Annotated in this window: 54 protein-coding genes and 2 tRNA genes (2 of these 56 running past the window's edge); 41 read left to right on the forward strand and 15 right to left on the reverse strand. The window is 34.8% G+C overall.

Going from position 1 to position 57,671, the window contains the following annotated elements; all coding sequences use genetic code 11:
• Positions 1–510: the start of a T9SS type A sorting domain-containing protein gene (locus tag IPI31_07705; GenBank protein MBK7567702.1), read on the reverse strand. Its footprint begins 1,494 nt before the window's first position; 510 of the gene's 2,004 nt are visible here — the first part of the coding sequence; its start codon is at positions 508–510; its stop codon lies beyond the left edge, outside the window.
• A 184-nt stretch (positions 511–694) separates the two neighbouring features.
• On the opposite strand from IPI31_07705, the gene purL reads away from it, so the two are divergent.
• The 3 genes from purL to IPI31_07720 all read left to right on the forward strand — a co-directional run bounded on the left by purL (position 695) and on the right by IPI31_07720 (position 5,593).
• Entirely contained in the window at positions 695–2,923 is a 2,229-nt protein-coding gene (gene purL / locus IPI31_07710) for a phosphoribosylformylglycinamidine synthase subunit PurL (GenBank protein MBK7567703.1), read from the forward strand.
• Positions 2,924–3,203: 280 nt separating this feature from the next.
• A complete protein-coding gene (locus IPI31_07715) occupies positions 3,204–4,574 on the forward strand; it encodes a glycosyltransferase family 39 protein (protein ID MBK7567704.1) in 1,371 nt (456 codons plus the stop codon).
• Between the two features lie 56 nt (positions 4,575–4,630).
• Positions 4,631–5,593, forward strand: coding sequence for a hypothetical protein (locus tag IPI31_07720; protein MBK7567705.1), 963 nt, complete (start codon positions 4,631–4,633; stop codon positions 5,591–5,593).
• Between the two features lie 35 nt (positions 5,594–5,628).
• On the opposite strand, the gene IPI31_07725 is transcribed toward IPI31_07720, so the two are convergent.
• Positions 5,629–6,105 carry a hypothetical protein gene (locus tag IPI31_07725; GenBank protein ID MBK7567706.1) on the reverse strand — a complete coding sequence of 159 codons (477 nt, stop codon included), beginning with the start codon at positions 6,103–6,105 and terminating at the stop codon, positions 5,629–5,631.
• 40 nt (positions 6,106–6,145) lie between these two features.
• Between IPI31_07725 and rfaD the strand changes: the two genes are divergently transcribed.
• The 8 genes from rfaD to IPI31_07765 all read left to right on the forward strand — a co-directional run bounded on the left by rfaD (position 6,146) and on the right by IPI31_07765 (position 16,465).
• On the forward strand, positions 6,146–7,138 hold the full coding sequence (gene rfaD, locus IPI31_07730; protein ID MBK7567707.1) for an ADP-glyceromanno-heptose 6-epimerase: 993 nt from the start codon (positions 6,146–6,148) through the stop codon (positions 7,136–7,138).
• 206 nt (positions 7,139–7,344) lie between these two features.
• Positions 7,345–8,622, forward strand: coding sequence for a hydroxymethylglutaryl-CoA reductase (locus tag IPI31_07735; GenBank protein ID MBK7567708.1), 1,278 nt, complete (start codon positions 7,345–7,347; stop codon positions 8,620–8,622).
• A complete protein-coding gene (locus tag IPI31_07740) occupies positions 8,619–9,554 on the forward strand; it encodes a UbiA family prenyltransferase (protein ID MBK7567709.1) in 936 nt (311 codons plus the stop codon). Before IPI31_07735 ends, IPI31_07740 begins: the two co-directional genes overlap by 4 nt.
• Positions 9,551–12,148, forward strand: coding sequence for a phosphoenolpyruvate synthase (locus IPI31_07745; GenBank protein ID MBK7567710.1), 2,598 nt, complete (start codon positions 9,551–9,553; stop codon positions 12,146–12,148). The genes IPI31_07740 and IPI31_07745 overlap by 4 nt, the downstream gene beginning before the upstream one ends.
• Entirely contained in the window at positions 12,149–13,237 is a 1,089-nt protein-coding gene (locus IPI31_07750) for a DUF3419 family protein (GenBank protein MBK7567711.1), read from the forward strand. It begins immediately after the preceding gene.
• Positions 13,234–13,929: a phosphatidate cytidylyltransferase gene (locus IPI31_07755; GenBank protein ID MBK7567712.1), complete on the forward strand. Its 696-nt coding sequence runs from the start codon at positions 13,234–13,236 to the stop codon at positions 13,927–13,929. The genes IPI31_07750 and IPI31_07755 overlap by 4 nt, the downstream gene beginning before the upstream one ends.
• On the forward strand, positions 13,926–14,945 hold the full coding sequence (locus IPI31_07760) for a hypothetical protein (protein ID MBK7567713.1): 1,020 nt from the start codon (positions 13,926–13,928) through the stop codon (positions 14,943–14,945). The genes IPI31_07755 and IPI31_07760 overlap by 4 nt, the downstream gene beginning before the upstream one ends.
• Positions 14,942–16,465: an AMP-binding protein gene (locus IPI31_07765; protein ID MBK7567714.1), complete on the forward strand. Its 1,524-nt coding sequence runs from the start codon at positions 14,942–14,944 to the stop codon at positions 16,463–16,465. The genes IPI31_07760 and IPI31_07765 overlap by 4 nt, the downstream gene beginning before the upstream one ends.
• 4 nt (positions 16,466–16,469) lie before the next feature.
• Here the strand turns inward: IPI31_07765 and IPI31_07770 are convergent, their stop codons facing one another.
• The 5 genes from IPI31_07770 to IPI31_07790 all read right to left on the reverse strand — a co-directional run bounded on the left by IPI31_07770 (position 16,470) and on the right by IPI31_07790 (position 22,774).
• On the reverse strand, positions 16,470–18,854 hold the full coding sequence (locus tag IPI31_07770; protein MBK7567715.1) for a TonB-dependent receptor: 2,385 nt from the start codon (positions 18,852–18,854) through the stop codon (positions 16,470–16,472).
• A gap of 92 nt (positions 18,855–18,946) precedes the next feature.
• Positions 18,947–20,062, reverse strand: coding sequence for a formylglycine-generating enzyme family protein (locus IPI31_07775; protein ID MBK7567716.1), 1,116 nt, complete (start codon positions 20,060–20,062; stop codon positions 18,947–18,949).
• 98 nt (positions 20,063–20,160) lie between these two features.
• Entirely contained in the window at positions 20,161–20,886 is a 726-nt protein-coding gene (locus IPI31_07780; protein ID MBK7567717.1) for an outer membrane beta-barrel protein, read from the reverse strand.
• Between the two features lie 236 nt (positions 20,887–21,122).
• Positions 21,123–21,836, reverse strand: coding sequence for a DUF2071 domain-containing protein (locus IPI31_07785; GenBank protein ID MBK7567718.1), 714 nt, complete (start codon positions 21,834–21,836; stop codon positions 21,123–21,125).
• Between the two features lie 86 nt (positions 21,837–21,922).
• Positions 21,923–22,774, reverse strand: a complete 852-nt coding sequence (locus IPI31_07790) for a DUF2911 domain-containing protein (protein ID MBK7567719.1) — start codon at positions 22,772–22,774, stop codon at positions 21,923–21,925.
• 73 nt (positions 22,775–22,847) lie between these two features.
• On the opposite strand from IPI31_07790, the gene IPI31_07795 reads away from it, so the two are divergent.
• From IPI31_07795 to mltG, 6 genes are all read left to right on the forward strand, one after another.
• Positions 22,848–23,792, forward strand: coding sequence for a redoxin family protein (locus IPI31_07795; protein MBK7567720.1), 945 nt, complete (start codon positions 22,848–22,850; stop codon positions 23,790–23,792).
• Positions 23,793–24,050: 258 nt separating this feature from the next.
• A complete protein-coding gene (locus tag IPI31_07800) occupies positions 24,051–25,472 on the forward strand; it encodes a sugar transferase (GenBank protein MBK7567721.1) in 1,422 nt (473 codons plus the stop codon).
• Between the two features lie 10 nt (positions 25,473–25,482).
• Positions 25,483–26,706, forward strand: a complete 1,224-nt coding sequence (locus tag IPI31_07805) for an O-antigen ligase family protein (protein ID MBK7567722.1) — start codon at positions 25,483–25,485, stop codon at positions 26,704–26,706.
• Between the two features lie 111 nt (positions 26,707–26,817).
• Positions 26,818–27,162, forward strand: coding sequence for a hypothetical protein (locus IPI31_07810; GenBank protein MBK7567723.1), 345 nt, complete (start codon positions 26,818–26,820; stop codon positions 27,160–27,162).
• A gap of 363 nt (positions 27,163–27,525) precedes the next feature.
• On the forward strand, positions 27,526–27,861 hold the full coding sequence (locus IPI31_07815; protein MBK7567724.1) for a hypothetical protein: 336 nt from the start codon (positions 27,526–27,528) through the stop codon (positions 27,859–27,861).
• A 195-nt stretch (positions 27,862–28,056) separates the two neighbouring features.
• Complete coding sequence (mltG, locus tag IPI31_07820) at positions 28,057–29,103, forward strand: endolytic transglycosylase MltG (GenBank protein MBK7567725.1); 1,047 nt, start codon at positions 28,057–28,059, stop codon at positions 29,101–29,103.
• Positions 29,104–29,116: 13 nt separating this feature from the next.
• Here the strand turns inward: mltG and IPI31_07825 are convergent, their stop codons facing one another.
• The 3 genes from IPI31_07825 to murQ form a co-directional block, all read right to left on the reverse strand.
• Positions 29,117–29,584, reverse strand: coding sequence for a DinB family protein (locus IPI31_07825; GenBank protein ID MBK7567726.1), 468 nt, complete (start codon positions 29,582–29,584; stop codon positions 29,117–29,119).
• A 302-nt stretch (positions 29,585–29,886) separates the two neighbouring features.
• Entirely contained in the window at positions 29,887–30,462 is a 576-nt protein-coding gene (locus tag IPI31_07830; protein ID MBK7567727.1) for a hypothetical protein, read from the reverse strand.
• An 89-nt stretch (positions 30,463–30,551) separates the two neighbouring features.
• Complete coding sequence (murQ, locus tag IPI31_07835; GenBank protein ID MBK7567728.1) at positions 30,552–31,358, reverse strand: N-acetylmuramic acid 6-phosphate etherase; 807 nt, start codon at positions 31,356–31,358, stop codon at positions 30,552–30,554.
• 88 nt (positions 31,359–31,446) lie between these two features.
• Here murQ and IPI31_07840 point away from each other — a divergent pair, with 88 nt between their 5' ends.
• Positions 31,447–31,674: a (4Fe-4S)-binding protein gene (locus tag IPI31_07840; GenBank protein MBK7567729.1), complete on the forward strand. Its 228-nt coding sequence runs from the start codon at positions 31,447–31,449 to the stop codon at positions 31,672–31,674.
• Here IPI31_07840 and IPI31_07845 read toward each other — a convergent pair whose 3' ends face one another.
• Positions 31,675–32,385, reverse strand: a complete 711-nt coding sequence (locus IPI31_07845; GenBank protein MBK7567730.1) for a hypothetical protein — start codon at positions 32,383–32,385, stop codon at positions 31,675–31,677.
• A 37-nt stretch (positions 32,386–32,422) separates the two neighbouring features.
• Between IPI31_07845 and IPI31_07850 the strand changes: the two genes are divergently transcribed.
• Positions 32,423–33,547 carry a hypothetical protein gene (locus tag IPI31_07850; protein ID MBK7567731.1) on the forward strand — a complete coding sequence of 375 codons (1,125 nt, stop codon included), beginning with the start codon at positions 32,423–32,425 and terminating at the stop codon, positions 33,545–33,547.
• Positions 33,548–33,674: 127 nt separating this feature from the next.
• On the opposite strand, the gene IPI31_07855 is transcribed toward IPI31_07850, so the two are convergent.
• Positions 33,675–34,601 carry a M23 family metallopeptidase gene (locus IPI31_07855; protein MBK7567732.1) on the reverse strand — a complete coding sequence of 309 codons (927 nt, stop codon included), beginning with the start codon at positions 34,599–34,601 and terminating at the stop codon, positions 33,675–33,677.
• Between the two features lie 237 nt (positions 34,602–34,838).
• A complete protein-coding gene (gene ftcD, locus IPI31_07860) occupies positions 34,839–36,506 on the reverse strand; it encodes a glutamate formimidoyltransferase (GenBank protein MBK7567733.1) in 1,668 nt (555 codons plus the stop codon).
• A 236-nt stretch (positions 36,507–36,742) separates the two neighbouring features.
• On the opposite strand from ftcD, the gene IPI31_07865 reads away from it, so the two are divergent.
• The 6 genes from IPI31_07865 to IPI31_07890 all read left to right on the forward strand — a co-directional run bounded on the left by IPI31_07865 (position 36,743) and on the right by IPI31_07890 (position 41,179).
• Positions 36,743–36,815, forward strand: a tRNA-Gly gene (locus IPI31_07865).
• Between the two features lie 44 nt (positions 36,816–36,859).
• A tRNA-Leu gene (locus tag IPI31_07870) sits at positions 36,860–36,945 on the forward strand.
• Positions 36,946–37,081: 136 nt separating this feature from the next.
• On the forward strand, positions 37,082–37,645 hold the full coding sequence (locus tag IPI31_07875; GenBank protein ID MBK7567734.1) for a DUF2306 domain-containing protein: 564 nt from the start codon (positions 37,082–37,084) through the stop codon (positions 37,643–37,645).
• Positions 37,642–38,517: a YARHG domain-containing protein gene (locus IPI31_07880; GenBank protein MBK7567735.1), complete on the forward strand. Its 876-nt coding sequence runs from the start codon at positions 37,642–37,644 to the stop codon at positions 38,515–38,517. Before IPI31_07875 ends, IPI31_07880 begins: the two co-directional genes overlap by 4 nt.
• A gap of 158 nt (positions 38,518–38,675) precedes the next feature.
• Positions 38,676–39,911, forward strand: coding sequence for an MFS transporter (locus tag IPI31_07885; protein ID MBK7567736.1), 1,236 nt, complete (start codon positions 38,676–38,678; stop codon positions 39,909–39,911).
• 185 nt (positions 39,912–40,096) lie between these two features.
• Positions 40,097–41,179, forward strand: coding sequence for a cobalamin-independent methionine synthase II family protein (locus IPI31_07890; GenBank protein ID MBK7567737.1), 1,083 nt, complete (start codon positions 40,097–40,099; stop codon positions 41,177–41,179).
• Positions 41,180–41,297: 118 nt separating this feature from the next.
• Here the strand turns inward: IPI31_07890 and IPI31_07895 are convergent, their stop codons facing one another.
• Positions 41,298–41,708 (reverse strand): hypothetical protein, encoded by a 411-nt coding sequence (locus IPI31_07895; protein MBK7567738.1) that lies wholly within the window; start codon positions 41,706–41,708, stop codon positions 41,298–41,300.
• Positions 41,709–41,963: 255 nt separating this feature from the next.
• On the opposite strand from IPI31_07895, the gene IPI31_07900 reads away from it, so the two are divergent.
• Positions 41,964–42,656: a hypothetical protein gene (locus tag IPI31_07900; protein MBK7567739.1), complete on the forward strand. Its 693-nt coding sequence runs from the start codon at positions 41,964–41,966 to the stop codon at positions 42,654–42,656.
• A 244-nt stretch (positions 42,657–42,900) separates the two neighbouring features.
• On the opposite strand, the gene IPI31_07905 is transcribed toward IPI31_07900, so the two are convergent.
• On the reverse strand, positions 42,901–43,134 hold the full coding sequence (locus IPI31_07905) for a GIY-YIG nuclease family protein (GenBank protein MBK7567740.1): 234 nt from the start codon (positions 43,132–43,134) through the stop codon (positions 42,901–42,903).
• 427 nt (positions 43,135–43,561) lie between these two features.
• On the opposite strand from IPI31_07905, the gene IPI31_07910 reads away from it, so the two are divergent.
• The 15 genes from IPI31_07910 to IPI31_07980 form a co-directional block, all read left to right on the forward strand.
• Entirely contained in the window at positions 43,562–43,753 is a 192-nt protein-coding gene (locus IPI31_07910) for a hypothetical protein (protein ID MBK7567741.1), read from the forward strand.
• Positions 43,754–43,785: 32 nt separating this feature from the next.
• On the forward strand, positions 43,786–44,067 hold the full coding sequence (locus IPI31_07915; GenBank protein MBK7567742.1) for a hypothetical protein: 282 nt from the start codon (positions 43,786–43,788) through the stop codon (positions 44,065–44,067).
• A 288-nt stretch (positions 44,068–44,355) separates the two neighbouring features.
• Positions 44,356–45,048: a hypothetical protein gene (locus IPI31_07920; GenBank protein MBK7567743.1), complete on the forward strand. Its 693-nt coding sequence runs from the start codon at positions 44,356–44,358 to the stop codon at positions 45,046–45,048.
• A 222-nt stretch (positions 45,049–45,270) separates the two neighbouring features.
• Complete coding sequence (locus tag IPI31_07925) at positions 45,271–45,867, forward strand: hypothetical protein (protein ID MBK7567744.1); 597 nt, start codon at positions 45,271–45,273, stop codon at positions 45,865–45,867.
• A 63-nt stretch (positions 45,868–45,930) separates the two neighbouring features.
• Entirely contained in the window at positions 45,931–46,131 is a 201-nt protein-coding gene (locus tag IPI31_07930) for a T9SS type A sorting domain-containing protein (GenBank protein ID MBK7567745.1), read from the forward strand.
• A gap of 178 nt (positions 46,132–46,309) precedes the next feature.
• Positions 46,310–46,912 (forward strand): hypothetical protein, encoded by a 603-nt coding sequence (locus IPI31_07935; GenBank protein ID MBK7567746.1) that lies wholly within the window; start codon positions 46,310–46,312, stop codon positions 46,910–46,912.
• 499 nt (positions 46,913–47,411) lie between these two features.
• A complete protein-coding gene (locus IPI31_07940; protein ID MBK7567747.1) occupies positions 47,412–49,280 on the forward strand; it encodes a putative metal-binding motif-containing protein in 1,869 nt (622 codons plus the stop codon).
• Positions 49,281–49,307: 27 nt separating this feature from the next.
• Positions 49,308–49,817 carry a hypothetical protein gene (locus tag IPI31_07945; GenBank protein ID MBK7567748.1) on the forward strand — a complete coding sequence of 170 codons (510 nt, stop codon included), beginning with the start codon at positions 49,308–49,310 and terminating at the stop codon, positions 49,815–49,817.
• Between the two features lie 71 nt (positions 49,818–49,888).
• Positions 49,889–51,178 (forward strand): T9SS type A sorting domain-containing protein, encoded by a 1,290-nt coding sequence (locus IPI31_07950; GenBank protein MBK7567749.1) that lies wholly within the window; start codon positions 49,889–49,891, stop codon positions 51,176–51,178.
• Between the two features lie 44 nt (positions 51,179–51,222).
• Positions 51,223–51,936, forward strand: coding sequence for a hypothetical protein (locus IPI31_07955; protein ID MBK7567750.1), 714 nt, complete (start codon positions 51,223–51,225; stop codon positions 51,934–51,936).
• A 27-nt stretch (positions 51,937–51,963) separates the two neighbouring features.
• Entirely contained in the window at positions 51,964–52,149 is a 186-nt protein-coding gene (locus tag IPI31_07960; protein ID MBK7567751.1) for a hypothetical protein, read from the forward strand.
• 180 nt (positions 52,150–52,329) lie between these two features.
• Positions 52,330–53,361 (forward strand): hypothetical protein, encoded by a 1,032-nt coding sequence (locus IPI31_07965; protein MBK7567752.1) that lies wholly within the window; start codon positions 52,330–52,332, stop codon positions 53,359–53,361.
• A gap of 396 nt (positions 53,362–53,757) precedes the next feature.
• Positions 53,758–54,531, forward strand: a complete 774-nt coding sequence (locus IPI31_07970; protein MBK7567753.1) for a hypothetical protein — start codon at positions 53,758–53,760, stop codon at positions 54,529–54,531.
• A gap of 356 nt (positions 54,532–54,887) precedes the next feature.
• Positions 54,888–56,165, forward strand: a complete 1,278-nt coding sequence (locus IPI31_07975; protein ID MBK7567754.1) for a T9SS type A sorting domain-containing protein — start codon at positions 54,888–54,890, stop codon at positions 56,163–56,165.
• Positions 56,166–56,198: 33 nt separating this feature from the next.
• Positions 56,199–57,671 carry the 5' portion of a hypothetical protein gene (locus IPI31_07980; protein ID MBK7567755.1) on the forward strand. Its footprint extends 9 nt past the window's final position, so the window shows 1,473 of its 1,482 coding nt (coding positions 1–1,473); its start codon is at positions 56,199–56,201; its stop codon lies beyond the right edge, outside the window.

The following is a 57,671-nucleotide window of genomic DNA, read 5'->3' on the forward strand; positions in this document are numbered from 1 at the left end:
GCTTAATCGCACCCAACCATAATGATAATTTCCATCAATGAGAAATCGCACTCCTAAAATATTATTTTCATTAAACCACTCTGCGTAGTTATAACTAAACTCTCCAAAATTCGTTGAAAAAATTCCAAAATTTAATTCATCGGCAGTATTCCAGATATTATCAGCACTAATTATTTCCCCTAATTCTAAATTAAGTATTCCAAAATCTTCAGGCAAAACCGGGTTGCTTACAACTGCATCAAAACCATCAATATAAAATCTTTCGATCCTTGAAACGTAAAATCCTGCAGTTGATATAGATGAGGTGAAATCAGTAGTAAATTCTATCCCAAACCTAATGTCAGCAATGCTATCATTATTGAAGTCCAAACTATAATCTGATGTACCATAAAACTGAAGATCAGGGTCTGGATTTGAGTATATTATTTGTCCGTCAACATTTTCTCCCAGCAATAAAAAACTTACAGCCGAAGCCGAATATGCTGTGAGTTTTTTGGTTTTGGAGTTCATAAATTTTTTCTTCTCCAAATTTACCCGTTAAAGTTGAATGGCTATAAAAATTCTCCCTAAATGCCCTGTTTCTTATGTGAAATAGTGTTCTTATTTAGCGAACCACTAATTTATTCACAATAAACTGTCCATTCTTGAATGCTTTTTCCCCATTCCAACTTACATTTGTATCTCAATTACAAGCATGTCGGAACAACTCGCAACATTAGAACAGGCCAAACAACTTGGCATTTTACCGGAAGAATTTGAAAAAATAAAGGAAATACTTGGACGCACTCCAAATTTCACCGAACTCAGCATTTACAGTGTTATGTGGAGTGAACATTGCAGTTATAAGAACTCCATTACGCTATTGAAAACCCTACCACGAAGCGGAAAAAAAATGTTGGTGGAAGCAGGAGAGGAGAATGCGGGACTGATTGATATTGGTGATGGGTTGGCATGTGCTTTTAAAATTGAAAGTCACAATCACCCCTCTGCAATTGAACCTTATCAAGGCGCTGCAACGGGTGTGGGCGGAATTCACCGCGATATTTTTACCATGGGTGCACGACCTATTTGTTCGTTAAACTCGCTGCGATTTGGAAATATTAAAAATAAAAAAACGCAGCATTTGGTGAAAGGTGTGGTGAAGGGAATTGGTGATTACGGAAATTGTTTCGGTGTGCCAACTGTTGGAGGAGAGGTGTATTTTGAAGATTGTTACAATACCAATATCCTCGTAAATGCAATGAGCGTTGGAATTGTGAAGGTTGGGGAAACCGTATCCGCTATTTCTGAAGGAGCAGGTAATCCGGTATATATTGTAGGAAGTGCCACCGGAAAGGACGGAATTCACGGTGCCAGTTTCGCAAGTGGCGATCTGCACGATGAAAGTCATGAAGATCTGCCTTCCGTGCAGGTTGGAGATCCTTTTCAGGAGAAATTATTGCTCGAAGCTACTTTGGAGGCAATAAAAACAGGAGCTATTGTAGGAATGCAGGATATGGGTGCGGCAGGAATTACCTGTTCTACCTCCGAAATGAGTGCCAAAGGAAAACATGGAATGAAGATCAACCTCGATAAAGTTCCTACACGTCAGAAAAATATGAAGGGTTGGGAAATTTTGTTGAGTGAAAGTCAGGAAAGAATGTTGGTTGTTGTTCACAAAGGAAGAGAAAAAGAAGTGGAAGCTGTTTTTGATAAATGGGATCTGCATTGTGAAATAATTGGCGAAGTGATTGAAGGTGAAATGTTGCAATATTATATGCACGATGAATTGATCGCTGAAGTGCCTGCCGAAAGTTTGGTTTTAGGTGGAGGTGCTCCGATTTATAAAAGAGAAACAAAAGAACCGGAATATATAAAGGAGATCAAAAAATTTGATGCATCCAAAATTAATATTCCTAAAGATTTTATTTCGGTAGCAAGAAAATTAACATCCAACCCAAATATTGCAAATAAAAGATGGATAACTGTTCAATACGATTCCATGGTGGGATTAAAAAATACTTCCACCAATTTAAAAAGTGATGCAACATTAGTTCGAATCATTGGAAAAAATAAAGGACTTGCTGTTACCACCGATTGTAATGCCAGATATGTTTATGCTGATCCATATATCGGAACAATGATAGCAGTTAGTGAAGCTGCAAGAAATATTGTTGTAAGCGGAGCAGAACCTGCCGCAATTACTAATTGTCTCAATTTTGGAAATCCCTATAATCCGGAAGTATATTGGCAATTTACCAATGCAATAAAAGGTATGGGTGAGGCATGTCGAAAATTTGATACTCCGGTTACAGGTGGAAATGTTTCTTTTTATAATCAAAGTGAGGAAGGTCCGGTTTATCCAACTCCTACAATCGGTATGGTAGGGGTTATTGAGGATTTTAAAAATCAAATGACCCTCGATTTTATCAATACCGGAAATGTAATTTTAGTGATCGGGAAAACAACCGACGATATTGCATGTAGTGAATATATTAAAGAACTACACGGCATTAAATATTCACCTGCTCCCTATTTTAATTTAAATGAGGAATACAGTTTGCAGCAGGCAATTAAAGAACTTATCCGCAATCAATTGATATATTCTGCTCATGATGTAAGTGAAGGTGGTTTATTTATTACTTTACTGGAAAGTGCGATAGTAAATCTACTCGGTTTTGAGGTGGAGACAGATCATACAATAAGAAAAGATGCATATTTATTTGGTGAAGGTCAAAGTAGGGTCGTAGTTTCCACATCCAGTGAAAAAGTATTTGTGATAGAAAATATTTGTAAGGAATTTGGTGTTCCCGTAAATGTTTTAGGACGTGTTACAGATGGTAAAATTTCTGTGGATGGGGAAGATTTTGGAACAATAAATACATTTAAAGAACTGTATGATAATGCGATAGGGAAGTATATGAATGAGGAGGTGTTGGTGTGAAGGGGTTGAAGTCGCAGTTTAGCTGACGATAATAAAAAGTATGTCTTGATATCTATAATTTCCAATCAAATAAATTACCTCCTATGTTAAGTAGATCAAGTCCTTTATCCTGTGTCTTGTGTCCTGTGTCCCATTCTTTGTCCTGTGTCCCGTGTCTTATGTCCGACCGGAACTTTTTACTTTTTAATATCTGATTCCCACCATGATTACAAAAAGAAATCTACCGGAACTTTTTGTTGTTTTCATTTTGCTTTTGTTTGTTCTATTAAAAATTCCGGCATTGCACTTACCTTATTTTTGGGATGAATTAGGAGTTTATTCCCGTGCCGGATTATATCTTCATGATAATGGTTTGGGACTGTTGCCAAAAGATCTACCTCCTGAATTATCACGTGGGCATCCTCTTTTATTTGCATTTATTCAGGCGATAGGTTATAATATTTTTGGGGATGGAGTTGTAGGCGGACATATTACTGCGCTTATTATTTCATTGATATTATTATGGAGTGTGTATTTTATTACATCAAAGTATTTTTCAAAATACACAGCACTTTTAGCTGTGATGATATTAATTATACAACCTCTGTTTTTTGCACAATCAGTATTGATCTTACCTGAAATTAGCCTTGCTTTATTTGTGTTATGGGCTATATATTTTTGGTTGGGGAAAAAATATATTTTACACGGAATATTTTCCACCCTCGCGATATTGATCAAAGAAACAGCGATAATAATTCCTGTGGTTATCATTTTTTCGGAGCTGATCTATTATATTGTTGTCAAATCAAAAAGGGAAAAAATTATTTTTCGTTTTAAATATTTATGGGTATTACTTCCGTTTTTGGTATTCGGTATTTTTTTGCTTATCCAGAAACAACAGAATGGATGGTATTTATTCCCGTTACACGGTGACAACATTAAGATCAGCCTGAACAGAATATTTTCTTTTGGTGCAGATTATCTTGTCTTTTTGTTTTTGGAGCAAGGGAGGATATTATTAACAGGTGTTATTTTTATTTTAGTTATATTACTTATCACCTCTAAAAAATTGGTGTATCAAAGAATATCAATTTTTCTGATCACTTTAATTATGGGTGGACTTGCATTTAATTCCATCAATTTTTACATGAACCGATATACGTTATTTGTATTGGTTCCTTTTGTGATGCTCTCGTCTGCAGTTATTATGCAATGTATTCAGAAATATCGTTTTGTATTATTAATTCTGCCAATTATATTTTTTGCGGGAATTTATTGTATGTATGGCAAGGAACTTTGGCCTGAAGATACCTCATCACTTAATATGCAACAAAAATTTCACTATGATGAGAATATGAGTTATGTTGATTTTTTAGATATACAACAAAAGGCCATTGATCACGTGATGAACAATGTTGGTTCAAATGAATTTATTTACGCTAATTTTCCAATAAATGTTGCGCTGGTGGATAGCAGGTTTGGTTACACATTATTGGTTGAGAATAAGGATTTTAGAGTGTTAAACCGTCAGAATACCCAATATGAAATAAAATATTCACTCATTTCTGATCCAGGTTCCTATGAATATGAGTTGCCCGACAGCAATAGCATTGTCTTGGACAAGCTCGTGGAAAATAATGTAGTAAATGTTAAAATATACAGGCCTAAATAGGTGAAATTTTGTGAACTAATAGGCAGCGAAATTTGTTTCCTTGTAAACTTTTAATGATGAAAAATTCAGTAATATATGTTATGTTTTTAATGGTGATCAGCTTCTCCTTTTACGCATGTCAGCAATCAGCAAATGGCAGTAACGGCAAAGAAGAAGTGCTTACCGGCAATGAAAAACTAACGGAGCAATATAAACCGGATGCTAACTGGAATAGCTATTGGTATCAGGGCAAAGCAGAAATTACAAGTTACAAGTTAATGCAGAGCAGATATGGCGAAATTCACGAGGGAACTGCTGTAAATATTTTTGTAACCGAAGATTTCTCCAGATCTAAACAGGTTAAATTGGATGATCCATCAAAAGCCGGGGATGATAAATTGCCTATATTAAAACTAAATCAGTCTATTAAATTTAATACCGGCATATATCCATATTCTATTATGATGAGTGCCTTCTCACCTGTCGACATTAATAATTATCCCCACGCAGTAAAAATTACGGGTTCAATTCAGGAATGGTGTGGAATGGCTACATATCAAATGAACAACAAAAAGAATAAATTTGAAATAGAACAACGCAGTTATTTCGAACAAGAGGGTGATAAAGAAATAAGTTTAACAGCGAGTGTTCAGGAAGATGAATTGTGGAATTTGATAAGACTCAATCCGGATAAATTACCTAGGGGAGAAATTTCTATTTTGCCGGGAACTGAATATTTGAGATTGTCACATAAACCCACGGAAGCCGTAAAAGCTAATTTGGATCTTCGGGATGAAAATGGAATCATGGTATATGTTATTGATATGCCTTCCCTGCAGCGTAAATTACTGATAAGATTTGAAAAAAGTTTTCCATATAAAATTATGGGTTGGGAAGATGCTTATCCTGGCATTGATGGTGTGGTTCTTACTACTACTGCAATTAAAAATAAGGAATTATTATTGGATTATTGGCGAACACATAATAATGCAGATAGAATTTTAAGAGAGCAATTGGGCCTGCCAAAAGATGCTCAATAATATTTCTTTATAGTAGAAATATAATGTTAAAAGGTTTATTCCAAAAAATTTAATTCGTAGCGTTCTGAAAATCTTTTTTGTGTATTTATGAATGATTCAGCCTGCTGCTTTAACATGTTTTGATTGGATTTGAGTAATTCCTGCACATGTATGGAATCTTCTTTTAAATAAAGTGTATCAGAAAGTATATTATAAATTGTATCGTAAATAGAAAATGCATACATATAATTATCTACCATGGCTAAACCGGCTAAACGCAAGGTGTCATCCTTTTCCAATGGAGTTAGGGCATTTAATGAATCTTGCATTGCCAGCAATTTAGTAACGGAATTTTGTTTTTTAATTTCATATTCCTGCATAAAATTAGTGGTATTCCATACCTTCATGGTGCGTTCACTTTGTTCTACAAATTTGACGACCTTATCGTTGTAAGTGGTTATTTTTTCAAATTTATGTTTATTACACGAAGTAAAAACTAAACAGGCTGCAATACATAAGATTCCGCTTCTCATAAAAAAAAACTTTAGTTTTGTGCAAATTTACAGAATGAAAATGGAAGTGGAGGACACCCGGGAATGTATTGCAATCACAGGCGCTTTTGGTTTTATCGGGAGTTGCCTGGCGGCTCAATTGAGCAGAACCGGTGTTTACAAGCTGATTCTGATAGACGATTTCAGAGAAGAGCATAAACTTCACAACCTCGAAAATGTAGATGCTGACCTGAAAATTGAAAGGGAGGATTTTCTTGACTGGACAAAATCAAATTTGGATCAGAAAATTGATTATTTTTTACATATTGGAGCACGAACGGATACTACAGAATTTGATAAGGAGATATTTGATAAACTTAATTTAAATTATTCCAAAGCTATTTGGAATTTATGTTGTGAAAGAAATATCCCTTTAATTTATGCATCAAGCGCAGCCACCTTTGGTAATGGAGAAAATGGGTATAGTGATGATCATAATTCCATTCATAAACTTGTACCGTTAAATCCATACGGCGAATCGAAAAATGAATTTGATCTATGGGTGTTAAAGCAAAAAACATCTCCACCATTTTGGTACGGATTAAAATTCTTTAATGTTTATGGTCCAAACGAATATCACAAATCGCGAATGGCTTCGGTGATATTTCATGCCTTCAGTCAATTTAAAGATCATGGTTCAGTAAAACTATTTAAATCGCATAAACCAGAGTTTAACGATGGCGAACAGTTACGCGATTTTGTATATGTAAAGGATATTGTAGCCGTAATTACCTGGTTATTGAAGTGCAAAACCTATTCCGGTATTTATAATCTGGGAACCGGCAAAGCGAATACTTTTTACGCCCTTGCAGCAAGTGTTGCCAGTGCCATGCAGGTGCCATTAAATATTCAATGGATCGATATTCCTGAAGATATCAGAGATAAATACCAATATTTTACAGAAGCTAAGATGGATAAACTTATTGCAGCTGGTTACAAAAATTATTTTACATCCTTAGAAGCCGGAATCGAAGATTATGTAAAAAATTATTTAATCCCTGAAAATTATTATTGAAAGTATTTACAACTATAAACATCAAAACCAAAAATTAAACAAGGCCAACTTAAATCCTATTTCCTACTTCCTATGTCATAAGTCCTATGTCCTATGTCCTATGTCCTATGTCCTATGTCCTATGTCCTATGCCCTATCTCCCCTTTCGCCAATTAAACTGATTTTATCGCCATTATAGTATATTTGTTGTCAGCAAACCCTCCAATATGTCAACATCATCAGAAAAAGCACGACGATTAATTGAATTATTTTCAAAAATAAAACCCTTTGACCAGGTACTTAATGAACTGGTTCCCTTCGATGAATTATTGTCTTCCGATCAACGTATTCCGGGACCGCTTAACTGGTCGAAGGAAGCTCAGATAGAGCGACTTGAATTTATTAAGAATAAAACCGGCAAATCACTGGATACACTATCCGGTAAATCGGAACTGACCGATCCGCACGATCTAAAAGGAAATATTGAACAATTTATTGGAATGACTCAAATACCAACAGGCATTATCGGACCTGTTCGTATTCATGGCACTCTTGCACAAGGTGATTTTTATGTTCCGATGGCTACTACGGAAGGTGCATTGGTGGCATCCTATAACAGAGGTGCTCGCGCAACTGCTTTATGTGGTGGAATAATTTCTGTTTGCCTGACAGAAGGTGTGCAACGCTCTCCTATATTTAAATTCAGATCATTATCTGAAGTTGGAGTTTTTCTTCAATGGATATTGCAACAATTGCCTGTATTTACCGAAATAGTTTCTAAAACCAGCAGATTTGCGGAATTACAGGATATGCGATTAAACATGGAAGGAAATACGGTTGTTGTAATTTTTGAATATACTACCGGTGATGCTGCGGGGCAAAATATGGTTACGATTTGTACCAATGAAATTTGTTCGTTTATTAATCAGAATACTCCGATAATACCACAATATTGGTTTATAGAAGGAAATTATTCCGGCGATAAAAAAGCAACTGCGGTTTCCTTCACAACTGTTCGTGGAAAAAAAGTAACTGCCGAAGCATTTATTAAAAAATCGGTTATAGAAAATGTATTGCGCACCTCTGCAAAAGATATTGCACAATATTGGCAAACTTCCTCTGTTGCATCTGTGCAAAGTGGTAGCATCGGAATTCAAGGACATTTTGCCAATGGATTAACTGCAATTTTTATTGCAACCGGTCAGGATGCAGCTTGTGTTTCTGAAGCATATGTTGGAATTACCCGTATGGAGGTAATTAACGATGCCGACCTTTATGTGTCGGTTACACTTCCAAGTTTAGTTGTTGGAACTATAGGAGGTGGCACCGGTTTGCCAACGCAACGCGAATGCCTTGATCTGCTGGATTGCAGCGGACCCGGCAGTGCGCGTAAGTTTGCTGAAATTTGCGGAGCAACCGTTTTAGCAGGCGAATTATCGATAGCTGCTGCAATGGCTTCCGGCGATTTTTCTGATGCACATAAATTATTCGGAAGAAAAAAATGAAAAATCCCCACGGCTCCTTTTTATACCGATTTTACATTTATCAAAAAGAAAGATTTCCTTTTATTGGATATATTTTTCTGGTTGGGGCATTTAGTTTTTCTGCAATATCATTTTCACGTATGTGCAGAGGTGTAGATGGTTTTATAGATCTGCAACCATTTTTAGTATGTGTATTTAATACACTAACCCTCTTTTTTCTGGTGAGAATTTTCGATGAATTTAAAGATCAGGAGGATGACGCATTATATCGGAAGTATCTACCCGTTCCAAGAGGAATAATTTCTTTGCGGGAATTAAAATATATTGGTGCAACGGTGTTTGTATTACAAGTAGTTGTAAATAGCATTTTCTACCCGCAAATGCTTTTATTATATTTCTTTGTAATGTGTTATTTGCTGCTCATGGGCAAAGAATTTTTTATTGGGGATTGGTTGAAGAAACATCAGTTTTGGTATGTTACCAGTCACATGTTCATAATACCCTTTATCGATATTTTTGCAAGTGGTTTCGACTGGCACCTGAGTAATATTGATCCTCCCGCCGGATTGCTCATATTCTTTTGTATCAGTTACCTCAATGGTATTGTTTTGGAAATTGGGAGAAAAATTAAAACACCGGAATCCGAGGAAGTTGGAGTATTGAGTTATACCAGGTTAATAGGATCAAAAAAAGCTCCTGCATTTTGGATATTGATTTTATTTGTAACCATGTTATTTGCTTATGCAGGTGCATGGTATGCAGGTTTGGGAGCCATTGCATACATTGTTTTTACTTTGCTCTTTTTGATCTGTTCGTTACCGGCGATACTATTTATCAAAAGCCCTACAATAAGATCTGCTAAATATATCGAATATTTTTCCGCATTATGGACATTCGGAATGTATCTCACCCTTGGTGGAATTCCAATGTTCCTTAAATTGTTGGGAATATGAAGGACTTCATTTTCAGTAACGAAAATCAACCAACCAAACAAAGGGTAGGAGGGAAGGCGTTTAACCTTTTTCAATTGTTAGATCTGAATATTGTTGTCCCTAAATTTGTTGTTATTCCAAATACCGCACTTCAACATATTTTACAAACTGTTAATCCCAATAATATTGAACAGATCACATCAAGAATTTCATCTTTTCAATTTTCTGATGATCACTTTATGGAACTATCAGATTATTTTGAAAAGGATATTTTATTTGCGGTAAGATCATCAGGAATAGATGAAGATGGAAAAGAAAAATCCTATGCCGGGCAATTTGAAACCAAACTTTGTGTTCCTTTTGCAGAATTGGGCAATGCAGTAAAACAAATATGGTTATCTGCCTATAGCGATCGAATTAAGATATATCAAAAATCTAATTCATTTTCTCAGATTGGAAATATTGCTGTTATAATTCAGGAAATGATTCAGGCGGAAACTGCAGGTGTTGCGTTCGGAATTAACCCATTAAATAATCACAAAGAGGAAAAAGTAATCAATGCAGTTTATGGTTTAGGGGAAGGATTGGTTTCCGGACTTTTAACTGCAGATCAATATATTTATCGGGAAAACGGAATTGAAAAAATTATTGCCGAAAAAACAGAAAAGGTGGTCTTTGATGAAAATGGAGCACAAGGAACCATAGTCGAAAAAGTAGCACTAAACTTAGTAGGTCTTCCTGCACTGCATGACGACCAGATAATACAAGTTGCAAAAGTGTTAGATATATTGGAACAACATTACAAACATCCTCAGGATATTGAATTTGCATTTTATTTAAATAAATTATATTTATTGCAAAGCAGACCGGTTACTGCCTTGCCAAAAGGGATTTCTGAAAAAGTAAAAATTATTTGGGATAACAGTAATATTATTGAATCATATCCAGGTACAACTTTACCTTTGACATATTCCTTCATAACTAAAATGTATGAAGCTGTTTATCGTCAGCTTTCTGCAGTTTTAGGCATCTCTGCCAAAAAAATAAATGCTCATACACATGTTTATGCTAATATGTTGGGCTTATTACATGGGAGAGTTTATTATAATTTGAATAGTTGGTACACTTCTCTTTCTTTATTACCCGGATATGCTGTGAATGCTGAATTTATGGAAAAAATGATGGGGGTAAAAGAAAAGTTTGATTTCCCTGTTGGAAAGAAAAAAACGGGATTTAAAGATTATTGGGATATAGCAGTTGCAATTTATAGTATTTTAAAAAACCTTTTTACCATCGAACGACAGCGTAAACGATTTCAGTCATATTTTAATAAAGTAATGATGGAATATGAAGCTATAAATTTTGCCAAAAAGGATACTCATGAATTAATGAGATTATATTTTAGATTTGAACAAACACTCGTTAAAAAATGGAAAGCTCCCTTAGTGAATGATTTTTTTGCTATGGTGTTTTTTGGTTTATTACAAAAGCAGGTAGTAAAATTGGGTTTTAAGGAAGAGGAAAATTTGCACAATGATCTCATATCCGGATCAAAGGATATTATCACTACAGAACCAATTGAACTCACTCTTAAAATTGCTGCTTTAATATTAAAAAATCCGCTGGCAACAAAATTATTTAAAGAAAATGATCCGCCATTTATTGCGAATGCACTTTCAGGGAAGGAATTTTATGAGATACAGGATGCAATTGATAATTATATCTATTTATGGGGTGACAGAAGTGTAGGTGAATTAAAATTGGAAACAATAACCTATAAACAGAATTCGGAAAATTATCTGCGTGTTTTGAAATCGTATGTGAGTAAAGGATTGGAAAACAACAGTTATTTTGAAACTAAAAATTCTACCGTAAGAGAAACAGCCGAGTTAAATGTAAGATCAAAATTGGGTGGACCTTTTAAGAGATGGTTTTTTAATTATATTTTAAGAAAAGCGAGGTATTTTGTAAGTAACAGGGAGAACCTTCGATATCAGAGAACCAGAGGTTTTGGTATGGTGAGAAAGATCTTTTTGGCGATGGGAGAAAAATTAGCTCAAAACAGAATTTTGGAAAATGGCAGAGATATTTTTTATCTCACCATAAATGAAATAAAAACAATAGTACAGGGTGAAAAAAATTATGTAAATTATATATTGTTGGTTTCCGAAAGGAAGAAACAATATCTTCAATATGAAAAAACAAATTTGCCCGAGAGATTGATCACAAGCGATATAACTGCAAGTGATCTTGTTGTTGACTATAATAAAGATTTAGAGGATCACAGCGCCAAATTGGAACTAAAAGGAATTGGTTGTTGTGCAGGAGTAGTAAGAGCGAAAATTGTTGTTGTGCATTCTCCGGATGAAATTGACGATCTGAATAATTCTATTTTAGTAACCAGCAGCACTGATCCTGGTTGGGTTACATTATTTCCAACCTGCGCCGCTATTTTAGTGGAACGCGGAAGTCTTTTGAGCCATTCGGCAATTGTTTCCAGAGAACTTGGAATTCCTTGTATCGTTGGCATAAAAGATCTTTTGCAGATAGTAAAAACAGGTATGGAAGTGGAGATGAACGGAAGCACAGGTATTATAAAAATTCTTTCGAAATAAATGGAAAAGAAATTTTTACATAAAGCTAATCTGGATATCATTCACTATGCAAATTGTTGGGAGGATGCTGATGTGCTTGTAAAAGGATTGTCGCCAAAACCTGGTGCCTCAGTTTTATCCATTGCATCCGCGGGAGATAATGCCTTTGCTTTATTAAGTTCGGATCCTGAAAAATTAGTGGCAATTGATCTTAACAGCGAACAATTATATCTTACAGAATTAAAACAAATTGCAATTAAACATTTTGAATATTCCGATTTTCTTCAGTTTATTGGAGTGTCAGCTTGTCCAGACAGATTAAAGATGTTGGATCTAATAAATACTGACCTTTCTTCCTCGGCTCAACATTTTTGGTGGCAAAATCGTGAATACATTAAAAATGGATTAATTTATTGTGGAAAATTTGAAAGATACTTTTTGTTATTTAGGAAATATATTTTACCACTCGTTCATTCCAAACGCGACGTAAAAAAATTATTCAGTTTGAAATCTGCCGGAGAACAGGAAATGTTCTATAAAAAAAGCTGGAATACTTTTAGGTGGAGACTACTGTTTAGCGTCTTTTTTAGCAAATTTGTAATGGGAAGATTTGGGCGCGATCCCGAATTTTTGAAGCAGGTGGAGATAAACGTGGAAGAATTTATATTTTCAAGGGCTGAAAAACACCTTTCAGATATAAATTGTCAGCGGAATTACTTTTTATTTATGATCATGAATGGCAAGTTCGGTCTGGAGTTACCATTTTATTTGCGGGAGACAAATTATAATCAAATTAGAAGTAATATTGGCAAACTGGAGTTGATGGAGGGATATGCACAGGATGCAGTTAAAATGGGGAAGAAGTTTGATTATTTGAATCTTTCCAATATTTTTGAATATATGCCAATACCAGTTTTTCAAGAAACTGCAAATGCACTGTATGAGGGAATCAAATCAGGGGGAAAAATTGCTTATTGGAATTTAATGGTAGAAAGAAAAATGTCGGCCCTGTTTCCTGAAAAATTCAGATCCATTGCAGTTTCGCCGGAAATTAAATCGGCAGATATGGGTTTTTTTTACCGCGATTTTATTTGTGATGAACGTATATGAATACTGAAATTAAAAATATTATTTTACTTGGTGGTGCATTTTTACTTTTATTTGCATGTGCCGAATTATTGTATCGTAAATACAAGGTAAGGGCAGAGTATACAAGAAAAATGGTTCATGTTGGGACGGGATTATTAACTCTTTTGTTTCCTTTACTTCTTTCAAATCATTGGTCAGTTTTATTTTTATGCGGGTCGTTTCTCATTATATTATTATTGAGTTTAAAATATAAATTTCTTCCCGGCATTAATGCTATAGATAGAATTTCCTACGGCAGTATTGCCTATCCTATTATTGTTTTTATTTGTTATTTAGTTTGGGAACAGGTGGAGAAACCCCTCTCAGGCGATGTTATTAGTTATATGTTTTTTTATCTTCCAATTCTCATAATGGCGCTTGCAGACCCTGCTGCAGCTTTGGTGGGAAAGGCGTATCCAATCGGCGTTTTTAAATGGGGTGGAGAGCAGAAATCTTTTGCAGGAAGTTTTGCATTTTTTTGTGTTGCTTTTATCATTAGTATTCTGTTTTTTATTAACTCATCCACCCTTTCACTTTTAACTGCGTTGTTTTTTGCGTTTATTTTGGCGATTTTAGCTGCATTTACTGAAGTTATTAGTAAAAAGGGACTAGATAATCTCACCATACCCCTGACTGTTTTAATGGTGTTGTACGTTTTAATCATTATTTTATGAGTACTCTGCAGGTAAAAAGAGTAACTGAAATTAACGTAATTGAAGCGCTCTCAGTTGATTTGTTGAAAAATATTTACACCTCTCATGAATTAGAAAATAAAACAGATAACAATTATAATCAGGAATATTTAGCATTTGTAATATTTGTAATAAAGGGACATAATCCTGTAGGTAGATTGGCCGTTTATGAAAATCAGCAAATTCGCCAAGACGAAAGCAACGCCTTGGTAATAGGCAATTTTGAATGTATTAACGATAAGGATGTTGCAGCCTTATTATTTCAGGAAGCGGAATTGTTTGCCAAAGAAAACTCCTATTCTGCTTTGATAGGTCCTATAAATGGCAGCACCTGGGACAATTACAGGTTGCCCGTAGAAGGAGTACACCCAAGATTTTTTACGGAAGAATTGTTGAAGAACTATTATCCAATACACTTCCGGCAAAATAAATTTGAAATACTTACGGAATATTATTCCACCATTATTTCAAATTTAAATGAATACATAAGTGATTTAGAGCCACCAAGAGATATCTTTTTAAATTCTTCCGGGCTTCAGGTAAGGGGAATATCTAAAGAGAATTTTCAGGAGGATATGAAGTTGGTATATAAATTCTCCATGGATTTATTTTCTTCCAATTATTTATTCTCACCTGTTTCAGAAACTTATTTTTTGAAAAAGTATCTTCCAATAAAACAATTTATTGATCCGGATTATTGTTTGTTGGTATTTGATAAAAATGATCTGGTGGCTTTATTTTTTTGTTTGCCTGATATTTTTAATCCTTCTTCATCAACACTTATCGTAAAAACGATAGCAGGAAAATTCGGCCGGAAATATGCAGGAATCGCCTCATGGTTATTTAGACGGATCATTAAAAAAGCAATGCAAAATGGATATACACACATTATAAATGCATTTATGCATAAAAATAATACTTCCTTAAATATTTCGCGTAAATATAAAAGTGAGATCATAAGAACCTATTGTCTTTATATCAAACACTTGGAAAAATGACCTTGGAAAATTCTGATAATATAACTTCTCTTTTTTTAAAAGCTGCAAATCAGCACCCTGATAATGTTGCTATTATTGAGGGGGTAAATAATATTACTTATGGTCAGTTAGAAATGCAAGTGAAAAATTACGCAGCCTATTTGTTGAAGAAAGGTATTAAGCCGGGAGATAGAATTCTTGTTTTTGTTCCAATGGGTATTAATTTGTACAAAACAGTGCTTGCTGTTTTTCACATTGGGGCTGTTGCTGTTTTTTTGGACGAATGGGTTAGCTTAAAACGATTAGAATTATGTTGCAGGATCGCAAAATGTAAGGCGTTTATTGCTCCTTGGAAAATAAGAACTTTGTCTATTCTATCTAAAGAACTGCGCGCTATTCCAATTAAATTAAATGTTACGGGTAGAGGGGATATTTCGAATATTTCCTTATATGCTTCCAAACCTAATGATAGTGCTTTGATCACTTTTACCACCGGGAGCACAGGTAATCCAAAAGCTGCTAATAGAACTAACCAGTTCTTATTGGCGCAGTATAATGCATTACAACCACTATTACCCGAAAATTCTAAAGTTGATATGACGATGTTGCCAATAGTTTTACTTTTGAATTTGGGCACAGGCAAAACTTCGGTAGTAACAAAATTTAATCCCCGTAAACCTGAAAAATTTCAAGCAGGAAGTGTTTATGCTCAATTAAAAGAAAATGGAGTTCAATCATTAACATTTTCTCCTTACTATTTATTAGAGATATCAAAATATCTTCTTAAAAATGAATTGAATTTGCCGGAGCTTAAAAGTATTATTTCCGGAGGTGGACCAATTTTTCCTGATGAGGCTAAAATAATTGCGAAGGCATTTAAAGATGTGAAATGTGACATTGTTTACGGATCTACTGAATCCGAACCCATTGCACATACAGACATTTTAAATTTTTTAAATATCAGCAATGAAATAAAAGCTGATGAAGGATTATTTGTTGGAAAAATTGATATTTCAGCCAGCGTTAAAATTATTCCAATTAAGGATTCTGAGGTAAATACCATTGAATCGTTACCATTACGACACGTAGGGGAGATAATTGTTTCAGGTTCCCATGTTCTTACATCATATTTTAACAGTGAAGATGCTTTCCGATTAAATAAGATCAAAAGTGAAAATACCATCTGGCATAGAACCGGTGATGCAGGCTGGTTAAATGAAAAAAATGAATTGTTTTTAATGGGAAGATGTAAACAAATCATTCATTGGCAAAACAGGAATCTTTATCCTTTTTTAGTGGAGCAATACCTTAAATCAATTCCGGGAATTTTGATGGGGACCCTTATAGAATATGAAAATGTGCCGGTGCTTGTAATCCAACTTGAGTCTGGAGAAATGAAGGAAAGTATTTTAAACGAAATAAATAAAGGTGCATATGCTGAATTTAAAAAATATTTTCTTTTGAATATCCCAATGGATAAAAGGCATAATTCAAAAATTGATTATGATGGACTATTACATGCGATGAAAAAAAATAGATAGTTTATTAAATTTCTATAATAATACCAATACTTGGCAGCACGGTTCCGGAAACATTTTCCAGATCAGTCACCTGATATCGCGTTGGATCAATCGGATCTACAACCATGTTACCGCTTTCATCAGTAACAGCAATTATATATGGCTGTAATTCAGTTTTATGATTGTAAACATTTTGTACATCAACATACACATCAAGATTCCAATGATCAAAAAACCATTTTTTGTCAATACGAACATCGAGTTGATGAAAGGGATCAAGTCTTTTTGCATTTAATTGATCAAAATCCAACACGCCTTGTTTATTCAAGTCCCAAACATAAATTAGCGAGGAATAATTTTTATCGTAAGGTGTATAAGGCAATCCTCCCGAATATCTCCACTTGATTCCGGCTTCCCAATTCCCTTTGAATTTTTTTCCGGCGGTTAAAGAAATAATTGTTTTATTGTCCCAGGAGGAAGCCACTAATTCTCCTGTTTTATCTTCAAACTCGCTGGTAACGTAAGTAACAGCAAGAATGCCGTAGAAATTCTTAAATAACTTTTGTTGTGCGAAAAATTCTACTCCGTAACTTCTGCCTGTGCCAATGGAAACAACTTCTTCATCACCCACTACACCAAAATCAGCTCCGAGGTTTGCAAGTGACACCGAATCACGAATGCTGAATGGATAACCGGAATACTTTTTATAAAATCCTTCAAGTGTAAAACGCAATCCGTTGTTTGGACGAAATTCTACCCCACCAACTATATGATCACATTGTATATAAGTAATATTATTCGATTGATTTACAAAATTATTTTCTCCCTCGGCATAGCCCAATATGGTATAGGCAGGTAATTGATAATAGATGCCGGTATTAAAATTTAAATTCCATTCATCTGTTAATCTGTAACTGACAGAAAATCTCGGTGAAATTTGTTTGAACAAATTATTCATTTCATCCGAATAATCATTTGCATCGGCGCGAAGCCCTAATGATAAGGTCAGGCGGTAATTAAAAAAACTTGTTGAGGTTTGCGCAAAGGCTCCCCATTTATTTATTTTTAAATTTGAAATATAATCTATCGTAATTACAGAAGTATCAATAGGAATAAGTTGATAAGTGTCGTTTGAATATTTTGCAAACTCATAATTAACTCCGGCCTTAAAACGCCAACTTTTAAAAGTAGTGGTTTCTTCGTAACGAAATTTATTTTCAGCCTCTCTGCTGGTATAATCAAAGATCAAATTTGAAGCTGAGGTTTCATCATTATTCAGATATTTATATGCACTGTTATCCAGCATATTTCTACTTGCAACAAAGGTGGAATAACCATTTTCCCGATAGTGTTTGTAAACTCCTCCAATAACATAATTCCACTGCGATTGAACCGGTAAATTGCCAAGGATATACTGTTGAAACGCACTGGTATCATCCTCCAGATTTAATTCAAATTGGTCTATTGCTCCTAAACCTATAATGGTTAATTCATTTTTGGTATTGAATTTTATTTTTTGTTTAAATTGAAAATCGTTATAGGTCGGCAAAAATGGTAACCCTATAGCATCGAATAAAAATTGCAAATAACTTCTTCTCGCAGAAAATAGAACAGAAGACTTTTCACCTATCGGTCCTTCTGCAGTAATACCAATATCACTTGATCCTACGGTGAATGTTCCGCCCCATTTATCCGTGCGTCCGTCGCGTTGTTCAAAGGAAAAAACACTGCTTAATGCGTTTCCATAATTTACAGGAAAGGCGCCGGAATAAAATTCCACTTCACGAATAAAATCTACATTTATCATACCGACCGGACCTCCACTGGAACCCTGAGTTGCGAAATGATTGATATTTGGCACTTCAATTCCATCCAAATAAAATCTGTTCTCATTTGGAGCCCCACCTCGAATAATTATATCATTTCGGAATGAAGCAGTATATGTTACACCCGGCAAACTTTGAATTACCCTTGAAATATCTCTGTTTCCCCCCGGATTACGCTGTATTTCATTTGATCCAATTGTTCTAAGTGAAAGGGGTGATTCCTCTGTTTTATCTGTAATAGGAGCTTTGATCTCCACAGTTTCAAGCTGACTTATCTCCTCTTCTAAAGCAATATTTAATATATAGGGTTTTGCATTGGTGACCTGAATTTCAAAAACATTTTTTTTCTTAAAACCGATAAAACTGAATTCAAGATTATACAATCCCGGTGCAAGATTTTCTATTTTATAATTTCCCGCATCATCCGTAACAGTGCCAATATTTGTTCCACTTATAATAATAGTTACAAAGGGCAATGGTTCGTTATTCAAACTATTGTTTACAGTTCCATAAATAATTCCGGTTTGAGCAACGGAAACAGAATTTATCAGAATAAATAAGAGGGGTAATAATCCGAACTTCATAGTTGGCTACAACAGCAATTTCTAATATTTGTTTAATTTATATTGCAGAAAAAATTAAAACCTGAATTTAAGGTTATTAATTTTAGTTTGTGTTATTGTTTTTTTAGCTTCTCTGCCTCCCATTGTTCGGCGGTCATCACACATCTGAACCCACTATGATCCTGACCTGTGTCGTAACTGGTGGCCATTCTGGCTGCAACACGATAGCTGGAGCAATACACTTCATTACATAAAAAAGACCCTCCGCGTTTTACATGAACTATATTTAATGGCTGATTGGGATCATATGACTTTTCAGGGCCAAGGGGATTTGTTACAGTCCCGTTTTTAGAACATACTTTATAATAATTAACATCATAAAAATCAAAACACCATTCCCAAACATTGCCGGCAATATCATAAAGTCCGAAATTATTCGAACTATAATTTTTTACCGGAGAGGTAGTTAGATATCCATCTTCTTTAGTGTTCAAATTTGGAAAATTTCCTTGCCATGAATTTGTAAATTTTGGTAGATCCTTATCATTTCCCCAGGGATAAATTGCGTCTGCTATTCCACCCCTTGCCGCAAATTCCCATTCTGCTTCTGTAGGTAATCGTTTGCCCGCCCATTTACAATATGCAACTGCATCATCCCAACTAACCTGAACAACAGGATGGTTTTTTTTATCTGCAATATTGGTGAGTGGCCCTTGTGGGTGTTTCCAATCGGCGCCTTTTACAAATGTCCACCAATTCATATAATTATTAAGATCAACGGGTGCTTCGGTTTTAGTGAAAACCATGCTTGCGGCCATTAACATATCCTCAGGTGGTTTTGGTGTTTCGGGCGGAAGTTGCAATTTTAGTTCTTCCCAGTCAATCGGTTTTTCTGATGTTGTTACATAACCGGTTGCTTTCACAAATTCTTCAAATTGAGCATTGGTTACCTCAGTAATATCCATCCAAAATCCATCTAATTTCACTTTGTGAGCCGGGGTTTCATCTTCTCTGCGTTGTGGATCGGTGTCGGTACCCATCATGAATTCTCCACCTGCTATCCAAACCATTCCCGGGGGGCCATCTGTAGGCTTGACAGCGTCGTTTGTAAAAAGAAAGGTTGATGATTCAACTTCTGAATTTTTATCATTACCCGAACAGGAATTAAAAATAAATATTTCTGATATGATCAGTGTTAAAGTGAGATATTTTAAAGCGTTCAGGCACATTTTAACAAAGATAACAAGTTAGGCTTTATTATAAAAGGATTAAGATCATTGCAAATTTACCCAGCTTTAGAAAAAGACATATGTTCTAAAATGCCTTTTTAGTCTGAAGTGTGTCTATATTCGTAAAGGCCGTTGATTGCAAACTTAAATCCTATAAATCCCCCGAAAGTTTTTATTGTGGAATTTTCCGGTATAATATTTAATTGGTTTGAACCCATATCTTCGTCGTTATTTATATCGCTGAAGCCATAGGTACCACGTCCTCCTATTAAAAATTTTACAACCTGAAATTTATCTATACCTATTTCCATAGCTGCTCCATACATAATTCCAAAATCTGCTTTTTTCACCGATATAACGGTGATTGCGGTGTCACGGTTTATATCATCCACAGATAAACTATTCAAAGAGGAGTTTACTGTTGCTCCCATAACTGGTCCTGAAAACAATGAAAAATTTACTTGTTTACAAAGGTCAGAATTAAAGGTAAAAACCAAAGGGACAATTATTTTTTCAAGTTGTACTTCGTATAATGATTTCCTATCAGGACCTAATTTGAAATTCACCGATTGATATTGTAATCCCGACTGAATAGAAAAAAATTGGTTAAATATTCGTTCGTACAACACACTAAATTCATGTCCTAATTCCGGTTCCGTAAAGACCGCGTTTTCATCTGAAATTTTTGTTTCCAAATAGGAATAAATATGACCATATTGCACACTTAAATTTCTGTTGTGCACTTCTTCCATTATTTCGAAATTTTGTGCATTTGCATAAAATGTTGCGAATAGTATAGAATAAAGGAGTAAGTGTCTATTCATTTTCTGAAAATTGTAACATAAACCCGGAAGAAATTGATCCTCCTTTAATATGCATTCCAATAATTCAGCCCTTAATCTATATTGTTGTAAATGAGGAAGTTAATATTTGTTGAGTGTTTTAATTAGAGTCGAGAAATTCTACAATAGAATGTTAATTGTGTTACATTTTCCACAACTTTGGAAATCAAAACAGATACTATATTGATTGAAGAAGAGACTCAGGCTTAAATGGGAAATCAGATCCTAATACCTTTTCGGACTAAAATTTCACTGCCTTCTGCCAATAAAACGGAATGAGGTTTTTCAGAGTGTAGAAACCCGAAATCTGAACCATATAACTTTGCGTAGCTGCATTTAATTTCAGAATTATGAACAGGAAAAATCATCCAACGAGGATGCTCAACGTCATATTGAACTGTTTTTACAGAATTCATTTTTGCAAAACCTTTGTAGTGTTCGGTAATAAATTCCTCCAGACTATTTTCTTTCAACATATCCTTTTGGTCAACTGCTTCTGCTCGAAAAAAATTATCCTTTCCCCAGCTATAGTTTAGAGAAAACGATTTTTCTTTTTTATGAAGATCGACAGAAGTTGGAAGAGTGATATAATTTTCATTATAGAGAGTATTCGCAATAAAGGTGATCATGAATCGCGGAACTATTTCTTTAATAAATACAACTCCACGTTTCCATTCTCCGTTTTCATTAAATTTAACATAAAACCGCAGATTAACTTCTACAAAATTGGTATGAAATGGAAATTGTATTCCTAAAACCTGTGTTTTTAAAAATTGAAATGCTACAAGGCTCACAAGATGTTCACCTTTAAATGTATCTAATTCTGTTTTAGCAGGTAAATATTTTTTTAAAATTTGTTGATCACAAATAAAATTTGCGATCAACAAATTTTTCCATTCAGCTCTCAGAAATACCTTTTGTTGTGGATTCATTAAGTATTATGTTCTTCAAAATAAAAATGAGTAATGAATTTTGCATGCTGCTCAACTCATTACTCATTACTCATAACTCATTTAAATTATTTCTTTTTCCAATCTTCCAGGCTCGTATTCACCGTTTGTGCAAAACCTGTATTTTTTGCCTCAACTGCTAATGTGTGCGATTTAGTTGCAGTTTCAATTGCCTCTGCTTTCATACCATTTGCAGCATATGCTCGTGCAAGGGTATAAAGGTTCCAATAACGCTCAGTTTGAGATACCGATTTTTTTGCCCAATCCAATGCTAATTTCGAATCGAGATTATTATCAAGATAAAATTCCGCTGCATCATTATATAAGCCCATGGTATTTTCTGCAGCAGCAATTGCATCTTCAATATTCTTTTTTCCTTCTTCCATAAAATCATTTACAATATCAAAACTTACTTTGGTGGTTTCCCAATAAATTTGAACTGTAGTGCTCTTGTCTTTAACATTGGCAAAATCTATTGTAAACGACTCCGTATTAGAAATTGTGGAAGGTTTTACATTAAAACGCATAACATCTTCTTCCTGCTTATAACCTCCAGCACCCCATAATTCCGTATTTTTATTGATGATAATGGTCCATTCTGTGGCTCCCGGAATTGTGAAAATGGAATACGCTCCCGGTTCTACTTTTTGATTATTGATCATAGTAGTACCCTCTAATTTAAGTTCCACTGCTTTATTTGCTCCTGTGCGCCATATTTCTCCGTAAGGAACCAGGCCGCCAAAAATTTTACGGCCTTTCATTGAAGGTCGGGAGTAAGTTATGGTAGCTTGAGCTAAACCAAATTTCTGTGAAACCTGTGCCCAAGGGCTAGGTTGAGGTAGTTCAAGTTCTTGTGCAATGGCAGAATTTGTCAGCATTGTAACAACTGCAACACATGTAAAAATAATTTTTTTCATCATTTCGTTAATTTTATCCTGCAAATTTAAACAAAAGCATCGCACACTTGTTCATCACTCATATCGTAAATGATCTATGTATTTTACCGTATTAAAAAGCAAACTATCTGCAGCACTATTCATTTCGGCACTCTATTTTATTATTTGGAGCCTAATTGTGTTGATATTTCCGTCTTTTTTATCAAGGGTTGTTATAACCGACGTGAATACTCCGCTGGTTTTTTGGGATCTTATGGGACTTGTTACCATTGTTATGGGAGTAGGCCTTATTATCGCTGCCTCTAACCCTTACAAACACTGGGCAATAATTTTAATGGTCACCCTTTTTCATTTGGCTATGATCAGTGGGTTCATCTACGGTTACAAACTAGGATTTTTCAATAGCAATTTTATGCAATTTGTATTTTTTAACCATATAATTTGGCTTATTCCCAATATAACATCGCTTTATCTCACCTACAAAAGAAATTTTGTAACAGATGAACTTCTTATCGATTCGTTTAGTCAGGATCAATATCCACTGGAACTTTTTGAAACTGTTAAAGGAGAAAATATTGCAGAACTCAGTAATACATCCCCTATCATGTTAGTATTTCTGCGCCATTTCGGATGTCCATTTTGTAAGGACTCACTACTGAAATTAAATAAATATAAACATCAACTGCTTGAGAAAGGAATTAAAATCGTTGTTGTTTATATGGTTGATGAGGAAACAGCTAAACCTTACCTTGCTCAATATGATCTTGAAGATGTGCTGCAGGTAAGTGATCCGGAGGAAATATTTTATAAAAGTTTCAAACTCAAAAGGGGAAGTTTCACTCAGTTATTCGGACTAAAAGTTTGGCTTCGTTGGATCGAATTAGGGGTGTCAAAAAAATTATTTAACACCAAACCCGAAGGAAATGTTTCGCAAATGCCAGGCATTTTTTTACTCAAAAACGGCAAAATAATTAAACAGTATAACTATAACTCCATTGCAGATACACCTGACTATACGATGTTTCTGAACTATAATTTGTAACAATCTCTAATTTCAAAGTTATGTTTTGGGCGTGTTCCGTCAGCTGACGGATCGGGCTTTACCTGCAACTCCAAGCCTCCTTGTGTTCGGCTGTGGGCCTACCTGGCGCTGGCGCAGTCGGCAGACAGGGTTTCCAAACACTAAAGACTAATAGTGCTTTAGTGCGCTGCAATCCCTCGCGCGACTACCCCGATAATTTATCTAAAACCCATAACGCTATCGAATAACAAATGTTATTTTTGTGCAATACCGAAAATATTGGCAACACAAAAAAAATATGATTACCGGCTTTTATTCAGAAGGTATATTCTGATATTTGTTGATGTGTTGCTTGTGGTGGCAGCTCTTCTGGTATATTTGCGTTTTTTCCATCCAACTGCACTACAATCATATCATACCTTTTTAGATAATTTATTGTGGATGGCCGTGATCATACTTTTGTGGTTCATCTATTCCTATATTTTTAATTTATATAAACTGTCTAATGTTGATCGGATAACAACTACAATAAGAAATACAATTTTTACTGCAGTGTTAACGGGTTCCACTTATTTATTTATACCTTTTTTAAGTCCCACCCTACCTATTAGCAGAACACCCGCATTTGTGCTTATTGCAGTAATGGTCATATTAGTACTTATTTGGAGATTGTGTTATGCGGCATTTTTTATTCATCCCATACTCAATAAAAAAGCCCTTGTTGTTGGAGCCGGATATACGGGCAGAGAAATTGTAAGAACTTTATTACACGATGCTTCCATATACCATAAAACAGCCTACAAAATTTATGGATATATTGATGATGATGTTTCAAAACTTGGAAAGATTTACGACGACCTTAAAGTATTGGGAAATGGATCCATGTTATTAAAATTTGCTAAAAGATTGGATGTTGATGAAATTATAATGGCAATTCCCGATAAAGAAACATTGTCGGCTGATCTGTTTTCCAATTTGATTGATTGCGAAAATGCAGGTTTGCAAGTAATTCCTGCAACCCAGATTTATGAAGAACAAACGGGAAGGGTAATGATTAAAATTAAGGAGAATGAATTTCATCTCACCAACCCCTATAGTATTGTTCATAAAGATAATTTTTACACATTTACAAACAGGATCATCAATATAAGTTGTGCATTAATAGCAGGAATGTTTTTTCTTCTTGTATTGCCCTTTGTTTGGCTTGGGAATTTATTTTTCAGCAAGGGCCCATTATTTTTTTTACAGGAAAGAATAGGGGAGAGCAATAAAAAATTTAAGATCATTAAATTCAGAACCATGATCGTGGATGCTGAAAAAGAAAGTGGTCCTCAGTTTGCACAAAAAAATGATAACAGGATAACCAAAGTTGGCAATGTTTTGCGCAAAACACGATTTGATGAATTACCGCAATTCTGGAATGTATTGCGTGGAGATATTAATTTAATTGGTCCTAGGCCGGAGAGAGAATATTTTGTGGATGAACTCAGTAAAAAGATTCCCTTTTTTAAATTGCGCAATACTGTAAAACCCGGTTTAACAGGATGGGCTCAGGTAAAACACCATTATGCATCCGACTTCGACGACACGCTCGTAAAACTACAATACGATCTTTATTATATTAAACACCGCTCGCTTTTGCTGGATCTGCTCATCATTTTTAAAACGATAGCGGTTATGATAAAATTTAAAGGAACCTAATAACCGGATTTTGGAAACAGCTAACAGAAATATTCCGGAAAAAATACTTTTAATATTAATTTGTGCTATCGCTATTCTGATACCTGTTCATAAAACTCTCGCATCCCCGGTTATTTTACTTTCTATATTAACCATACTTTTTACCGGTGATTATAAAAATAAATGGAACAAACTTGTTGCCAACAAACGCAATTTTGTTTTTATTGCAATTTATCTGCTATTTTTATTTGCTTATCTTATTTCTACAAATAAGCAGGAAGCTTTTACCGATCTTAAAGTAAAACTATATTTATTGTTGATCCCGGTATTTTGGACTGCAGGTATTACTTTAACAAGAAACGAGCTAAAAAAAGTATTATACTGTTTTGTAATTTCCTGCATTTTGTTTGCCATTTTTGCACTTTCCGTTGCCGTTTATTATTATATTACCACAGGCGAAAATAAATTTTATTATTTAGATCTTCTGTCCTTTACTTATATGCATCCGTCATATATCGGAATGTTTGAGGCATTTGCATTTATCATCATCTCCATAGATCTGATCAAAAACTGGCAACTATTATCGTCAAAACGCAAATGGTTATATTTATCCGTGTTGTTATTCCTTACGCTTTTTATTTTTCTTCTTACAGCTAAAATGGCAATTGCCTCACTTTTTATATTTGGGAATATTGCTTTTTTTATCCTTGCTAAAAATAATTTGGGAAGAAAATATGCCATACTAATAATATTAAGCTGCAATTTAATTGCAATAACTGCCCTGCTGAGTTTGCCTTATACCAGAGAACGGTTTAAACTTTTGTTCACTTACGATGAGGTAGCTTATGCCAATTCGGTAAACTCCCGATCGGAGATCTGGAAGGCCTCCATGGAGGTTGCAAAACAGCATCCTCTTATTGGAACAGGTTCAGGTGATGCGGAAAAGGCACTCACGGAGACTTACGCACGCAACGGTTTCGAAAAAGGAGTTACAGAGTCCTATAACACCCATAATCAATACCTTCAGGTATTGGTGGAGACCGGAATTATTGGTTTATTGCTGTTTTCTGCGTTTTTGGTTTTCTGTATCCGAGTGGCTATTTTGGACAAAAACTACCTGTATTTAAGTTTTCTCCTGTTATTTATGGTGAATATATTCACCGAATCCATGCTGAAGACTCAAAGTGGAGTCGTTTTTTTTGTTTTCTTTAACTCCTTGCTAGGCTTGGGTTTCAGGCCGAAATTACAGGTTTGACGAACTTATTTTAATTTTTTTTTACCGCTGCTTGTAACTTTTTTCAGGGGTGCTTCGCCATATGTTCAAATTTAGAAACCTAAAATCTTAAACAAAATAAAACATCAAATTATGAAATCGTTATTCACTCTTGCAGCTATCCTATTCAGCGTTACTCTTTTCGCCGGAAATGAAAAAACAAACGTTACCGACAAAGACAAAACCAAAGTTATTGAAAACATATCCCAGCTAATGGGAGGAGAAGAAGTAATTTCTGCTCTTGGCATAAATGGCCAGGCGGATGTAACAATTAAAGTAGACGAGCAGGGTGTTATGCACGTTGAAGAAGTTCAGGCAAACGATTATTTATTAGAATATCACCTTCGCAAAAGTATTGATGGCGTAAAAATGATAGTTAGTGATTCTTTAGTTGGTAAAACAGTTTCTTTTTTTGTGAACGTTGTGCAGTCGAAATAGTGTCATCCTTTCGATCGCAAAAGGCTCTCAGCAATGAGGGCCTTTTTTTTACCCTAGTAGAAAATCATTATTATACCTCCGATTTTCCCGGGGGGGGGCCCCAAAGAAAAAATTCTTCTTCCCTAGAACAAATTTTATGTCTACTTAAAATATCTTCAAAAGACAACGCATCCTAGATTTTCTTATTTAGGGTACTCCAATTTAATGACATTAAATTTGTTAATTTATTTTAATAAACCTTCACATTAATTAATACTTGTAAGTGTAACTAATTCGCTTTTAAACAGACTAATGTATAATGATCTGAAGTTATTTAATTCTGATCATTTCCACTATTTTATTTAATGTTTAAATGTAAAAATTATGAAAAATTATCTTTTGATCTTCGCCCTTCTTATTGCAACAACATCCTTTGCAGGAAATGATGAAACTGCCTGCAGCAAAAATTCTATTTCAGATGAAATTTCCGAAAAAGTGGGACAAAAAACTCCTTTTGTTACCTACGATCTGGAAGGATATGTTACCATTTTATTTTCCATTGATGAAAATAATATCCTGCATATTTCTAATATCCAATCGGAAAACGAATTTCTTAAAAATCATGTTTTGGAAACACTGAACAATAAAATGATGGAAAACGATTGCGTTGAACATGGTAAAACATATTCATTGAAATTACATTATATCCAATTTAGTTGAATGGATCACTGATTTAAAGGATTACGCTGATTTCGCGGATTTAAATATTATTTTACAGCAGTGTAATTTCCTCCCTGGAGCTGGCGCAAATGGTAGCAAGGTGTTTGCTATCAGTGCGCTAGCTCTCTTTTTTCAAGCTATACCACCATATAAAATTTCCTTCCTATTTTTGCATTAATCAAACCTATATCCGATATGGCCAGTGGAAAATTCAAAACATGGAGAATATTTTTGTTCGCATTACTGCTCGTTGTTGCTATTGTTGGCGTATTAGGTTATGCTAAATACAAAAAGATCGTCGCCCCCAATTTAACTACAGAAGAAAATTTTTCTCTCTATCTCACTTCTGATGCCACCATGGATTCGGTTATGGTACAACTTCGAAAGGCTAATATTATAAACGATGAAGCCTCTTTTTATTGGTGGGCCACAAAAAAGGATCTGGATAATAATCTTCATCCCGGAAGATATATTTTAAAAAACGGAATGAGCAACAGAGAAATTGTAAATCTATTGATGAGCGGGCGACAAACTCCTGTTAATGTTACCTACAATAATATCAGAACAAAAAAGGATTTTGCCGGTAGGATAGGAGAACAAATTGAAGCCGATTCTATAGATTTTGTTAATTACTTTGACACCACCACCTATTTTAAAACACTGGGATTAACGAAAGATAATTTCATGACCTTGTTTATTCCAAATACCTACGAACTATATTGGAATACTGATGCTGCCTCCTTTATTAAAAGAATGGAAAAGGAACATGCAACATTTTGGACGACTGCAAGATTAAATAAGGCAAAAGAAATTGGATTAACACCGGAGGAGGTATATATTCTTGCATCTATAGTATATTCTGAAAATGACAGAGCTTCAGACGAGGCATCGAGAATTGCCGGCGTTTATATGAACCGAATGCATAAAGGAATGAAACTCGAGGCCGATCCAACCGTAAAATTTGCCATCGGCGATTTTGCCAAAAAAAGAATTTATTTCGCTGATCTTGAAATTGAATCACCCTATAACACCTATAAATATGTAGGTCTACCTCCGGGACCTATACATATGCCGCCAATAAAATATATTGATGCGGTATTGAACTATGAAAAAAATGATTACATATTTCTCTGTGGTCGGGGTGATGGATCAGGAAGACATTATTTTGCAAAAACACTTTCTGAACATAATAAAAACCGTGACATGTATATTAATACATTAAACAAATTGGGAATTCGTTAAAAAGAAAAAAATATCAGGAATAAACCAAATCAAAAGAACCGGGTATTATCTGATTAATATGGTGTTTCATATGTTTAACATAATCCTCTGCTAACCAGATTATTGTTTTTGGGGAGATAGAATCTCTGCCTGTATCAATAATATTCTCGTATTTTTCAACCGGAATATTATTTAAAACAGCACAAATTCTTTTATTTAATAAAACCCAAAGGGTAATAATATCCTGCCGTGATTCGAATTGGTAATTATTAGCCGCATTCCAAAAATTCTGGTCGTAAAATATTTTATCGTTCTGCTGATATTGCCCAACAATAAACCTCCTCAAATTATTCTGCGCCGAATCCACCAAATGCCCTAGAACTTCTTTCCTGCTCCATTTCTCGGGTGTAGGCTTTGAATTAAATTCGTATTCTGATATGAAGTTGAATTTTGTAGGGTAACCCTGGAGTATTTGATTTAGATCTGATATTATGTTTTGCATGGGTTAAAATTAAATATAAGTTGCTAGAAAATGCATATTAAATAGTCTATTTGTTTAAGGAGACTTATAAACTTTGATTAATGATAATGGTTGTTGAAAATTTTATTAATTGTAGAGACGCAATGCATTGCGTCTCTACAATTAATAAAATTTTCAACTCAGACCTCAGAACTCAGAACTCAGAACTCAGAACTCAGAACTCAGAACTCAGAACTCAGAACTCAGAACTCAGAACTCAGAACCCTGAACTCAGAACTCAGAACTGAAACATGTAGTGATCGACGAAGGAGATCTACTACATGTCAAAACCCGGAACTCAACTTCTTCTGCATAATATTCTCCACGAACAAAGCCAATAACTGCGGTTTATATTTTCGCCAGTTTAAATTGTTAAACGGCGCACCGAGTAAAACGTACCGATCGATATGAGTTCTTATCATTTCATCTTCCACGTGTTCCCGGAAATTAATTGCTGCGATCCAGCCATCCTCAATATCGTCGAACCATTCTTCATAATAATCGTCATCACCACCGTGAAAGTTTAAAACATTTTCACCAATTAAAATAAATTTATTGATACCGTTACCTATAAATACATCAATTACATCCCTTTTTAAAAACATGATATCATTGTATAAGGTATCATTCCATTCACCAATAAATTCTATTATTGCAACACCGGTATCGTAATCGGCAAGAAGTACTTTTAAATATAAGGTTGCGGAACCAAATTCGTCCCAATGCGGATGGATAAAATAGTTATATATTGTATTTGTAAATTCAAACTCATTGTATTCCTTTCCAAAAAAAGGACTCGCCTCATCTTCCTCAGAAGTGTAGTATTCCAACCAATTGTAAAAGGGTTCTATTTCCTGCATATCTCCAATCTTCTGCCGGAAAATTATTTTGTTTTAGGGAAAGAAAAAAATTTATTTTTTATACTAAAAAACAAGAATATGCGTAACTTTCACCTCTTGTATTTTTCAATTGCTTTTTTTACACTTCCCTCTTTCAATAATAATTCTTTGGCATCATTATAGTCTATTCCTAAGGCATCCTGGAGCATTTTAGTTCCTCTGTCCACCAATTTATCGTTGCTCAATTGCATATTCACCATTTTATTTCCCTCCACTCTGCCCAATTTGATCATAACTGCAGTGGAGATCATATTTAAACACAATTTTTGTGCTGTTCCACTTTTTAATCTGGTTGATCCTGTTACAAATTCAGGACCTACAATTATTTCGATCGGGTGATCTGCATTATTTGCCATGGGAGAATCCGGATTGCATGTGATACATGCTGTAGTGATGTTATTTTCTCTGCAAGTTTTCAATGCAGATACCACATATGGTGTAGTGCCACTTGCTGCTATACCTATTACAACATCACTTGTTGAAATTTTATGTGCACTAAGGTCATTCCACCCTGCATTTATATCATCTTCGGCAAATTCCACGGCTTTGCGAATAGCTGCATCCCCTCCGGCAATGAGCCCTATTACCAATCCTTGTTCCACGCCAAAAGTAGGGGGACATTCACTTGCATCTACAACTCCTAATCTTCCTGAAGTTCCTGCACCAATATAAAATAATCTACCTCCGCTTAACATTTTATCGGCGATGATATCTACAAGTTTTTCAATATTTGGAATTACTTTTTCAATAGCTAAAGGAACTGTTTTATCCTCTTCATTCATGTTGTGCAGAATGTCTGCCGTGGGCATTTTTTCAAGATGATCGTAGTGGGATGTTTGTTCAGTTATTTTTTGCATGGAAAAACGTATTCTTTGCAAAATAAACGTTTTTATTCTTATTAAACTTTAATTTTGAATAATTGTTTTAACTGATAATTTTAGGCAGATGGAAAAGAAAAATTACACCAACGGAACCATAACTGTTGTTTGGCAACCTAAACTTTGTATCCACTCCGGTAATTGCGTACGTGGATTACACAGCGTTTTTAACACAAAACAATCGCCCTGGATCAACATGGAAGGTGCTGATGCCGAATTTATTATCGAACAGGTAAAAAAATGCCCTTCCGGAGCCTTGTCCTTTTTTGAGAATAAGGATGCTCTGAATATTTAATTAATCACCAAAACTTCCAAAAGCGGCCATCACTGAAAATCCGAATCCCATTGGTTTACTGGGCAATTCAAAATCATCGGCTGCAGCTGTTGCTGGATTAATCATACGATTTACATCACCATAATCAGTTTCCACTAAATTTAAATGATAATAGGGTTTAATTAATAATCCGGCACTTTCGGTTAATGGCACTCCAATTTGTATGAAAAATTCTGCTGCCGGTGAAAAAGATTTAATGATATCTTCATATTTTTCATTTTCAATATCACTCGAAGCACCCACTTGTGTATATATTTTTTCAGAACCAAGCGTTTGAGTATATCCAAGTGCCAACATGAATTTTGTTGAGTTGAGAAAATTATAAGCCAAGGCGAAATTCCAAACTCCGTATTTATATTTAAGATCACGCTGCGTATTAATACCCGAAGCATCAACTCCATTTGCCGAAACTTCAGCGCCCCGCCAGGCATATCCAATATCAAAAAGCATTTTAGTTCCACCTCCAATATGCATATCCAAACCATCGAGGTAATGAGGATAATCCATGGTCTTGTCAAGATATTCTCTGGTTTCATTATACCTGTCAATTACAAAATCCAAATTCTCCGACTTAAACATGTTGCCGTTATATCCAACACTGAAATAGCCAAGCTGGGCAAATACGGGACAAATTATCCCGGAAATCAACACGAACAGTATACTTTTGCGCATAGTTTAATATTTTTAGCTAAGTTAATAAAAAATAATTATGCGGGAAGATATTCAGATGCGAAATGCTGTGGATGTTATTACAACATACAATGGGGAAGTTCCGCTGCAAATACATTTAAAGAATTATTGCAGGGAAAATAAAAACATTGGTTCCAAGGATAGAAAAATTTTATCGGAGTTGGTGTTTGGATATTTTCGGATGAAGGGAAATAATGATTTTTCAGATATTGCTGCATTACTGGTAAACGCAGCTCAAAATTCAGTGATGTTAACCGATTTCGTCAGTCATTGGAAAAACAACAGGGAAATTGGCGACATTGATATTAAAACTGAAATGAAGACGTATTTTCCCTTATTTTCAAAAGTTTCTGAAAGTATTGAAACTTCCTCCTTCCTTAATTATCTTCAACAAAAACCGAAAATTTTTATTCGATGTAATGCTGATACTCAACAGGAGGTAGTGGAAGAATTAATGGCGGCAGGATATGAATTTACGATAAAAGAAAATTGTATTGCTTTCGAAAAAAATTATCCTCTTGACACTTTGCAAAGTTTTGAAGAAGGATTATTTGAAATTCAGGATATCGCTTCCCAGCATATATCAGAAATATTTCAGCCAATAAAAAATGAAGCATGGTGGGATTGTTGTGCAGGGTCGGGTGGCAAGAGTTTATTGCTTCTCGAATTAATGCCACAGATCCAATTGTTTGTAAGTGATTCCCGGGAGAGTATAATTCAAAATCTTAAAGACAGATTTGAACGGCACGATCATACTAATTATACTTCCTATATTTTGGACCTTGAAAGAGTTACCGAAAAAGAATTGATAAAGATCCCCCAATTCAATGCAATTATTGCTGATGTGCCCTGCAGTGGCTCCGGCACCTGGGGCAGAACACCAGAGTGGTTGTCATTTTTTACCGAGGAGAAACTGAATGAATATGTTTTAAAGCAACGCAATATTATTTCTACAGTAACAAATAAATTATTGCCCGGAGGAAAAATTATTTATATCACCTGTTCTGTTTACTCCGATGAAAATGAAAAAAATGTCAACTGGTTTTGTGAAAATTTACCACTAAAATTGGAGCAACAAAAATATTTTCAATTTTCAAAGGATGGAGGGGATACTTTGTTTGGTGCGGTGATGCAACGAGTTTAATTGCCACAGCAATGGGATAAAAAAAGTAGCCACGAATGCACGAATATTAAAATTTTTTTAAAATTACGCACTACCAATGGCTGTTCATTCGTGCATTCGTGGCAACTTTTTTCTTCCGTTTGGTGGGTTACTCGCCTCCTTGTATAGGTGGCTCCATTCTCACTACATCATTCATATTTAAAAACCTCCCATTAAATCGCATGGGAACCATCATATTTATATTTTTAATGGTAGAATACGCTTGAATGTGTAAATGTGGCTCAATTGTATAACCTGTATTTCCAACCAAGCCAATTGGGTCACCGGTTTTTATTTCTTGTCCTCTTTGCACAAGAATACTATTTTTTTGCATGTGACAAATAAGTATTTTAACTTCCCCTTGTTTTAATACAACGTGATTTCCTCCGCGATTTTCTGTATTTGTTACAGGCGGTTCATTTTCTTCAACGCCATCTTTTAAGTTTATTACAGTAGCATCACAGGGACTATAAATTGTATCTCCATAAATCTCATAATCTTGCAAATTCTTAGAAAATAATTTCGATCCTCTTTTTCCTTTTGCATTGAGTTCAACTATATCCAATGCATAGGAATGTGGAGTTTTGTATCGATGTGCAGCATTTCCTATTTCAGAATCACCTCCTTGCATTATTACATAGGTTCCATTTTTTAATGGGAATTCCAGGTTAATTGCTTCCTGATCATTTTTGCCGCCATTCCACACTTCCAGATTTGTATAACAAAACAAAACAATTAATATGGAAATAATAATGCCACTTACTTTTGATTTTTTTGGAACCCCGGCTATTTTCTTTTTTTTGAATTTAATATAAACAACCAGAGCCAATATAATGTAAATGATCAAAGAATAATATCTCCAATTAAATCCTATATATGGCCATCCTCCCGCCTGGAAGGTAAATAAATAAACGAGTAGGAAAAGTATTAAGGAGCTCCACCAATTGTATGAATATGTATTTCTCTTGGCAAGAAAATTACAAAGTGCTAGCAGAGGTAATAAAAATGTGAGTAGGGAATAGGAATATATTAACATTGATCTACATTATTTTACTATAAAAAATATTCAATATTGCGGCCTTGTATAATGATACATAAATTAATCTTTTACTTGAACGAAGATGAGAATTCTATTCCACCAATCCACAGAGTTCGCTGCGCGTAACACTGTGGGGACACTCTTGGGTTGATAATTTTCGCTATAGAGTTCCGCCGATAAGCTGAACTCCTTCGTCCTTTGTTACATGGCTCAAAGGAACTCTGTGGGATGCAATTACTTTATCTTACTATAAACAATTTCCAAAATCTCCTTCTCCAATTTCTCCGTTTCCGCAACTATTTTTTCTCCCGCTGCAATTTTATTTGCTGCCAATTCTTTATCACTCAACCCGCCTGCATTTATTTTTACATTTAAAAATGCGCCAATTACCGCTGTTCTTGCACACAAGGCTCCAACACCGGCATCACTCACCGAATTCGGATTTCCGATCTCTGCCATTGCTTTAATTGTTTGCATGCTTTCCAAACTTAATTCCATTACTTTAAAAGGAATATTTATTGCGTTTAAAGTCGCCTCCTGAATACCTTTTTTTCTCGCTGCTTTTTCTTCCTCAGTTCCTTTAGGCAAAGAAAAAGCATTCATGATCTGATTAAAAGCATTGGTATCCTCATCCACCATCTTCATTAATTTATCTTTTAATTGTTGACCCTTATCCGCGTGGTCTGAAAATTCTTTCCACTTGTCGTCCCAACCTTTTTTATGTGATGATAAATTGGCAACCATGGTTGCGAGACTAATTCCCAATGCACCAACATATGCCGAAATACTTCCTCCACCCGGGGCAGGACTCTCACTTGCAGTTTCGTTGGCAAATGCAGTTAAACTCATGGAAATTAATTTACCATGTCTTTCTTTTCCCCACAATTTATATTCTATGATCTTATCCTCCGGATTAAAATCATTTAATTCATCAAGCCCCATACTTTTTATGGCGATCTTAATTAATTCCTCTTCACTTACTCCGGTACTTCTGTTTTGTTTTTCCAGAAAATATTTTCCCGCATCCAACATACTTTGCAGTGGAATTAATCCAACCAACTCGCTTCCCGTTACACGCATTCCTCTTGCTGAAGCACTTTTTACAGCTTCATCAAAAGCAATATGAACGGGTGTGATATTTGTATTTGTGAGATTCATACTCACCTGAGCAATACCATATTCCTCAATGAACCAACCAATTGCTTTTACACTTTTACAAGCACCCGGAATTCTTAATTCATTTCCATCGGCATCTTTTTTTCCGGAGGGATCAATTCTACCATTTTCACGCAGATCAAAAGCAACGGAATTTGCGCGGCGGACACTTGTTGTATTTAAATTCACATTAAATGCGACCAAAAAATCTCTTGCACCAATAATGGTATTTCCGGTTTTTGCATTAAAAGTTGTTGGTCCAAAATCAGGTTTCCATTCCGGTAATTTTATTTTTTGTTCTATTCCTTCATATTCACCTGCTCTAACATTGGCGAGATTTTTTCTTTCGGGATCACTAGCAGCACTTTCATATAAATACACAGGAATATTTAATTCTTCACCCACACGTTTACCTAATTTTTTTGCGCAATCGATACAATCCTGCATTGTAGCATTTGCAACAGGAATAAAAGGACAAACATCCGTTGCGCCCATTCTTGGATGTTCACCCTTATGTTTGCGCATGTCAATTATTTCGGATGCTTTTTTTATTCCTCGAAAAGCAGCTTCTACAACATCATTTTCATTTCCCACCAGTGTAACAACGGTTCTGTTGGTTGCTTTACCCGGATCCACATCCAATAATTTAACTCCTTCTACCGATTCAATGGCATCAGTAATTTGTTTGATGATGCTCATATCGCGACCCTCACTAAAATTGGGAACGCACTCAATAACTTTCTGCATGGTTCATTTTTTTTCAAAGATAAAGCGCTAATTTTTATTTTAATTGTTATTCCACATCGCATTTCAGCAGTGTCAATAGGCTTCAAATATCCACCATTACTGGGTTTCATGGCGTTTTATAATTGACATGACATGTGATACCTATTTAAATGAATTCGTAAAAAACTTTCAAAACCCTTTGAATGAACCAAATTTCCCCTATATATTTGCACTCCCTAAAGGAAAAATCACCCTCTGCGAGAGTAGCTCAGCTGGTAGAGCACGACCTTGCCAAGGTCGGGGTCGCGAGTTCGAATCTCGTCTCTCGCTCAGTTTCAGGCACGGTCTACCACCGTGCCTCTGTATTACCACCCGCCCGGGTGGTGGAATTGGTAGACACGCAGGACTTAAAATCCTGTGGGCAGCAATGCTCGTGCGGGTTCAATTCCCGCCCCGGGTACAAGGTTCAGAGAAATCTGAACCTTTTTATTTATGACAAACCACTGTAATATTTTTACAAAGTGAAAACCATAAACCACAAAATCACACTATTTAACTCCCTACTCCTCCTTTCGTATTTCGCTTTTGTTATCCTCATGCTCGGTATCGTTTTGCAATATATCCCTGCGGGAACCGACACTGCATTTTTGGGAATAAAACAGGATTATATAAATATCAGTTGGTATCTCCCTGCCTTTTATGTTCATGTTTTTACAGCAATTCTTGCACTTCCTGCAGGGTTCACGCAATTCTCGAAATACATTCAAAAAAATTATAAACCTTTCCATCGGATCAACGGGAGAATATATGTTTTTTCCATTCTTGCTCTGGGAGCACCTTCCGGGTTCATTATTGGACTTTATGCCAACGGCGGATCAAGTTCCATTTTTGCTTTTTGCATTTTGGCTGTCCTTTGGTTTTGGTTTACTTTGCAAGCCTATATTAATGCCCGTAACAAAAATTTTGTGGCACATAAGATATGGATGTATCGCAGTTTTGCGTTAACTTTATCAGCAATTACCCTACGTGCCTGGAAATGGATATTGATAGAATTATTTCACCCCCGGCCAATGGATGTTTATATAATAGTTGCATGGTTAGGTTGGGTATTAAATTTAATTATCGCTGAAATTATTATCTATAAAAAATTAAAAAAATGAAACAGATCTCTATTATCGCACTTTTCCTTTTTGTTGTTTCCTGCAGCAACGAAAAAACTACTTCAGAAAATTTAAGCAGTAATTTTTCCTTTGCTTCTAATACAAGTAACAATCACGTTTTTAAAAATGAATTTGGTATTGAGGCATATTATGTGGGATATTTTGAAGCCTCAGTATATGATGATGCAAAAAATGTAATGTACTCAAATAAAATTACAATTTCCATAGATTCCTTAAGTGAAACCATTTGTTTCGGACATAGTATAGTTGCCGGAAATATGCGTCCCTTTAAAGGTTCCTATAAAAAAAATAATGACAATACCTTTGAAGTTACAGCTAAAGAACCCGGTGACGATAAGTATGATGGCAGCTTTGTATTTGTGATCAATGCAAATTCCAACAAAATAATCGGTAAATGGAATTCCAATGATAAAAATCTTGCCGTTACAGAGAGAGAATATGAACTGGAACGCAAAACATTTGAATACAATCCTGATCTGGAACTTCCTGAATACCTTACCTATGAAGGATTATACGGTACTTATAAAGAAACTGACACTTCTACTACTGCTGAATCGTTAACCGATGATATTTATAAATTCAATGCATCAAAAGTTTTATTAAAATCAAAAGATATAGAAAATATGTACCTGGCAGATCTTGAAGTAATGCGCAATGCAATTTATGCCCGTCACGGATATTCATTCAAAAACAGAAAAATGCGTTTTCTATTCGACCACGCCGTAGAATGGTATATGCCTATTTCCACAAATATCACAAACGATCTCACAGATATTGAAAAACAAAATATCGAATTATTAAAACGCTATGAAAAACATGCTGTGAAGTATTATGATTCTTTTGGGAGATAAATCGAGATATTTTTGTAAAGTCAATTTTTAACTTGCTGCTTTATTAAAAGATTTGTAAAGAAACTTCATTTTGTGTTTTAAAAATTAAATTAATTGTAAATCTGCAAATAGATTAGGAGCAATGATTTTATTTCGTTTTCGAAATCCAATTGTTGCAAATGAATATTCAACCTGCTCTAACTTTAAATAAGAAATTATTTAATAATACTGTATTGTTGGCTGCCCTCGGCTATTTTGTCGACATATATGATCTTATGTTATTCGGCATTGTGCGTACACCCAGTTTAATGGCGCTGGGTTATGAGGGTGCGGAAATTACCTCTAAAGGATTGTTTTTACTAAATATTCAAATGGCAGGCATGTTGCTCGGTGGAATTATTTGGGGAATTTGCGGTGATAAGAAAGGCAGATTAAAAGTTTTATATGGTTCCATTTTGTTGTATTCTATAGCCACATTATTAAATGGATTTGTAAATAATTTAGATCAATATGCAATTTTACGCTTTATTGCAGGTATTGGTTTAGCGGGTGAGTTAGGCGCAGGTGTAACTTTAATTAGTGAGACCATGACAAAAGAAAAACGTGGATACGGAACCATGCTTATCGCTACACTTGGTGCTTTTGGTGCCATTTCTGCAGTTTTGATCGCAAAGAATTTTTCATGGCAAATCGCCTATTTCGCAGGTGGTGGATTAGGTATTTTATTGTTGTTATTACGCATAGGCTCATATGAATCGGGTATGTTTCAAAAAATGAAAAATGAAACTGGAGGACAGAATAATTTTATAAAACTATTCACCAACAAAAAATTATTAGGAAAATACTTTTTATGCATTTTAGGGGGAATTCCCATTTGGGTTATTTTGGGTTTGTTGATTATTTTATCACCTGAAATGAGTATAATAATAGGCGTATCTAAGCCGGTAAGTGCTGGCGCTGCAATTTTGTGGGTCTCTGTCGGAATGGCTATTGGAGATTTTGCAGGTGGAATGTTAAGTCAATATTTTAAGAATCGGGAAAAAGTTATTATTGTGTATATTCTATTCAGTTTTATAGTTATATGCACCTATTTATATATAAGGAATATTGATCAGTCTACCTTTTATTTCTTATGTGCACTTCTTGGAGTAAGTTGCGGTTATTGGGCAGTTTATGTAAGCATGATAGCGGAGCAATTCGGTACAAATATTCGCGCGACCGTAGCTACCACTATTCCCAATTTTGTTCGAGCAATGGTAATTCCGATCACAGCATTATACATGTTTCTCAGCAATGAAATTTCAATCATAAATGCAGCAATGATCGTTGCTTCCTTATGTATTGCGGCTTCTGTTTTATCGCTTTTTTTGTTAAGGGATACCTATGGCAAAGACCTTGATTATTTGGAAAAATAATTTCGCGCACCAAATAATATTTTGATTTAACAATGAAGAATTAACATATTTTTTATGTGGATTCCTAAATTGTAAATGATTTGCAAATGCATGTAAATGTACTTTAAATCATTTTCCCATTCACTTTACACAGTTTACTTTCGGCAAATTATTATTTTCAAACAATTTACAATTAATAAAGTACTATGAAGATTTCAACAGAACCTATAGGAAGTATTCCGCGTTCGGGATCATTGATCGATGCGATGGGCAATCATGCCGCAGGAAATTTGAACGCAGCGGAGATGGATAACCTTTTTAAAGAAGCCACTCAAACTATAATCAGAAAATTTGAAGAAAGTGGCTCAGAAATAATTACCGATGGGGAACAAACAAAATCAAGTTTTGTAACTTACCCCTTAGAAGGATTAACACAGCTCGCTTCTGATGGTGTGGTAATTCCATTTGCTGATGGACATACACGGCAACTGCCTCGTTTAACTGCCGGACCATTCAAATGCGGTAAATATGCGGTTGATTATTTAAGGAAGGCGAAAATGCTTACCTCTTTGCCTGTAAAACAAGCCGTAATTTCTGCTTCAGCAATGAGTTTATTATATCCACAAAACGGAATTGAAAATTATTCACGGGAGCAATTTATTACTGATCTTATTAATGAAGCCGAAAAAGACATAAGACTCTGTTTAGAAGCAGGTGCATACAATGTGCAAATAGATTTTACAGAAGCTCGGCTTGCAATTAAATTGGATCCCTCACTGAATTTACTTAAAATGTTTATTGATCTTAATAATCAGGTTATAGATCGTTTTAATGAAAGTGATCGCAAACGGATTGGTGTGCATTCTTGTCCCGGTGGTGATCACGATTCAACACACAGTGCAGATATTGATTATGCAGATCTGTTACCATCCTTGTTCGAATTACACGCAACAAATTTTTATCTGGAATTCGCAGCGGAAAAAGATAAACGACATGTTTTGGAAGTAATTAAATACAACTTAAAACCTGGTCAAAAAGTTTTTATCGGTGTAACAAATGTAATTTACACGAGGATTGAAACCCCCGAGGAAATTCGCGATCTGATCTTATTGGCTGCAGAATATATTCCCATTGCTCAATTAGGAACAACAGATGATTGCGGATTTTCTCCTTTTGCAGACGATCGTTCAACGGCACAGGATATTGCTTTTGGTAAAATAAAGGCAAGAGTGGAAGGAACAAGAATGGCGGAAAGTATATTAAGTAAAACGGTTCAACCGGTAGTATAACTATTTTTGAATTTAGTATTCTTCATATTATAAAAGCGCCTTAAATTAGAAGGCGCTTTTTCTATTTTAGGAATTGTTGGTAATAAACTTGAAATCTTAAACTCTGTCGTTAAAAAATTCACTCAGTTTTTGCCCACATCATTGTATTGTGATGCATTGATCCTTGTGACTCAAAATTACAATAATTCTCATTATGCTCCGAAATATTCCATACATTTTGTATTTGCCACATTATGGAATTATGATCACAACTGTGTAATTGAAAACTGCATTCAAAATGATCGGCGTCATTCCATTCCCAATCACAATAATATATTGTTCCATTTCCACTTATGATCATACTTCCATCCTCATCACAGGTTATAATAAAATCACTAAACTGTTCCGTAACATCATTTCCATTCATTACAAACGAAGTAATTTTCCAACTTCCCACCAAGCTGTGCTCATTAATAAATTCAATATCATCACAAGAATTATTCATCAGCATTACCATAAATGCAACAACTAATATCAGATTCTTTTTCATAACAAAATATTTAATTAGAACAATTATTTACAGCCCCAAATTAGCCCTGATCATCATAACTACGGGTGACCTAGGTTATGCAGTTTAATGATTTAGGTAAGGAGGGAGGAGAAAGCCGCCTTCGCTAAAGCTACGGTGGCTAAGAGGAGTTTAAATTTCTTACGAAATTTTATTAAATCCCATCATGTCGTATGTCGTATGTCCTATGTCGTATGTCGTAAAAATACACTAATTTCAACCCGCTAAAACACACACATGAAAAAATATACTGTCGGAATATTCTTTTGCCTGTCAATTACTGGTCTATATGCGCAATCTTCGGGATCGGGGGGATTTAGTTTTCATTATGCAAATGCAAATCGTCCGGGATTGGAAAGTTATTTTGAAACTTTATCCGACAGTATGGATCTTGATGAGGTATTAAACATACATGGTGGAGCTGGATTCGGCATACGTTTTTTATTTGGAACGGAACATTTGGAATATGAAGTAGGAGGAGGTTATACACGCTCGGCAGATGAAATTGGATCGGAAACGGAAAATCAGGTTTCTTACAACAATTCAGATATTGCCATGAACTTCGGAGTGAATTATTTACCGGTAAATTTTTTCCTTCTTGGCGGATCATTTGTTATTAATTCCACGAATGCAAAAAGTTTAGAATCGGGAGAGGGTTTTGGAGATAAACAAATGGAATTATTACCCTCCGTAAATTTCCATATTTTTCGGGGATATTCCATAGCTCTTCGTGCACAATCCGGATTTTACATTAATACCAATAAAGACGATCACAACAGAATGCGATTAACCGCTTATTATACCTATGGTATCACAAAATATAATTTCTACACTGTTTCCGAAAAACGTCTTACCGGATACATAACCGGTGATCAAAAAACGCATTATGATATTGCGGGAATTGAGTTGGCGTTTTTGTTTGGGTTTTGAAATTTATTAAATAAACGAAATGTTTAAAAATTTAAGTGTCGATAAAATTTCATTTTTTTCACTCACGTAAACACTTTTATAAAGAATAAATAATCAAATTCCCCAAAGTTTTATTTTTCCGGCAGCCGACATAAAATACATTTCACGTTTTCTTGCTGCATCAAAGTATTCAGAGGTTAAAGAATAAAAATAGACCTCCAGCACCCGCGTCGAGCTGGTGGGTAACCCTTACCAAGAATTAAAATCATACTTCTCGAAGTTTTCTTTTTCCTGCTCCAGACTTAAAATAAATTTCGCGTTTTCTTGCTGCTTCAAATCCCTCACAAGGTTCAATAAAAAAAATAGACCATGGCATAAATGCTTTTGTATATCTATTTTTTCCGGAATTGTGTTCCTTCAATCTGCGTTCTGTATCAGTGGAGATTCCAACATAAATTTCATTATTGACTTTGTTTTTAAGGGCATAAACATAAACTATCATAATTGTTGTTTTTAAGGTAAAAAAAAAGACCAATTTGCGAATTGCAAATTGATCTTTTTTATATTAGGATAGTAGCCCAAAGGATACCATTATCGAACCAATTGGTATTGAGAATGAAAGAGTTACATAAACTTTGTATCTGAATTGCTGCTAAATGTGTCTTTTAGTAATAATTAGTTTTCCATACAAACGAAAGTTGAATCTCCATTTTTGGTCAGATTTTGTCAATAATTATAGTGATTTTTTGAAAAATTTTTAAAGTTTCCATGTAAATTGGAGGTAAAGCAGAATATACACCAATAAATTTGGTAATTTTCAAATTAAATAATGAAATGCTTCTATCTTGAATTGTTAGAAGTTCCGCGCTGCTTTATTTATTATCATTTCCAATCGAAAATCTTAAATCAAACTAAAATATATAAAAATGAAAAATCCAATTACCAAAATGCGGCATCGAGCTGCTGTGTTATTTACTTTTCTCTTAATATTTAACTCCCATTTAAAGGCGCAGTATTTTCCTGATGAAGAAATATTTGATACTACCGGTATCATTCAGGAAACGCTGACCGATGGCATGGATACCGTTTGGTATTGGGACTTGACGAGGAAGAACTAGAAACAGGAGAAAATTACCGGACTTCATCAGGCATGAAAAAAGAATACTTCAGTAATAATTATAGCCAATACGCGAAAGTGCATGGAGACTCAACTATTTATGTTAATTTAGGCAGTAATATAAATGATGTTAATCAGGGTCAATATGGATTTCATATTGCGGGAATATTCGGAAGGAAACAAATTCCCAACGATAGCTCCGCTCTTGACCAATGGAACTGGATGAGTGATCTTGCTCCTGCAAGGTTACGATTTCCAGGAGGGGCAGACAGTAAATTTATGCACCTTTTGGAGGGTCCGGGGGTATGGGTATGATCTCGAAGAAATAATACGATTTTATGACCGGACAGATGGTGTTGATAACGCACCAATATTTGACACAATTGTTGAAGCTCTGAATATTAATACCACACCTGATTCCTTCTATTTAAGCTGGATGCATGTTCAAGAAGTTGGCGATTTTAAAGGATTTGGTGGAAGATGGCTTGATGAACAAATACTAGATTCAACGCACAGGCATATTGATGATTTTATTGAAATGATTCAAAAATAGAAACTGAAAATCCCGGGCACACAGTCGATGTTGTTGTAGACCTGAATATAATGAATGAAACAGCAAGCGATTGCAGAGCAATAGTAGAATACTTAAGGGATAACCCGACACATGATGTAAATGTAGTGTATGTTGAATTGGGTAATGAAATGTATTACAAATTCTCTGAAAAAATGCTTGGGATTTATGAGTTAGAAGATTACTGGATATATATAAACGGGGGTATTACGGATAGCCTTGACAGTGTTTTGATCGGAGGTGATGTCTGGTCTGACCACGATTATATAGCTGCTTTTAAGACAGACCCAGAATTTACTTGCAAAATCGCACTACCTACGGAAAATATCCATGATACAACGTTTGCATTATTTGCCGAAGCAAAAATTGAAGGAACATATAATTACTCAGACTGGAATGACAGTTTATTTACCAAACGCTTGGAAAAAGTAGAAATTACAGGCGAACCGGGACACTACCGAAAAGCTTTTGATGCCTATGCGATACATCCATACTATGAAACAAAAAATTATGATACCATTTCATTTAATCATCTGGAATCAACCTATTCATGTAGCCTCGGAGATACACTTGGTTGGCTCTATGACACTTATGATACAAGGCTTGAGGATGCTTTTGATGGCATAGCTAAAAATTTTAAAGCATTTAATAAAACTTGGTACCTTGAATCATGGGATTTACATAAGGTATCTCGGATTAAATCTTTCCATTTCCTTGGGAGGTAAGGATGTAATAACTTCTGAATATAATTTCAAGGATAGTGGGAATTGATATCCTGCAACTCAAATTAACCAAATTGGGGTCTACGGGCAATCTTTTGTGCATTGTGTGATGCTTCAGGAATGGTGGTTAAAAAATTTAAAACTGAATTACAATTCCAATTATCGTCGTAACTTTTTTAAATATGCACATTTACACAACTACGCTGGTGGAAGTAATAGCATCTTATGAGTCCGGCAAAAAGACCGAATGAGTTGGATTCAATCGGGAAGAACATTTATCCTTATAATGAGCCGATAGACAGTGTTGATGCAAGAAATTATTATATAAAGCGAGCAACGTTTTTTGTAATGCAGTTATTAAGTGAAATAAGTAAACAGAATCTCTCTTATCTCCAATGTAATTTTACAATTGCAAGAAATAATATTAATGTCCAACCAACGGTTTTTATTGATTCTGCAAAAACAAACCTGTTCATATATTTTACAAATTCGGGAGATGAATCGCAGCAAATTCAATTGAATCTGTCAGGAACAACCGGAATCTATGCTCCTGACGGGTTATTATATATTTCTGATACAGCAACTATTTATTCCGTAATCGCAAAAAAGCCATATTCTACTTCAGGGAGAGGCCAGAATACCTTATTTGTTCTCAATGAATGTTATAACAATATAAACGATGTTCATTATTCGATAGAAATAACCCAAATAGATACCTTTAAAAATGCCCCATCTTCAGGTGATCCTTTGTTAACTCTGGAGGTCTTACCTTACTCATTCGGATATATTAGAGTGCCGATTGCTGCCGATTATCCTCCGTGAGAAGGTAGCAAACCAACATTTAGTTTAAATCTCTATCCGAATCCGGCCAATCTGGAAATAAAAGTGCATATAAACGGCGAAAGTTTTGATGATCTGAGTATCTTTAATGTGCAGATTGTGAATTTACAGGGAGTTACTTGTTATAGTTCACAGCTTCAAAATAATCATAAAGTAGATATTTCACAATTATCCGCTGGAGTGTACCTGATGACCATTGAATTAAGAAACGGAATAAGGATGAATAAACAATTTGTAAAACTATAATATTGAAACCGGATAATAAACTATTGCAATATTCCACATTTGCTGTCAGTTTTCTTTTTCTAAAGGAAGCTGATGGCGAAGCTAGTATACAGATATTGATCCAGATACAGTAATTGATAACCATCTTGAACTTGTAAGGTTAGATATTGACGACAATGGAATCTTAGACTTTGCCTTTTTGAAATTCACAGGAATTGGTTATACCTATTGGGGAAGTGATTATTTATATTTTTATTATTTACATGCTGCACCTCAATATCCGAGTAATGCGATCGCAGGCTTAGAAAGTGTGATAGATCCTTCTTATGGGGGTTTTACATTATATTATCCTTATGCACTTTTAAGTAATGAATTTATTGACGAGGGGTTAGACTTTCAAAATGATTTTTATCAGATAATAGCGGGAAGAATTGTATTAGATGGAGTAACAATAACAAATAGAGGTAAGTGGACACCAGAAAAAACAGATAATTATTTCGGAATTAGATTCCTTGATGAATACGGATGCAATCATTATGGATGGATACGCTGTGATACAAAAGGCAAAGGAGATACTTTAATTATTAAGGATTACGCGTATGAAACCAAATGTGATGTTGGCATTTTAGCCGGAGATACAATTGGCGATACAACAACTGTCGGCATCGAAGAAAATAATATTTTAGATGCTACTGTTTACAGTTTTAAAAATACTTTATATATAAACCTGAATGAATTAATAAGTGACCTTGAAATTCATGTGTTTGATGTTACCGGAAAAAGGTTTATTCAGATAAAATAACAAATCTACAAACACAGATAGAATTGATTGAAGCTAAAGGAACTTATATTATTAAACTATTTTCACCAGAAGGAAAGTTTACTAAAAGATTTTTATAAACTAATTTAAGTTTTTGTTTAATTGTTACTCTCTAATAAAAGATGAAAATGCTATCGAATATTTTAAAACTTAATTTGTGAAAGGTTAGATGGTTTTTTAAATTTCATCCACAAACAATTGATACTCAACTGTTTGTGGATGATTGTAGCCCAAAGGATACCATTATCGAACCAATTGATGTTGAAAATGAATGAGTTATATAAATTTCGAACCTGATTTCTGCTAAAAGCCTCTTTTTAGAACATAATGGTGTAACATATAAACAATTGGTTGAACATCTATTTTCGGTCAGATTTTGTCAATAATTATAGTGATTTTTTGAAAGATATTTAAAATTTCTTCCGAAATTGTAAGAAAACTCGTAAAAACCACAGTAAATTTGGTAATATTCAATTAAATAATGAAAAGGCTAGTCATATCTATATTCCTTCTATCAACTATACAAATTTCGCTTGCGCAAGTTCCTGCAATTGAATGGCAGAATACGATAGGTGGTGACTTGTATGATTGGCTTTATTCAATTGAACAAACATCTGATGGCGGTTATATTTTGGGAGGGCATTCGGAATCAGGAGTATCTGGAGATAAGGCTGATTCTTCAAGGGGAGGTTCGGATTATTGGATCGTAAAACTAAATTCTTCCGGAGAAATTGAATGGCAAAATACGATCGGAGGTGATAATCAGGATCAAGTGTATGATATTAAGCAAACATTGGATGGAGGATATATTGTCGGTGGTTATTCCAGTTCAAGTTTAAGCGGTGAAAAATCGGAAAATTATATTGGTATAAATTCTAATCCTGATTATTGGGTTGTGAAGCTGGATTCCTTGGGAGAAATTGAATGGCAAAATACGATCGGAGGTGATCAACAAGATTATTTATGGTCTGTAGGACAAACAATCGATGGCGGGTATATTTTAGGAGGTCTCTCAGAATCGGGATTATCAGGTGATAAAACAGAAGAGAAAATAGGCTATAGTGATTATTGGATCGTGAAACTAAATTCTTTAGGAGAAATTGAATGGCAAAATACGATTGGAGGTGATCTAGATGATTGGCTTCATTCAATGGAGCAAACAGTTGACGGAGGTTATATATTGGTTGGTACATCATATTCCAATATTTCTGGTGATAAAACTGAAAACTGTTTTGGATTTAATGATTATTGGGTTGTTAAGTTGGATTCATTGGGAGAAATCGAATGGCAAAATACGATTGGTGGTAACCTATATGATGAAGTTTTCTCCATTCAACAAACAATAGATTTTGGATATATTATTGGAGGGCAATCAAATTCTGATTTTTCTGGAAGCAAAAATGAATCTTGTTTAGGGTATTATGATTATTGGGTTGTTAAGTTGGATTCATTTGGAGAAATTGAATGGCAAAATACGATTGGAGGAAATAATTGGGACATTTTTTTTTCAGTAAAACAAACCAGCACTGGAGGATACATAGTAGGAGGTTGTTCATATTCTAATATTTCAGGCGATAAAACAGAGGATAATCATGGTCAAACTGATTACTGGATTGTTAAACTGAGTGAATTAGGAGAAATTGACTGGCAAAGTACGATCGGAGGAATTTCACTCGATGTGTTTTATGAATTAGAACCTACAAATGATGGAGGATATATATTGGCTGGGTTATCTCAATCTGGGATTTCAGGCGATAAGACCGAAGTATGTATCGGTCAATACGACTATTGGGTAATCAAGTTATACCCAGACTGTCTTGAGTTACAAGAAACCTGCAATGGAATTGATGATGATTGTGATGGGGATATTGATGAGGGTTTCACTTTAAATACCTATTATTTAGATGCAGATGTTGATAACTTTGGTAACTCATTAATTGATACTCTCTCATGTTCAATAGTTGACGGTTATATATTAGATAACACTGATTGTGATGATAGTAATTCTGATATTTACCCTGGTGCTGAAGAATTTGAAAACGGTATCGATGATAATTGCGACAATGTGATTGATGAAGGATTTAGTTATATTAATAACATTAATTTGATAGTTGTTATTATATACCCCAATCCTAGTGGTGGCCGATTCACTATTAAATTGCAAAATTGGGAGTCCAATGAAATTCTGGTAAAGGTTGATAATTCCATCGGAGAAGAAATATATTTAAGGCAATTCTTTAATACGCAATCTATTGAAATTAAATTACCAGAATCATTTTCTGGGATTGCAATTATGACGATTTTTGACGAATCTAATATGATAAGTAAGGTTTTATACATCTTAGAATAAATATTAATTTCTAAATAATAAATTGTTATGAAATATTTTTTACTTTCTATGTGTTATATAAGTTTTAACCCTATATACACCCAAACTCCTGAAATAGATTGGCAGAATACTATAGGGGGATATAATGATGATTATTTAACCTCAATATCTCCAACATCAGACGGTGGTTATATATTAGGTGGAGATTCATATTCTGGTTCTAATGGTGACAAGAATGAGAATAAATTTGGAGAATCGGACTATTGGATAGTGAAACTTGACGGAAGTGGAAATATTATCTGGCAAAATACTATTGGTGGATCGTCAATTGAAACATTGAAGTTCATTCAACAAACCGGTGATGGTGGTTACATATTAGGTGGTTTTTCTCTCTCAGGTATTTCCGGAGATAAAACAGAAAGTAATATCGACGGAAGCTATGATTATTGGATATTGAAACTTGATGGAAGTGGAAATATTATTTGGCAAAATACTATTGGTGGGAATCAAAACGATAAGGCAAACTGTATTGTCAAACCTCTGATGGTGGATATTTAGTTGGGGGTGAATCTGAATCAGGAATTTCTGGTGATAAAACTGAATCATCAATAGGAAACGATGATTATTGGTTGGTAAAACTTGACGCAACTGGAAACATACTTTGGCAAAATACTATTGGCGGAAGTTCGTTTGATGGACTTTATTCAATAGATCAAACAACGGATAATGGGTACATTTTGGGAGGTTATTCTATCTCAGGTATTTCAGGAGACAAAACTGAAAATAGTATTGGAGGAAGCTATGATTATTGGGTTCTGAAACTAGATGCAAGCGGAAATGTTGTTTGGCAGAATACTATCGGAGGAAACGCATCAGATAAACTGAAGAAAATAATGCAAACTTCTGATGGAGGGTTTATTGTCGGGGGAACTTCTGCATCAGATATATCATTTGATAAAACTGAAGATAGTTATGGGGATGATTATTGGGTTCTGAAACTAGATGCAAGCGGAAATGTTGTTTGGCAGAACACAATTAACGCTTTATCTGCGGATATTTTAAATGACCTTTTGCAAACTTCTGATGGAGGTTATATTGTCGGAGGTTCATCAATATCCTTGGCTGGATATGACAAATCAGAATCAAGAATTGGACCATCAACCTTTAATGATTACTGGATTATTAAACTTGATCAAGAAGGAAGCATTGTTTGGGAAAACACAATAGGCGGTAATAAGGCTGACGATTTTAAATCATTACAGGAATGTGTCGATGGCGGTTATATACTTGCTGGATCGAGTTTATCTGAAATTTATGAAGATAAAATTGAAGCAAATTGGAATTCTGGCACATACGACTGGTGGGTTGTGAAACTTTTTTCTGACATTGAGGCGTGCGATGTCCCTGAAGGCTTGTTCACCGATAATATAACTTCAACTAGTGCAAAAATTCATTGGAATTTAATACCAGCTGCCGAAAATTATAAAGTATATTATCGCATCGAAGGAGCGGCAAGTTGGATTAAAAAAAATGCATTTACAAATTTTAAAAATCTTTTAGGTCTTGCCGCATCAACAACTTATGAATATAAAATCAAAAGTTATTGCGGTATAGAAAGTAGTAGTTTTTCAGATATTGAAACCTTTACAACCCTCCCGCTTCGAGAAATAGATTCAATTGATTATAGCGAACTATTTTTTCTATTTCCTAATCCAACTAATGGGCAGGTGACAATTGAAAGTAAATCAGAAGTGGATTTCAACATATATATAACTGATATTTTGGGGAATTCAATTTCTCAAATATTTATGATTAAAGATTCAGTAGAATTTAATTTGAATAATCTTTCTCCTGGTGTTTACCTTATAACTATTCAATTTACTGATGGATATATTACTGATAAATTGATAATAATTTAACTCCTCATTTTTCAATAATTTTTTTAACACTAAAAACAAAAAAAATGAAAACTCTAATTTTATTATCTATTATGCTTGCCTCTATAAATTTTATGTCTGCACAAGCGGGAATAGACGTCACATCTCCCATAACTAATGTTGCAAATTGCACGACCTGTGATAATTCAGTTACGATCGGAATAACTGATGCTGCAGCCAATGGAACTACAAAAGGTGTTGCAACTTATACACCAAATGATTTTGAAAGTGCTTCCGGAGTAATAAGCATTGACTATGAGAATGGACAGAAAGCAGACGAGAATGACCCGGGCTTCGTTTCCGACGTTTCACAGACATTTGGGGGTAATAAAAAATTTGAAAATAAAGCATTATTTAGCGCAGGTAGTGAGTCTGCTCCTTCATTAGCCTATTCTGGAAATTCAGAGCTAAATGGATGGAGCTTTGATAATAACTTTATTTATACATCCTTCAATGGTATTTATAATTTTAGATATAGCAAGGTGGGTACTTTTGCAATTACGAATCTACCAGATGGCAGCTTTTCTTCTGGTGTTACCCTAAATATTCTTCACGATGCAGATGAAGAGGTGACTCCACAAGATGGCGGAGTTAATGTTTCTACTTTTGCTGGCTCTGCAAATCACACATCAGTTTTTGGCGGAAGAACAGCAAATGGAACGTGGGATGCAATAGAACCAACTGAAGAAGACCAAAAACTTGCTGAATTTATTGGCAAGGGGTATGCAGATGGAGATTGAGAAGCATCCAATAGAGGGACATTTGGTGTGCGAGCTGCTCAAGATCATACCGCAACTCAGCAAGGCGCCTACTGCTATATTAAAACCACAACAACTGCAGCTTTTACACCTCCAGATAAACCATCAGATCATATGAGTATGATTGTTGATTCTGAAGGAAACGCAGGATTAACATATTCACTTGGTTATAATACTTCACTTCCTTACGGATAGGGTAGCACAAATAGCGATCGTTTTTTTTCAATCGAGACATCGAATACAAATTCAGATGCCGGATTATTAATACAAAATGGAACGACAACCAGTGGAGGTACGAAAGGCTTAAATATTTGGCTTGATAATTCAGCAAAAATTTCCTATTTCGATAATATAACAAATGATGCTGATGCCTATATGTTTTTTCGATTAAAAACATTGGCGACTACAAGTTCAATTGCCGCAATGTCAATTACTCCAACTGGAATTGCGATGGGTGGAAATGCGAATATTATTTCAGATCCTGTTAGTGCTTTGCAAATTGATAAAGGTAATGCTATTCCAAGTGACCTAAGATTTACTGCTGGAACGTCAACAGGAATAACAAACACAGATGGATTTCAAATTGGGATTACCACAGGTGGAAATGCAGAAATTATGCAAAGAGAGAATAAAGATCTTTTGGTTTATACAAACACTTTGAATCGAATAACATTCCTAAAAGGTGGAGAGATAGTAACTGCATCTACTGAAAATCCTTCTTATAGAGGGCAGAATGGAGTTTCTGGTTCCACCGTGGCAACTCATTTTATGATAGATCCCGCAAATTCAGTTACATCAGGTATTGCATGGTCTTTTGATGCAACGAATGGTTTTGTTTGTTCACAGGGTAATGGTACTCGAAGAATTCAAGGAATGGCAATTAGACCAATGAATACTACCAGCACAGCGAATTCTGAAGCAATGGCTATGGGCTTTTTTACTCAATCTAGTGGAGCAGCAGCCACTGAAAAATTAAGAATTGAAACTGATGGTAGAATATATGGAACCGCACTTCACAACAATGCAGGGACAGTGGCAGGAACAACAAACCAATATATTGCCAGTGGGACTTTTAGCGTAAGCGTAACTGCATCTTCAAACATTGAAGGGACCCCTACAGCTACAGATGCCCAGTGGATGAGAGTAGCTAACGTTGTGACTGTATCAGGTCGATTTACCGCAAACCCTACTAATGCAGGCAATACCTATATTGAAATCTCTTTGCCAATTGCATCAAATTTAACTAATGCAGAAGATTGTTCAGGTGTTTCATTTTGTGGGTCTGTATCAGGACAAGGAGCTGAAATTATTGGGGTCGCAGCCACTGATACAGCAAAAATTCAATGGGTAGCAGGTGATTTAACAGATCAATCATGGAGCTACTCCTTTACATACGAAATAAAATAAAACGTTATTTAAAATACAGGTTGAATTTTATTTCTTAAATAAATAAATTGACACTAAAAGTTTGCTTGAAAGCCTACAATCAAAACTAATCCATATAAAAATTTCTAAGTTATTGAATTTCAATAACTTAGAAATTATCTGTAGCCCAAAGGATACCATTATCGAACCAATTAGTATTGAAAATGAAGGAGTTACATAAATTTCGGACCTGAATATCTGCTGAATGCCTCTTTTTGGTACTGAATAATGTCCCATTCAAAAAGTTGGTTGAACCTCCATTTTTGGTCAGATTTTGTAAATAATTATAGTGATTTTTTGATTTAAAATTGAAGTTATCTGTTATTTCATATGAAAAACCGAAAAACATCATTAAATTTGGTAATAATCAACCACATAATGAAAAGGTTAACAATATTTATTTTCCTACTTTCAACTGCGTTTGTTGGCCATTCTCAAGCTCCTGAAATTGAATGGCAGAATACAATTGGAGGAAATGGGAGTGATATTTTAGTGGGTATAGAACAAACTATTGATGGTGGTTATATTTTAGGTGGAACTTCAGGTTCAGGAATTTCGGGTGATAAAACTGAAGGTTCATTAGGATCAAATGATTTTTGGATTATCAAATTGAATTCCTTTGGAAGTATAATTTGGCAAAATGTAATCGGTGGAAGTGGTAATGAGAATTTAACTTCAATTCAAAAAACTGAAGATGGAGGATTTATTGCCGCGGGTTATTCTAATTCACCAATTTCAGGAGATAAAATAGAAGCGAGTCTTGCTGGAAGTTATGATTATTGGGTTGTCAAATTAGACAATTTAGGAAATGTAGAGTGGCAAAATACAATCGGTGGTGCTGGAAATGATGAATTAAGGGCTATTGGACAAACATCTGATGGTGGTTATATATTAGGGGGAAGGTCAAATTCGCCAATTTCAGGAGATAAAACTGAATCTAGCGATGAATACTATGATTACTGGATAGTTAAAATAAATAGCCTAGGCGATGTTTTGTGGGAAAACACTATTGGTGGTGACGAGTACGATTATTTGTATTGTGTTGAACCTACTCAAGATAATGGAGCAGTTATTGGTGGTTATTCAACATCTTCCGTTTCAGGTGATAAAACTGAAGCTTGGCTTGGAAGTGGAGGTGATTTTGGATATTAAAAATTGATGAATTTGGAAATATAGAGTGGCAAAATACAATTGGTGGAGATGATCCTGATTGGCCGTTTTGCATTACAACAAATGCTGAAGGCCAATTTATCATTAAAGGATATTCAGAGTCAGGAATTTCTGGTGATAAAACGGAAATAAACAAAGGCTATTTTGATTATTGGACAATTAAGTTAGATGTTGATGGAAACTTAATTTGGCAAAAAACTATCGGTGGTTCTTACACTGATATTTCAAAAATTTCACAGCAAAATATTTCGGGTGATGAGAATTTATTTGCTGGGTATTCTCTGTCTGGAATTTCAGGTGATAAAACGGAGGCAAATATAGGGTTTGAGGACTATTGGGTGGTTTTACTTGATTCTTTAGGAGAAATAGAATGGCAATTAACAATCGGAGGATGGTTAGGTGACTTTCTGACTAGCATCAATAAAACCTCTGATAATGGCTATATTATTGGAGGTTATTCTGCTTCACCTATATCCGGTAATAAAACTGAAGAATCTCTTGGCTCAAGTGATTTTTGGATAATTAAATTGGCAGGCGACTGTGCACTCCAGGTATTTTATCCTGATTTGGACAATGATGGTTGGGGTAATTATTCTGACTCGATTTTGTCTTGTTTTCCTCCAATTGGATTTGTAACTAATAATTTTGATTGCAACGATTCGCTCTCCATAATATACCCAGGTGCAACAGAATTGTGTAACAGTCTTGATGATAATTGTAATGTTGAAATTGACGAAGGTATATCAATCAACATTTTTTATATTGACTCTGATGCAGATGATTTTGGAAACGTTGATATTTTTATTGCTTCATGTCTAGAAATTATCGATGGTTATGTACTGGATTCAACAGATTGTAATGATTTAAATACATATATAAATCCAATAGCTATTGAAATATGTAATGATTTAGATGATAACTGTAACTTAGAAATTGATGAAGAATTATTATTTAATTTATTTTATATAGATGAAGATGAAGACACATTCGGCAACCCTGAAATTTTTCTTAGTTCTTGTTTGGATGAGATTTCTGGTTATGTTATAGATTCTTCGGATTGTAATGATCTGAACTCTTTAATTTACCCGGGTGCGGCAGAACTCTGTGATGGCATTGATAATGACTGCGACGGGATCAAAGACGACGATTTAGCTTTTACCAATTATTACAAAGATTTTGATACCGATTCTTTTGGTGACATAGAAATTGATTCATTTTATTGTCTACCACTTGTAGGCTATGTATTAGATAGTACAGATTGTGATGACACAAACGCAGAAGTTTACCCTGGTTCAGAAGAGTTGTTAAATGGGATTGATGATAATTGTAATTTACTGATTGATGAAGGACTTGATATCTCCGAATTATATTTGAATAAGGTAAAAATATATCCAATTCCAGCACTTGATTATATAAATTTGGAAATTAATTTTCAATTAACAAATCCTTTATACTTGTCTATATTCGATGCAACAAAAAGATTAGTTTTGATTAATGCTCTCCAAACTATTAACAACCATGAACGAATTGCAATTCAAAATTTTCCAAATGGATTATATTATGTGGTTTTTAGCTCCAATGAATTTTACGTTGTAAATCAATTTCTCAAACAATAGTATTTTTTATTAATTAAAATAAAACGAATAATCATGAAAAAATTACCACTAATCTTACTTTTTTGTTATGTAAATGGATTTTGCCAGGTATCATTGGATTTAGAAGGACCTCTTCAAGGTGATGATGGATGCGATGGTGATTGCGAATTTACAGGAAATACAACTCTATTTATTGAAAACGCTGCAGCAGATGGATCAACAAAAGGGGTTGCATCTTTTGACAGTGACGATTTTAATTCAACTGCTGGAAATATTGCATTTGATTATGCAACTCCAAAAAATTTTACCTCAAGTTTATCAATTTCCGGAACCTCAGGCAACACTTTTACTCTCGGAACAAGCGGTTTTGTTTACGATGCTTCTAATAATCGAATTGGCGTAAATAATCCAACACCTTCTTATTTATTTGATCTTGTTGCTCCCTCCACTACGGGTCAATATTATGCACATCGTAGACCTGGAGAAATTACCAATCCAATTTCGTTGTTAATTGACTTTCAGGACAGCCATATCAATTGGGGCTTAATTAATGGTGATGATATAACTACAATAAAGTTAAGGTCGAATAGTGTTTCTTTTATTCAAAATCATTTCATAGTTGGCGACAATGCAAACGATTCCGAAAATCCACAATTTAAAGTTGTTGGAGCCCAGGATTATTCGGATGGAAATACAAGTTGGGTAAATTACCAAAGTACAGTTCAGCATCATTCGGATACCAATGGCGAATCAGCTTCTATAGGTTTTGGAGTTGATAATACTAAAAGTACCATCGGTGGATATATTAGTTTTGTGCGCACCGCAAACCCAAGTAAAGGAGGATTGCATTTCGGAGTTTATAATAGTGCAGGAACTTCTATTGATGATGTGCTCACCCTTGATGCTGGACAGGTTACTTTCAACAAACAAACAGCTTCCAGAATTGCTGTTTTAAATTCCTCTAAAAATTTAATCTCAGGTACCTTAGGTTCTGGATTATCACTAAGCTCGGATGTACTTGCCATGGACATAAACAGCCTTACAGAAGAAACCAATGTTGATAGAAATGCAGATTACGTTGCCATTTATGATGCATCTGCGGGTACAATTGATAAAACTAAAACTTCAAATCTGTCTTTGGGAATAACTTTACAAGGTGTTTCCAACGATATCGATCCCGTTGATAATGAAAATTATTATGTTGGAGCAATCTCACAAATAACTGGGTCAACACCTGATTTTAATAAAGTGTACATTCCTAAATCAGGAATAGTAAGAGTAGCTTATGTGTATTTTAATACCGGAGTTCCAACTACTGATACTGATGTTTCGACAATATACTTAAAAATTAATTCCAGCATTTTAGTAAACCTTGGAACTATTGCAAATTCTAGTTCTACAAGTTTAATAAGTGCAACAGGATTGAGTCAACCTGTCTCTCAGGGAGATTACCTTGAGATCAAATGGGATTGTCCGACTTGGCCTACTGATAATCCTGACGATGTAAGAGTTACATTTGTAGTTTAT

It is taken from the genome of Bacteroidota bacterium (assembly GCA_016706865.1).
GTDB lineage: Bacteria > Bacteroidota > Bacteroidia > Chitinophagales > BACL12 > UBA7236.

What these genes read in the sequence shown, in the direction of transcription:
- IPI31_07915 (MBK7567742.1), top strand. Translation starts at nt 43,786, where the DNA reads ATGAAAAAAGAATACTTCAGTAATAATTATAGCCAATACGCGAAAGTG.
- rfaD (MBK7567707.1), top strand. Translation starts at nt 6,146, where the DNA reads ATGGAAGTGGAGGACACCCGGGAATGTATTGCAATCACAGGCGCTTTT.
- IPI31_07735 (MBK7567708.1), top strand. Translation starts at nt 7,345, where the DNA reads ATGTCAACATCATCAGAAAAAGCACGACGATTAATTGAATTATTTTCA.
- IPI31_07810 (MBK7567723.1), top strand. Translation starts at nt 26,818, where the DNA reads ATGAAATCGTTATTCACTCTTGCAGCTATCCTATTCAGCGTTACTCTT.
- IPI31_07745 (MBK7567710.1), top strand. Translation starts at nt 9,551, where the DNA reads ATGAAGGACTTCATTTTCAGTAACGAAAATCAACCAACCAAACAAAGG.
- IPI31_07725 (MBK7567706.1), bottom strand. Translation starts at nt 6,105, where the DNA reads ATGAGAAGCGGAATCTTATGTATTGCAGCCTGTTTAGTTTTTACTTCG.
- IPI31_07720 (MBK7567705.1), top strand. Translation starts at nt 4,631, where the DNA reads ATGAAAAATTCAGTAATATATGTTATGTTTTTAATGGTGATCAGCTTC.
- IPI31_07880 (MBK7567735.1), top strand. Translation starts at nt 37,642, where the DNA reads ATGAAACAGATCTCTATTATCGCACTTTTCCTTTTTGTTGTTTCCTGC.
- IPI31_07845 (MBK7567730.1), bottom strand. Translation starts at nt 32,385, where the DNA reads ATGCGCAAAAGTATACTGTTCGTGTTGATTTCCGGGATAATTTGTCCC.
- IPI31_07925 (MBK7567744.1), top strand. Translation starts at nt 45,271, where the DNA reads ATGAGTCCGGCAAAAAGACCGAATGAGTTGGATTCAATCGGGAAGAAC.
- IPI31_07750 (MBK7567711.1), top strand. Translation starts at nt 12,149, where the DNA reads ATGGAAAAGAAATTTTTACATAAAGCTAATCTGGATATCATTCACTAT.
- IPI31_07775 (MBK7567716.1), bottom strand. Translation starts at nt 20,062, where the DNA reads ATGTGCCTGAACGCTTTAAAATATCTCACTTTAACACTGATCATATCA.
- IPI31_07875 (MBK7567734.1), top strand. Translation starts at nt 37,082, where the DNA reads ATGCTCGGTATCGTTTTGCAATATATCCCTGCGGGAACCGACACTGCA.
- IPI31_07830 (MBK7567727.1), bottom strand. Translation starts at nt 30,462, where the DNA reads ATGCAGGAAATAGAACCCTTTTACAATTGGTTGGAATACTACACTTCT.
- IPI31_07965 (MBK7567752.1), top strand. Translation starts at nt 52,330, where the DNA reads ATGTTTTTTCGATTAAAAACATTGGCGACTACAAGTTCAATTGCCGCA.
- mltG (MBK7567725.1), top strand. Translation starts at nt 28,057, where the DNA reads ATGGCCAGTGGAAAATTCAAAACATGGAGAATATTTTTGTTCGCATTA.
- ftcD (MBK7567733.1), bottom strand. Translation starts at nt 36,506, where the DNA reads ATGCAGAAAGTTATTGAGTGCGTTCCCAATTTTAGTGAGGGTCGCGAT.
- IPI31_07900 (MBK7567739.1), top strand. Translation starts at nt 41,964, where the DNA reads ATGAAAAAATATACTGTCGGAATATTCTTTTGCCTGTCAATTACTGGT.
- IPI31_07895 (MBK7567738.1), bottom strand. Translation starts at nt 41,708, where the DNA reads ATGAAAAAGAATCTGATATTAGTTGTTGCATTTATGGTAATGCTGATG.
- IPI31_07790 (MBK7567719.1), bottom strand. Translation starts at nt 22,774, where the DNA reads ATGATGAAAAAAATTATTTTTACATGTGTTGCAGTTGTTACAATGCTG.
- IPI31_07780 (MBK7567717.1), bottom strand. Translation starts at nt 20,886, where the DNA reads ATGAATAGACACTTACTCCTTTATTCTATACTATTCGCAACATTTTAT.
- IPI31_07970 (MBK7567753.1), top strand. Translation starts at nt 53,758, where the DNA reads ATGAAAAGGTTAACAATATTTATTTTCCTACTTTCAACTGCGTTTGTT.
- purL (MBK7567703.1), top strand. Translation starts at nt 695, where the DNA reads ATGTCGGAACAACTCGCAACATTAGAACAGGCCAAACAACTTGGCATT.
- IPI31_07785 (MBK7567718.1), bottom strand. Translation starts at nt 21,836, where the DNA reads ATGAATCCACAACAAAAGGTATTTCTGAGAGCTGAATGGAAAAATTTG.
- IPI31_07940 (MBK7567747.1), top strand. Translation starts at nt 47,412, where the DNA reads ATGAAAAGGCTAGTCATATCTATATTCCTTCTATCAACTATACAAATT.
- IPI31_07910 (MBK7567741.1), top strand. Translation starts at nt 43,562, where the DNA reads ATGAAAAATCCAATTACCAAAATGCGGCATCGAGCTGCTGTGTTATTT.
- IPI31_07795 (MBK7567720.1), top strand. Translation starts at nt 22,848, where the DNA reads ATGTATTTTACCGTATTAAAAAGCAAACTATCTGCAGCACTATTCATT.
- murQ (MBK7567728.1), bottom strand. Translation starts at nt 31,358, where the DNA reads ATGCAAAAAATAACTGAACAAACATCCCACTACGATCATCTTGAAAAA.
- IPI31_07850 (MBK7567731.1), top strand. Translation starts at nt 32,423, where the DNA reads ATGCGGGAAGATATTCAGATGCGAAATGCTGTGGATGTTATTACAACA.
- IPI31_07955 (MBK7567750.1), top strand. Translation starts at nt 51,223, where the DNA reads ATGAAAACTCTAATTTTATTATCTATTATGCTTGCCTCTATAAATTTT.
- IPI31_07855 (MBK7567732.1), bottom strand. Translation starts at nt 34,601, where the DNA reads ATGTTAATATATTCCTATTCCCTACTCACATTTTTATTACCTCTGCTA.
- IPI31_07760 (MBK7567713.1), top strand. Translation starts at nt 13,926, where the DNA reads ATGAGTACTCTGCAGGTAAAAAGAGTAACTGAAATTAACGTAATTGAA.
- IPI31_07885 (MBK7567736.1), top strand. Translation starts at nt 38,676, where the DNA reads ATGAATATTCAACCTGCTCTAACTTTAAATAAGAAATTATTTAATAAT.
- IPI31_07755 (MBK7567712.1), top strand. Translation starts at nt 13,234, where the DNA reads ATGAATACTGAAATTAAAAATATTATTTTACTTGGTGGTGCATTTTTA.
- IPI31_07920 (MBK7567743.1), top strand. Translation starts at nt 44,356, where the DNA reads ATGAATGAAACAGCAAGCGATTGCAGAGCAATAGTAGAATACTTAAGG.
- IPI31_07740 (MBK7567709.1), top strand. Translation starts at nt 8,619, where the DNA reads ATGAAAAATCCCCACGGCTCCTTTTTATACCGATTTTACATTTATCAA.
- IPI31_07945 (MBK7567748.1), top strand. Translation starts at nt 49,308, where the DNA reads ATGAAATATTTTTTACTTTCTATGTGTTATATAAGTTTTAACCCTATA.
- IPI31_07765 (MBK7567714.1), top strand. Translation starts at nt 14,942, where the DNA reads ATGACCTTGGAAAATTCTGATAATATAACTTCTCTTTTTTTAAAAGCT.
- IPI31_07825 (MBK7567726.1), bottom strand. Translation starts at nt 29,584, where the DNA reads ATGCAAAACATAATATCAGATCTAAATCAAATACTCCAGGGTTACCCT.
- IPI31_07815 (MBK7567724.1), top strand. Translation starts at nt 27,526, where the DNA reads ATGAAAAATTATCTTTTGATCTTCGCCCTTCTTATTGCAACAACATCC.
- IPI31_07770 (MBK7567715.1), bottom strand. Translation starts at nt 18,854, where the DNA reads ATGAAGTTCGGATTATTACCCCTCTTATTTATTCTGATAAATTCTGTT.
- IPI31_07890 (MBK7567737.1), top strand. Translation starts at nt 40,097, where the DNA reads ATGAAGATTTCAACAGAACCTATAGGAAGTATTCCGCGTTCGGGATCA.
- IPI31_07840 (MBK7567729.1), top strand. Translation starts at nt 31,447, where the DNA reads ATGGAAAAGAAAAATTACACCAACGGAACCATAACTGTTGTTTGGCAA.